At 68.7% G+C, this 56456-nt stretch carries 56 protein-coding genes (2 of these 56 running past the window's edge); 15 read left to right on the top strand and 41 right to left on the bottom strand.

Going from position 1 to position 56456, the window contains the following annotated elements; genetic code table 11:
- From OG746_RS13810 to OG746_RS13785, 6 genes are all read right to left on the bottom strand, one after another.
- Positions 1 to 105 carry the 5' portion of a hypothetical protein gene (locus OG746_RS13810; RefSeq protein ID WP_266714884.1) on the bottom strand. Its footprint begins 267 nt before the window's first position, so 105 of the gene's 372 nt are visible here — the first part of the coding sequence; it begins with the start codon at positions 103 to 105; its stop codon lies off the left edge, out of view.
- Between the two features lie 56 nt (positions 106 to 161).
- A complete protein-coding gene (locus OG746_RS13805) occupies positions 162 to 737 on the bottom strand; it encodes a hypothetical protein (protein WP_266714883.1) in 576 nt (191 codons plus the stop codon).
- Positions 738 to 1839: 1102 nt separating this feature from the next.
- Positions 1840 to 3153, bottom strand: a complete 1314-nt coding sequence (locus OG746_RS13800; RefSeq protein WP_266714882.1) for an SUKH-4 family immunity protein — start codon at positions 3151 to 3153, stop codon at positions 1840 to 1842.
- 450 nt (positions 3154 to 3603) lie between these two features.
- Complete coding sequence (locus tag OG746_RS13795) at positions 3604 to 3993, bottom strand: hypothetical protein (RefSeq protein ID WP_266714881.1); 390 nt, start codon at positions 3991 to 3993, stop codon at positions 3604 to 3606.
- Positions 3994 to 4051: 58 nt separating this feature from the next.
- The gene (locus tag OG746_RS13790; RefSeq protein WP_266714880.1) at positions 4052 to 6340 is read right to left on the bottom strand and encodes an SUKH-4 family immunity protein; all 2289 of its coding nucleotides are present in this window, start codon (positions 6338 to 6340) and stop codon (positions 4052 to 4054) included.
- A 40-nt stretch (positions 6341 to 6380) separates the two neighbouring features.
- Complete coding sequence (locus OG746_RS13785; protein WP_266714879.1) at positions 6381 to 11351, bottom strand: toxin glutamine deamidase domain-containing protein; 4971 nt, start codon at positions 11349 to 11351, stop codon at positions 6381 to 6383.
- Between the two features lie 1497 nt (positions 11352 to 12848).
- Here OG746_RS13785 and OG746_RS13780 point away from each other — a divergent pair.
- The 5 genes from OG746_RS13780 (at position 12849) to OG746_RS13760 (ending at position 18112) form a co-directional block, all read left to right on the top strand.
- Positions 12849 to 14354 (top strand): SUKH-4 family immunity protein, encoded by a 1506-nt coding sequence (locus tag OG746_RS13780; RefSeq protein WP_266714878.1) that lies wholly within the window; start codon positions 12849 to 12851, stop codon positions 14352 to 14354.
- A 1018-nt stretch (positions 14355 to 15372) separates the two neighbouring features.
- Complete coding sequence (locus OG746_RS13775; protein ID WP_266714877.1) at positions 15373 to 15621, top strand: hypothetical protein; 249 nt, start codon at positions 15373 to 15375, stop codon at positions 15619 to 15621.
- 10 nt (positions 15622 to 15631) lie between these two features.
- Positions 15632 to 15757 carry a hypothetical protein gene (locus OG746_RS13770; protein WP_266714876.1) on the top strand — a complete coding sequence of 42 codons (126 nt, stop codon included), beginning with the start codon at positions 15632 to 15634 and terminating at the stop codon, positions 15755 to 15757.
- 350 nt (positions 15758 to 16107) lie between these two features.
- Complete coding sequence (locus OG746_RS13765; protein ID WP_266714875.1) at positions 16108 to 16908, top strand: hypothetical protein; 801 nt, start codon at positions 16108 to 16110, stop codon at positions 16906 to 16908.
- Positions 16901 to 18112, top strand: coding sequence for a S8 family peptidase (locus tag OG746_RS13760; RefSeq protein WP_266714874.1), 1212 nt, complete (start codon positions 16901 to 16903; stop codon positions 18110 to 18112). The genes OG746_RS13765 and OG746_RS13760 overlap by 8 nt, the downstream gene beginning before the upstream one ends.
- Positions 18113 to 18336: 224 nt before the next feature.
- Here OG746_RS13760 and OG746_RS13755 read toward each other — a convergent pair whose 3' ends face one another.
- The 6 genes from OG746_RS13755 to OG746_RS13730 all read right to left on the bottom strand — a co-directional run bounded on the left by OG746_RS13755 (position 18337) and on the right by OG746_RS13730 (position 23423).
- Positions 18337 to 19665, bottom strand: a complete 1329-nt coding sequence (locus tag OG746_RS13755) for a S8 family serine peptidase (protein ID WP_266714873.1) — start codon at positions 19663 to 19665, stop codon at positions 18337 to 18339.
- A gap of 92 nt (positions 19666 to 19757) precedes the next feature.
- On the bottom strand, positions 19758 to 21158 hold the full coding sequence (locus OG746_RS13750) for a WXG100 family type VII secretion target (RefSeq protein ID WP_266714872.1): 1401 nt from the start codon (positions 21156 to 21158) through the stop codon (positions 19758 to 19760).
- A 65-nt stretch (positions 21159 to 21223) separates the two neighbouring features.
- Positions 21224 to 21646: a hypothetical protein gene (locus OG746_RS13745; protein WP_266714871.1), complete on the bottom strand. Its 423-nt coding sequence runs from the start codon at positions 21644 to 21646 to the stop codon at positions 21224 to 21226.
- A gap of 309 nt (positions 21647 to 21955) precedes the next feature.
- Positions 21956 to 22348 (bottom strand): hypothetical protein, encoded by a 393-nt coding sequence (locus OG746_RS13740; protein ID WP_266714870.1) that lies wholly within the window; start codon positions 22346 to 22348, stop codon positions 21956 to 21958.
- 107 nt (positions 22349 to 22455) lie between these two features.
- Positions 22456 to 22968: a hypothetical protein gene (locus OG746_RS13735; RefSeq protein WP_266714869.1), complete on the bottom strand. Its 513-nt coding sequence runs from the start codon at positions 22966 to 22968 to the stop codon at positions 22456 to 22458.
- A gap of 194 nt (positions 22969 to 23162) precedes the next feature.
- Positions 23163 to 23423 carry a hypothetical protein gene (locus OG746_RS13730; protein ID WP_266714868.1) on the bottom strand — a complete coding sequence of 87 codons (261 nt, stop codon included), beginning with the start codon at positions 23421 to 23423 and terminating at the stop codon, positions 23163 to 23165.
- Positions 23424 to 24089: 666 nt separating this feature from the next.
- Here OG746_RS13730 and OG746_RS13725 point away from each other — a divergent pair.
- On the top strand, positions 24090 to 24224 hold the full coding sequence (locus tag OG746_RS13725) for a hypothetical protein (RefSeq protein ID WP_266714867.1): 135 nt from the start codon (positions 24090 to 24092) through the stop codon (positions 24222 to 24224).
- An 86-nt stretch (positions 24225 to 24310) separates the two neighbouring features.
- Here OG746_RS13725 and OG746_RS13720 read toward each other — a convergent pair whose 3' ends face one another.
- The 7 genes from OG746_RS13720 to OG746_RS13690 all read right to left on the bottom strand — a co-directional run bounded on the left by OG746_RS13720 (position 24311) and on the right by OG746_RS13690 (position 30135).
- A complete protein-coding gene (locus OG746_RS13720) occupies positions 24311 to 24757 on the bottom strand; it encodes a hypothetical protein (protein WP_266714866.1) in 447 nt (148 codons plus the stop codon).
- A 755-nt stretch (positions 24758 to 25512) separates the two neighbouring features.
- Entirely contained in the window at positions 25513 to 25890 is a 378-nt protein-coding gene (locus tag OG746_RS13715; protein WP_266714865.1) for a hypothetical protein, read from the bottom strand.
- Positions 25891 to 26176: 286 nt separating this feature from the next.
- The gene (locus OG746_RS13710; RefSeq protein WP_266714864.1) at positions 26177 to 26692 is read right to left on the bottom strand and encodes a hypothetical protein; all 516 of its coding nucleotides are present in this window, start codon (positions 26690 to 26692) and stop codon (positions 26177 to 26179) included.
- Positions 26689 to 27585, bottom strand: coding sequence for a hypothetical protein (locus OG746_RS13705; protein WP_266714863.1), 897 nt, complete (start codon positions 27583 to 27585; stop codon positions 26689 to 26691). The genes OG746_RS13710 and OG746_RS13705 overlap by 4 nt, the downstream gene beginning before the upstream one ends.
- Before the next feature lie 3 nt (positions 27586 to 27588).
- Positions 27589 to 28809 (bottom strand): putative T7SS-secreted protein, encoded by a 1221-nt coding sequence (locus tag OG746_RS13700; RefSeq protein WP_266714862.1) that lies wholly within the window; start codon positions 28807 to 28809, stop codon positions 27589 to 27591.
- Positions 28810 to 28908: 99 nt separating this feature from the next.
- Positions 28909 to 29193, bottom strand: a complete 285-nt coding sequence (locus OG746_RS13695) for a DUF6317 family protein (RefSeq protein ID WP_323179681.1) — start codon at positions 29191 to 29193, stop codon at positions 28909 to 28911.
- Between the two features lie 264 nt (positions 29194 to 29457).
- Complete coding sequence (locus OG746_RS13690; protein ID WP_266714860.1) at positions 29458 to 30135, bottom strand: hypothetical protein; 678 nt, start codon at positions 30133 to 30135, stop codon at positions 29458 to 29460.
- 222 nt (positions 30136 to 30357) lie between these two features.
- Between OG746_RS13690 and OG746_RS13685 the strand changes: the two genes are divergently transcribed.
- Both OG746_RS13685 and OG746_RS13680 read left to right on the top strand, forming a co-directional pair.
- Positions 30358 to 31005, top strand: coding sequence for a hypothetical protein (locus tag OG746_RS13685; protein WP_266714859.1), 648 nt, complete (start codon positions 30358 to 30360; stop codon positions 31003 to 31005).
- Between the two features lie 77 nt (positions 31006 to 31082).
- Positions 31083 to 31667 carry a hypothetical protein gene (locus OG746_RS13680; RefSeq protein WP_266714858.1) on the top strand — a complete coding sequence of 195 codons (585 nt, stop codon included), beginning with the start codon at positions 31083 to 31085 and terminating at the stop codon, positions 31665 to 31667.
- Between the two features lie 106 nt (positions 31668 to 31773).
- On the opposite strand, the gene OG746_RS13675 is transcribed toward OG746_RS13680, so the two are convergent.
- The 8 genes from OG746_RS13675 to OG746_RS13640 form a co-directional block, all read right to left on the bottom strand.
- On the bottom strand, positions 31774 to 32490 hold the full coding sequence (locus OG746_RS13675) for an SMI1/KNR4 family protein (RefSeq protein ID WP_266714857.1): 717 nt from the start codon (positions 32488 to 32490) through the stop codon (positions 31774 to 31776).
- 6 nt (positions 32491 to 32496) lie between these two features.
- Positions 32497 to 33306 (bottom strand): hypothetical protein, encoded by an 810-nt coding sequence (locus OG746_RS13670; RefSeq protein ID WP_266714856.1) that lies wholly within the window; start codon positions 33304 to 33306, stop codon positions 32497 to 32499.
- 74 nt (positions 33307 to 33380) lie between these two features.
- Positions 33381 to 34034, bottom strand: coding sequence for a NucA/NucB deoxyribonuclease domain-containing protein (locus OG746_RS13665; protein ID WP_266714855.1), 654 nt, complete (start codon positions 34032 to 34034; stop codon positions 33381 to 33383).
- The gene (locus tag OG746_RS13660) at positions 34031 to 34765 is read right to left on the bottom strand and encodes a WXG100-like domain-containing protein (RefSeq protein ID WP_266714854.1); all 735 of its coding nucleotides are present in this window, start codon (positions 34763 to 34765) and stop codon (positions 34031 to 34033) included. The genes OG746_RS13665 and OG746_RS13660 overlap by 4 nt, the downstream gene beginning before the upstream one ends.
- Before the next feature lie 102 nt (positions 34766 to 34867).
- Positions 34868 to 35224: a hypothetical protein gene (locus OG746_RS13655; RefSeq protein ID WP_266714853.1), complete on the bottom strand. Its 357-nt coding sequence runs from the start codon at positions 35222 to 35224 to the stop codon at positions 34868 to 34870.
- A 56-nt stretch (positions 35225 to 35280) separates the two neighbouring features.
- On the bottom strand, positions 35281 to 36531 hold the full coding sequence (locus tag OG746_RS13650; protein WP_266714852.1) for an amidase domain-containing protein: 1251 nt from the start codon (positions 36529 to 36531) through the stop codon (positions 35281 to 35283).
- 2 nt (positions 36532 to 36533) lie between these two features.
- Entirely contained in the window at positions 36534 to 36866 is a 333-nt protein-coding gene (locus tag OG746_RS13645) for a type VII secretion target (RefSeq protein ID WP_266714851.1), read from the bottom strand.
- Between the two features lie 145 nt (positions 36867 to 37011).
- Positions 37012 to 37671 carry a hypothetical protein gene (locus OG746_RS13640; RefSeq protein ID WP_266714850.1) on the bottom strand — a complete coding sequence of 220 codons (660 nt, stop codon included), beginning with the start codon at positions 37669 to 37671 and terminating at the stop codon, positions 37012 to 37014.
- 68 nt (positions 37672 to 37739) lie between these two features.
- Between OG746_RS13640 and OG746_RS13635 the strand changes: the two genes are divergently transcribed.
- Complete coding sequence (locus tag OG746_RS13635; protein ID WP_266714849.1) at positions 37740 to 38096, top strand: hypothetical protein; 357 nt, start codon at positions 37740 to 37742, stop codon at positions 38094 to 38096.
- Positions 38097 to 38193: 97 nt separating this feature from the next.
- Here OG746_RS13635 and OG746_RS13630 read toward each other — a convergent pair whose 3' ends face one another.
- A complete protein-coding gene (locus tag OG746_RS13630; protein WP_266714848.1) occupies positions 38194 to 38832 on the bottom strand; it encodes a hypothetical protein in 639 nt (212 codons plus the stop codon).
- A gap of 103 nt (positions 38833 to 38935) precedes the next feature.
- Between OG746_RS13630 and OG746_RS13625 the strand changes: the two genes are divergently transcribed.
- Entirely contained in the window at positions 38936 to 39220 is a 285-nt protein-coding gene (locus OG746_RS13625) for a hypothetical protein (RefSeq protein ID WP_266714847.1), read from the top strand.
- Between the two features lie 148 nt (positions 39221 to 39368).
- Here OG746_RS13625 and OG746_RS13620 read toward each other — a convergent pair whose 3' ends face one another.
- The 4 genes from OG746_RS13620 to OG746_RS13605 all read right to left on the bottom strand — a co-directional run bounded on the left by OG746_RS13620 (position 39369) and on the right by OG746_RS13605 (position 42078).
- Positions 39369 to 39659, bottom strand: coding sequence for a WXG100 family type VII secretion target (locus OG746_RS13620; RefSeq protein WP_266714846.1), 291 nt, complete (start codon positions 39657 to 39659; stop codon positions 39369 to 39371).
- 106 nt (positions 39660 to 39765) lie between these two features.
- Entirely contained in the window at positions 39766 to 40092 is a 327-nt protein-coding gene (locus tag OG746_RS13615) for a WXG100 family type VII secretion target (protein ID WP_266714845.1), read from the bottom strand.
- A 372-nt stretch (positions 40093 to 40464) separates the two neighbouring features.
- A complete protein-coding gene (locus tag OG746_RS13610) occupies positions 40465 to 41613 on the bottom strand; it encodes a WXG100-like domain-containing protein (protein ID WP_266714844.1) in 1149 nt (382 codons plus the stop codon).
- A gap of 111 nt (positions 41614 to 41724) precedes the next feature.
- Positions 41725 to 42078: a WXG100 family type VII secretion target gene (locus tag OG746_RS13605; RefSeq protein WP_266714843.1), complete on the bottom strand. Its 354-nt coding sequence runs from the start codon at positions 42076 to 42078 to the stop codon at positions 41725 to 41727.
- A gap of 550 nt (positions 42079 to 42628) precedes the next feature.
- On the opposite strand from OG746_RS13605, the gene OG746_RS13600 reads away from it, so the two are divergent.
- Complete coding sequence (locus OG746_RS13600; RefSeq protein ID WP_266714842.1) at positions 42629 to 43174, top strand: hypothetical protein; 546 nt, start codon at positions 42629 to 42631, stop codon at positions 43172 to 43174.
- A 231-nt stretch (positions 43175 to 43405) separates the two neighbouring features.
- Here the strand turns inward: OG746_RS13600 and OG746_RS13595 are convergent, their stop codons facing one another.
- Positions 43406 to 44050, bottom strand: a complete 645-nt coding sequence (locus tag OG746_RS13595) for a hypothetical protein (RefSeq protein WP_266714841.1) — start codon at positions 44048 to 44050, stop codon at positions 43406 to 43408.
- A gap of 14 nt (positions 44051 to 44064) precedes the next feature.
- Positions 44065 to 44418, bottom strand: coding sequence for a hypothetical protein (locus tag OG746_RS13590; RefSeq protein ID WP_266714840.1), 354 nt, complete (start codon positions 44416 to 44418; stop codon positions 44065 to 44067).
- Between the two features lie 486 nt (positions 44419 to 44904).
- Here OG746_RS13590 and OG746_RS13585 point away from each other — a divergent pair, with 486 nt between their 5' ends.
- A complete protein-coding gene (locus tag OG746_RS13585) occupies positions 44905 to 45282 on the top strand; it encodes a hypothetical protein (RefSeq protein WP_266714839.1) in 378 nt (125 codons plus the stop codon).
- 66 nt (positions 45283 to 45348) lie between these two features.
- Here the strand turns inward: OG746_RS13585 and OG746_RS13580 are convergent, their stop codons facing one another.
- The 4 genes from OG746_RS13580 to OG746_RS13565 form a co-directional block, all read right to left on the bottom strand.
- Positions 45349 to 45984, bottom strand: coding sequence for a hypothetical protein (locus tag OG746_RS13580; RefSeq protein WP_266714838.1), 636 nt, complete (start codon positions 45982 to 45984; stop codon positions 45349 to 45351).
- A 5-nt stretch (positions 45985 to 45989) separates the two neighbouring features.
- Positions 45990 to 46346: a hypothetical protein gene (locus OG746_RS13575; protein WP_266714837.1), complete on the bottom strand. Its 357-nt coding sequence runs from the start codon at positions 46344 to 46346 to the stop codon at positions 45990 to 45992.
- Positions 46347 to 46401: 55 nt separating this feature from the next.
- Positions 46402 to 47658 carry a WXG100-like domain-containing protein gene (locus OG746_RS13570; protein ID WP_266714836.1) on the bottom strand — a complete coding sequence of 419 codons (1257 nt, stop codon included), beginning with the start codon at positions 47656 to 47658 and terminating at the stop codon, positions 46402 to 46404.
- A gap of 94 nt (positions 47659 to 47752) precedes the next feature.
- Positions 47753 to 48091 (bottom strand): WXG100 family type VII secretion target, encoded by a 339-nt coding sequence (locus OG746_RS13565; protein ID WP_266714835.1) that lies wholly within the window; start codon positions 48089 to 48091, stop codon positions 47753 to 47755.
- 302 nt (positions 48092 to 48393) lie between these two features.
- Between OG746_RS13565 and OG746_RS13560 the strand changes: the two genes are divergently transcribed.
- The 3 genes from OG746_RS13560 (at position 48394) to OG746_RS13550 (ending at position 50722) form a co-directional block, all read left to right on the top strand.
- Positions 48394 to 48981: a hypothetical protein gene (locus OG746_RS13560; protein WP_266714834.1), complete on the top strand. Its 588-nt coding sequence runs from the start codon at positions 48394 to 48396 to the stop codon at positions 48979 to 48981.
- 150 nt (positions 48982 to 49131) lie between these two features.
- The gene (locus tag OG746_RS13555; RefSeq protein WP_266714833.1) at positions 49132 to 49737 is read left to right on the top strand and encodes a hypothetical protein; all 606 of its coding nucleotides are present in this window, start codon (positions 49132 to 49134) and stop codon (positions 49735 to 49737) included.
- Between the two features lie 241 nt (positions 49738 to 49978).
- Positions 49979 to 50722, top strand: a complete 744-nt coding sequence (locus tag OG746_RS13550; protein WP_266714832.1) for a sporulation protein — start codon at positions 49979 to 49981, stop codon at positions 50720 to 50722.
- A gap of 100 nt (positions 50723 to 50822) precedes the next feature.
- On the opposite strand, the gene OG746_RS13545 is transcribed toward OG746_RS13550, so the two are convergent.
- The 3 genes from OG746_RS13545 to eccE form a co-directional block, all read right to left on the bottom strand.
- Positions 50823 to 52790 carry a MinD/ParA family ATP-binding protein gene (locus OG746_RS13545; RefSeq protein ID WP_524540407.1) on the bottom strand — a complete coding sequence of 656 codons (1968 nt, stop codon included), beginning with the start codon at positions 52788 to 52790 and terminating at the stop codon, positions 50823 to 50825.
- A gap of 1094 nt (positions 52791 to 53884) precedes the next feature.
- Entirely contained in the window at positions 53885 to 55567 is a 1683-nt protein-coding gene (locus OG746_RS13540) for a hypothetical protein (protein WP_266714830.1), read from the bottom strand.
- Positions 55567 to 56456, bottom strand: partial view of a type VII secretion protein EccE gene (gene eccE, locus OG746_RS13535; RefSeq protein WP_266714829.1) — the 3' portion only. 505 nt of this gene lie beyond the right edge of the window; the window shows 890 of its 1395 coding nt (coding positions 506–1395); its start codon lies off the right edge, out of view — the gene reads right to left on this strand; the stop codon is at positions 55567 to 55569. Before eccE ends, OG746_RS13540 begins: the two co-directional genes overlap by 1 nt.

The raw sequence follows: 56456 nt of genomic DNA, 5'->3' as shown, positions 1-56456 counted from the left end.
CTCCTCGGCCAGCGCGCGCTCCTCCGGCGGAAGCTCGGTCTCCCACTTCCGCGAGAAGTCCGCCTCCCACTGCAGGCCGGTGCCGTCTCCACCCGTACGTGTCATGCCCGCGACCCTAACCGACCAGCGGTACGTGGCTCATCCCGAGCCTCATCCGGGGGCTACGGCTCGTAGTGGTCGACGAGACTCTCCGTCGCCGCTTCCCAGAAGTGGGCACCATCGAGGTCCCGCGGGAGCGCCTGCACGAAGTCGCCGAACTCCTGGAGGGCGGCTTCCAGGGACTCGTCCCGTACGTCTTCGTCCTCAAGGTCATCGAGCCGGTCCAGTTCCTTGACGACGGCGGCGAGCAGCGCGATGGCGGCGCCCGCGTGGGCGGCCGAGGCGAACTCGTGCGCGGAGGCCATGCCGGAGGCGCTGTCCCAACCGTTGGGGTCGTAGACCGAGATCTCGCCGGTGGGCATCTCCATAAGGTGGTACTCGCTGCCGTAGACGCCGATGCAGCCGCAGGACGCGGGGATCACGTCGTCCTTGCCGTAGTGACCGGCGAAGATCTCGGCAGGCTCGGCCGTCCAGCCGACCACGCCACCCTTCCCCTGGTAGCCACCGTTGTCGATGTCGATCACCGGGAAGAACGTCCCGGGCTCACCGGTGCACGCTTCCACCCACTCCTGGGACGGGGTGCGGAGCCGAGCGACGACGGCGTCGGGGGCGGGGTCGTTCAGTATCGCCAGGGACAAGGGAAGCTCCATTCCTACGGACTCCGAAGGTTCTCGGTCCACCAACTGCACACGGCATGATCGCTGATCTCTCCGAGGGGGTCGCCGATGTTCGACACATTGCGGGGAGCTTCACGACGTGGCGTTGACGCCCCGGCCCTTGCCACTCACATGACGTCCTTGAGCGTTGCCGTCCACCAGCTGAACATCGCCATGGGGACAGTGCTGCCGAGGCCGACCTCGATCTGCGTGGACAGCGTAGCGAGCTCCAAACGGCTTGTGGTCATGCGTAGTTGGGAGCGAATGGCGATGTATCTCGATGCCAAGGTGAGGAACGTGGCGAGGTCGGGGGCGATCCACGTGCCGTACTCGTCGTCCTCGGGGCCTTCGACGTCCTGAAAGGTGTTGACCGCCTCGAACCACGGAGTGGTCCTTTCCGGGGCGTTGACGTCCTCGTCTGGGTGCCAGGGGACGAGGGGAGGTTCGCCGGGGGTACGCGGTGAAAGTCCGCGAGCTCGAAGGCGGGGAAGTCCGGGTGCCTGCCGGACGTACCGGGTTCGAAACCGGACACCACGTCGCAGGGGAAGGTGCGTGCCTCGGGCTTCTGCGGAGGGTCTGCGCACGCCGCAGTGAGCGGGTCGGTCGCGACGGACGGCGGGCGCCCGTCCGGGGACCAACCGGCGGGAGCCGGTTCGATCTGCTCGATCGGGCCGGGGAGCCAGCCGTTGAACGATACGGCCCCCGGTGGCCTCCAGTGATGCCATCGCACGCGCCAGGGCCGCGCTATCGGCAACTCGTCGATTTCGGCAGCCACTTCCTCCTCGGCCCGGGCCGTCGCGACCAGGTGCAACCAGGCAGCCCACTCCCCCCGGTCCGCAGGGCGCACGCCTGCCAGCCACAGTTGCAGGGCGTACCGGACGGGGAGCGGGAGCTCTGTCCGGGGGTCATAACTGCGCTCGACAGAAGCGAGCAGAGCGCTGATGTCCGAGTTCAAGAACTCATGGGCATCGCCAGGCAATGCATCCTCCGGCAACTGAAACCCCCTGTCGCTTGTCGTTGCGTCGATTGTCTTTCTGGGTACAGGCACCGAGCTCGCGGGGCCGGGGCGATGCAGCCGCTGCCGTCAGATGACTTCCTGTAGCCCCTCGGTCCACCAGCTGTGCGCGGCGTGCGGGCTGATGGCCCGTAGGCGGTCCTCCAACTCATCGCGCAGGCCGAAGAGTTCGCCCTGGGTGTAGGCCATCGGGAAGTGTCCGCGGAGTACTGCCCAGGTAGTGACGAGGCTTACGAAGACGTCCAGGTTCTCGGCCATGAGGTGGGGGGCCTCGTAGTCGACGTTCCACTGGCCCGAGTGCCAGTCGGGGTACCAGTCCTCGCCGGGTGGAGTGTCGTCGGGCAGGTCGGTCCCGCTCCAGTTGTCGTGGTGGGGCAGGCGGTAGACCCTGCCGGTGGTCGCGTGCACGGCGATGGGGCCGCCGTTCCAGTCACCCAGCGCGTAAAGGGGCAGGTCGCGGACGCGCGGCAGCGAGGCCTCGGCCTCCGGGTCGACGCCCAGATGGATCTCGGCCGCCGCCAAGGCCGGCAGTCCGGTCACCGTCAGGGTGCGCCGGGCGTGGGGGTCGGTGAGGTCCGCGGGGAGCTGTGATTCGGAGAGGCGGGTCATGGACTGCGTACCGAACACAGCCTCCGAGGACGACGCGAAGTCCGCCTGTTCTGGGGCGACATGGCAAGGACGTGCGTCGATCAGCGCGGCCGCGTTCGGGGAGGGCGGCATGGCGATGCCGAAGGGGTCGCCCCCGCCGCCCTCACCGTCTTCACCCTCCTCATCGGCGTCGAGGTCGTCGGCCCAGTCCTCGTCTTCGTCCTCGTCGAACTCGTCGTCCTCGTCAACCGTCTGCGGGCCAGGGAACCCGTCGGCGAACCGCTCGGGATCCGTGGCCTCGGCCGCGAAGATTCCGCCGGTCGACGCCACCACGACCAGCTCCCCCACCTCCAACCGGTCCCGCACGAGCCCCGGCTCCGTAGGGAACGGGTCGAAGAATGCGGCCCACGCCCGCAGTCGGCCGCCTCCGCCCTGCCACAACGGCTCACACTGCCCGAAAGCCGGCACCGCGCCCGTCCACGGGCCGGCGAGAACGCCACCCGTGGCCGCGTCGAACACCCAGTAGCGCGGCTTCGACGGGGTGTCGTCCCGCGCGACGACCGCCGCCCGGCCCTCCGGATCCCAGCCCTCGGGCGCGAGTTCGAGCCCGGTCACCGGACCGGGGAACACCTGCCGCGGGTCGACTACGCCCGGCGGACGCCAGTGTGACCAGCGGACCGTCCACGGGCAGTCGGGGTGCGCCGCGGCCACGGCATCCGCCGTCGCCTCGTCACCCTGCGCCCGTGCCGCCAGGGCCAGCCAGGACGCCCACTCGTCGGACTCGAACGTGCGCAATCCGGCCGTCTCCAGGTCGCGCGCGCGGCTGGCCGGCGTGGGGGCCGACCAGGCGGCGTGGGGGCCGACCAGGCGGCGTAGCGGTCGCGGAAGGCAGGATCCATCCGTACGGCGTCCAGGTTGGCGCGCACCGTCTCGTCGGCCTCGATGAGGCTGTGCGGTGAAAGCCTTGCCAACAGCCGTGCCTCGCATGCCAGTTCATGGAAGGGCTCGCCGTACCTTCCGCCCCGCGCCGCGTTCCTGGCCAACGCGAAGACGGCGTAGCGCCCCACACCGTTCGCCGTATCGTCGAACCGGTCGCGCAGCCACTGGGTCATCCCGGCGTGGACGCGGCGGGCGTGACCCAAGTCCACCGCGGCCCTCAGTTCATCTCGCCGCGACCAGTCGTCGAACCAGACCCTGCCGCTCTCGGCGACCGAGATCTCCGGTGCGTCCAGGGGCAGTTCCAGCTCACCTCCATTGAGCAGACGGGAGAGCTGACGCCAGACCTCGACCGAAGCCGCGGACGACCGCGCGAGAGCGAGTGCCTGCAAGGCCCACTCGCGCAGCCGACGTCCCCGCACGGGCCATCCTCTGCCCCTGCGCGACGAGTACCACCACCGGCCCGTCGCCGGGCGGCACCTGCTCCAGACCCTCGTGGACCTGTCCCAGCAGCTCCTGCGCTTCGAGCCCCGTGGCGTCGACCCATACGGACCGCGGCAGCAGCGCCTCCGCCCGCCGGAGGATCTCCGTGCGCCCCGTGCCGGCCGACCCCATCAGCTCGACGACGTACGGTTCGCCGCCCCGCTGCCAGTCGACGATCCGCTCGGCCGCCGCGTCCGTGGTGACGCTCTCGTGCATGGCTATGGGCTCCCCGCCCGGCTCTCGCGTTCCCGCTCCGTCAACCGTTCCAGTCGCCCTAGACCTCCCGCAGAGCCACGCCCCACATGCCGGAGGCCGCCCCCACCGGGTCGATGGCCGATTGAAGGCCTCGTACGCGGTCGGTCAGGCAGCGATTCCCGTCCCGGTCGCGATCGTTGGTGTGGAAGTGGAGCGCCAGCAGCCACACCGACGTCATCGCCAGGAAGTCCTCGACGCCGCGGCCCACGACCTCGGCCTCACGGAACATCGCGCGGTCCTCGCCGGGCAGCGCCAGCACCTGGCCGCTCGGGCCGTCGATCACCACGTCCGTGCCCATCCACGTGCCAATGACGAAGAACGGCCCCGCGACCTCGATGGTCCTGCCGGTGCGGTCCGTGGTCCGCGGCACCTCTTCGGGCCACTCGACCTCGCGCAGGAACCGCTCCGGCGGGGCCGGGGGCGGGCCACTGTGCGTGCCGTGCGCCACGCGCCACCAGGCGGAGTCCCATTCGAGGCCGTGAAAACCGAGGCCGTGCCGGTCCCGGAACGACGGCACGCCCTGGGTCGTGAGGAACTCGCGGGTCGCCCGGTGGGTGAGCCCCTCCGGCAACAGCGGCGGCGGGATCACCACCAGCGCACCGGGCACGTCCTCGTCCGCGAACAGGACGTCCAGATCGGCGGGCCGGGGCGCCGGGCCATGGTGCGGAACGGTGGCCGGCGCCTCCATCCAGTACGGGCAGGAAGCCGACGAGGGCCGCAGGGTGAGGCCCGTGAAGGGGACGCCGGAGGCCGGTTCGATGCAGACCAGACCGCCGAGGCCGCCCAGCACCACCAAGCCCTCTACAGGAACGGGCTGGAGCTCCAGGAGATAGGGATGGAGCATCTCCTCCCCTACGACGGTCAGTGGGTCGGGCAGCGGTGTCACCTGCGCGTACTCCTCGGGGGCGAGGGTGCGCACCGCCGCGATCAGCTCGTCGTTCTCCTCGGAGTCCGGCCACAGCTCGGAGGAGAGCAGCTCACCGGTCGCGACGTCGTAGATCTTGGTGATGTCACGTCGTTCCACGGCCACCAGCACCGGCCTGTCGTGCAGGCGCGCCTGAAAGGCGTCCGACACGTCGTGAAAGGGCAGGTACGACAGGTGGATACCGCCCGGCGGACGCCAGTGCGACCAGCGCACCCGCCACGGCAGCGCGACCCCGCTCTCCTCGACGCCGTCGGCGAGTACGGTGTCTCCGCGTACGGTCGCCTGGAAGTGCAGCCATGCCGCCCACGTGGGCTGCGCGCACGGAAGCAGTCGGTACTGGCGGGCGTACGCCGCGTCGGCGAGCGCTGAACCCACGGGAATGTCCGCCATCCCCATGCCCGCACCCTCGGCCACCTCCAGCAGCGACTGCGGCGCGAGGTGCGCGACGTGACGACCCTCGCGCAACAACGTCGCCAGCTCCCCCGTCTCCACGTCACCCGCCGCGTCCGCCGCGACGCAGTGCGCGGCCAGCGCCGTCGCGGCGTACCGCCCCATCGCGCCGGACGCGGCCCAGCCGTCCGGGTGCGCGAAGTCCACGCTCAACTCCTTGATACGGGACACCAGATGGCGGTTCACCCGCGCCCGCTCGCCCGCAGGCGTCGACGACCGCAACGTTCGTGCGACACCCTCCTCGCCGAAGGAGACGACGCCGTCATCGGCGTCCACCACGGTCACCACGTCGCGATGGGCCTCGGCCACGTCCAACAACTGCTCCCGGCCCGGACGGCGACCGGTCAGCCCGGCCACCAACTCCTGCCAGATACCGACCGGCACCTCGTACGCCTCTGCAAGCGCGAGCGCGCCCAACTCGGCGGGCAGACCGCTCGTGGGCACATCCGGTGCCCCGGCCGCGAGCGGAAGGGCTCGCACGTCGTCGGCCAGCACCCCCACGGCATGAACACCCGCGATGACGGTGTGCCCGCGCCGCGCCACGCGCTGCAGCGCCGCCATCAGCCGCTCCGGATCCCCACTCGTACGCGTCCGCCCGGCAAGGTCGAGGTGACGCACAAGGACCAGCCGCGCCGGCCGCTTCGGCACCTTCCGCACCGACCACAGGCCCGACGGCGGGAACGTCGCGTCGAGACCCCGCAGGATCTCGGTGATCGCCTCGTCACCGGTACCGGCCGATGCGTCGACGAGAACACTGCCGGCCACCCGTTCGTGCACCGCCGCCAGCACCTGGTCCGCCACCTGCCCCGAAGGGTCGACGACGGCCTGCACACGCTGCCCGGCAAGCCCCTCCCAGCCGTCGGCCAGCCGGCCGATCAGCTCACGGGCCGACAACTCCCCATCGGGCCAAGGCTGTTGTTCCTGGGCGTTCATGTCCCTGCTTTCCGCGTCCTGCCGTGGTGCAACAAAGAGCCTATGCCGACGTGGAGTCCGATCCGGCGCCGCCACCGAGAGCAACCATCTGCCGACGCATCAACATCCACATCTCCGTTACCTGGTCGAGGTGATCGGTCATCTCCGCGTCCATCGCACCCTTGTCCGATGTGGATTTCGTGTACCGGTATGTCGTGCTGTAGTAGACCGGAACGCCCTGCATGGATTCGTACTCCGTGATGGCCCGGGAGCATTCGGCGTATCCGGAATTGAGGCTCCTGGAACCGCAGGGTTCCCGTTCCGTGTACAGACCGGCGACGGTGTACGTGGGCGCGTCACCGTCCGCCGTTGCCGCGTTGATCCGGTCGACCCAACTCAGGATGTGGGACTCGGAATGCAGGGGGGTGACCCGGTCCCCGCCTGTGGGCACGGAGGAATCGATGACGTAGGTGCTGTTGCCCTCGGCATCGACGAGTTCGACGACGGCGTAATTCTTCTCGGAGACATCCGGGCCGACTCCGTCCGCCTTCGAGCCGGCCATTACGGCTACGTTCGACGAACGACTCTTGTTCTGCGCCGCGGCATCCTGATTCTTCAAGGCCTGGAGGCCCTGCTTTGCCGCCGAGCCCTGTCGTCGCTTGGGCTCCACCTTCGAGGCCGATTCCTCACGCCGCCTGACCGCCGTCGACCGATAGTCGTTCGTGGCGGGGTTGGGCACCGTGTTCTCGCCTGTCCCCTTGGTGGTTCCGAAGTACGGCCCCTGACCGTCGGGCGCGGGCCGAGGACTGACACCGACCGCGTTGCTTCCGTGGAACGCGTTGCTCATACGGGCGAGCGTGGTGATCACCGCATACTTCTCACCATCGTTCATGTTGGTGAAATCTTCGCCGAGAGCGGTCCGTAGCTCGGCATCGGTGAAAGCTACCGGGGGGACCTTCTCCATCGGGAACTCGGCAACAGCCTTGTCGTACGCCTGTTGCGCCTTGTCCCTCTTCTCGACCGCCTCGGCGAGCGGGCCCGCCCTTTTCGCCTCGGCCTCAGCCGTGGCGCCCTTGTCCTCGAGCTCCTTGATCTTGCTCTCGAGGTCCCACACCTTTGCGTTCTCTTCTTGCAGTGCACGCCTGGGCGTTTCCAGGGGCTCCATGGCCTGCTCGTACCGCTCCCGACGATCGGCGGCATCCTGCAAAAGATGGGCCAACGGCGCGCTGGGATGCGCGACCAGGTCCCGAATGCTCTCGTCCACGGACTCTATGTCGACCGGATATACGTCGTGAGAGTCGCGCAGGCCATCCTGGATCGGATCCGGTGGCGTGTTCTGCCGAATGTCCCCTGCCTTTTCCGGCACGAGCCCGGCATTGCGCTCGGCGCGCGTATCGTCCATGTCCCGTCGGGCGGCGGTATGGTCCTCGCCCTCTGACTGCGAGGAGGGGTCGGGCGCCGCGCCGTACGAGCCCGCGGATTGCCCGTCCTGGGCCGGGGACTGCGACTGGGGCTGGGACTGGGACTGGGGGTGAGCGTTGGGTGCCGGTTGGGAGTCGGCTTGGGAATGCTGAGAACTGGACTCGGTTTCGGACTGCGTTTCCGACGGAGTTTCGGACTGCGTTTCGGACTGCGTTTCCGACGGAGTTTCGGACTGCGCTGAGGAATCCGTCGATTCCTCGGTCGTCTGCTGCGGCTTCTCCCACGGCGCGTCCATCGTCTGCCCGTTGGAGTCGAACGGGACGTAGCGGACGCCGGCGGCGCCGGTGTGGATGGGGTTGGGGCTGACTTCGCCGGTCTGGTGGTCGACCCAGATGATCTGGCCGTTGTGGTTGTAGACGTTGAAGGCGTGTCCGCCGCCTCCGGGCCATTGGACGCCGACGACGGCGGCGGAGCCGGGGCCGGCTTCCTGGAGGTGGTGGGCTATTCGTGCGTACGGGCCTGGGTGGTCGGCGCCGGCCCAGATCTGGGGGCGGCCCGCCCAGGCGTCGAGGTTGTTGTACGAGTCGCGTTCGGGCGACATCGTGTCGAGTGTGCCGTCCGCGTTGGTGTCGGGGGTGCGGGGCGCAGAGACCTGGGGGTTGCCGAACCAGGTGGACAGGCCGGCGCGGGCGTTGTCGAGGCAGTTGTTGGAACGTCCGGGCTGCTGGAGGCCGCCGTCGTTCTGGAGTTGGGCCCATTCGCCGTTGGGGTCGGGGTGACGCTGCGGCGTGCCGTCCTCATTGCGGGGGACGGCGTCCTGGAGGGCCTGCTGGTGGGCGGGGTCCGGCGTCATCAGGCCGTAGGGGGCGTGGTTGAGGCTGTCGCGGATCTGCTGGAGGCTCTGGCCCTGGGCGAGGGGGGCCGGCTGGTCCTGCTTGGGGGGCGTGGTGTCGGAGGACTCCTGCGCGGGGTGGCCGTTCGAACCGGGCTGCTGAGCGCCGGGATTATTGTTCGGGGTCTGAATCGGGACCTGGATCTGGACCGGGACCTGGGTCGGCGCCTGATTCGGGGTCTGGTTGGCAGGCTGGTTCGGCGTCTGGCTTGGGCCCTGGTTCGTAGGCGGATTGGGGGTCTGATTCGGGCCCTGGTTCGCAGGCTGATTCGGGGCCTGGTTCGGCGTCTGACTCGGAGCTTGATTCGGCGTCTGCCCCGGAGCCTGGTTCGTAGGCTGGTTCTGACTCGGAACCTGGTTCGCAGGCTGATTCGGAGTCTGACTCGGGCCCTGGTTCGGCGTCTGGCTTGGTCCCTGGTTCGCAGGCTGGTTCTGGTTCGGCGTCTGATTCGGGGTGGGTGTGGCCGACAAGCCCGGCTGGTTCGGGGTGTTGGGGTTGGGGTTGGTCGTGCCGGGCCTGTTGTTGGTGGGGGTGTTGGGGCGGGGCGTCGAGGGGGTTGTCGGCTCGCGGCGGGTCGGTGTGGGTGTCGTGCGTTGAGGGGTCTCGGTACGGGGTGTGTCCGTACGGGGGTTCGTCGAGGGGGTGGGCTGGCGCGGCGGGCCCTGGGTCGGGGTGGTGGGGGCGTTCGTGACCGGGCCCGGGGTCGCGGTCGGTGCGACGTTCGGCGTCTGGTTCGGGGTCGGTGTTGTGGCGTTGGGGTCGCCGGTGGGCGTCGGGTTCGCCGTGGGTGCGGGGCGGGTCGGGGCGTGGGCCTCCGTGGCCGTGGCGCTTTGGGAGTGGAACGTGGGGCTGGACGACGTACGCGAGGGCGAGTCGGAGCCCGTGTGGGCGCCCGTACCCGCGCTGGGTATGGAGCCCGGTGTCGTGGAGGCGGAGGTGGGTGACGAGGTGTCGGTGGGCGTGGGGGTGCCCGCCGGCATCGCCGTCGTCGTGGGTTGTTGGACCTGCGTACGTGGGTCGGTCGCGGTCGATGGATCGTTACCGCGGTCGGGCGAAGGGGTGTGTGCGGCAGGGGCGTTGGACTCCTGCGTCGGGGCGGCGCTCTCCGATGCCGTGTTGATGCTGTGGGACGGGTCGGGCTGGCCGGGCGACGGCGTGGGGGTCGGTGCGGGCGACGGCGTGTTCGTGTCCGCGTCCACGCGCGCGTGCGGCACCGAGGAGGACGGGTCCGACTGCGCGGCGGGCGCGGGCGTGGCCGTCTCGCTGGCGTTGCGCTGCGCGTCCGTACCCGTCGACACGTCCGGCGTGCTCGACGATCCGGTCGAACCGGGTGAACCGGGTGAACCGGGTGAACCGGGCGAGGAATCCGGTGTGCTCGACGGGGCCGTGGAGCCGCCGGTATCGGACGACGTGGAAGATCCGGACGCTGGCTGCTGCTCGTGGTAGCCCTCGTCGAACGGGGTCAGCGGCTGGTCGGAGGACGGCGCCGGGGAAGGGGTCGACGTCGGTGTCGGCGTCGATCCGGCGTCACCGTTCGAGCCGACCTGGGATCCAACTCCCGTACTGCCATTGCCTGTTGCCCCCGCACTGCCGGTGTCGCCGGTGTCGCCGGAAGCCGAAGCACCAGCCGTACCGCCTCCGTCGCCACCGGCCCCGGATCCGGACCCGGACGCCCCGGAACCAGCCCCTGAACCACCGGAACCGGAACCGCCCGAGCCGCCCCCGGACCCACCGGACGCCGCTCCACCGGAACCAGCTCCCGCCCCGGCACCCCCCGCCGCACCTCCAGAACCGTCCCCGCCGGAACTACCACCGGAGCCGGCCCCAGCCCCAGATCCGGACCCGGCACCCGAACCCGCGCCGGCGCCGCCGCCACCATCCGCACCGCCCCCGGCCCCTGAACCGGCCCCGCCCCCCGAAGAACCGGCCCCAGCCCCCGCATCCCCATCCGCCCCGCCCGACGACGACGAGTTCCCCGCCGCACCGTCCAGCCCGCCCCGCGCATGCGACCCCGCCCGGCCCCCGGCCCCGTCCCGCAGCGACTCACCCAACGTGGAGCCGAAGTTGTCGAACCCGTCCTTGACGGCCGTCTTGCCCGCCTCGGCCGTGCGCCCCAGGTTGTAACCGTCCTGCGCACCGAAGTTCTGGTTCACCGTCTGCGCGACGAGATCCTTGCTCATCTCCTCCAGCGCGGAAACGAACGGCTCCTTCACCGCCTCCAGCGCCGCTTCCATCAGCGCCTGCGCGGCCTCCTTCAAGATCTTGCGGATCGCGATCCGGGACGCCTGCGTCATCGCCGCCGACGCCACCCCCGACAACCCGAACGTGACCACCGCCGTCGCCGCCGCCACCGCGATCTGGATCGCCAGCACAATCAGCTGAATGATCACCGCGATCTTCATCCCGATGATCAGCATCGCTGCGACATCGAAGACCGACGCGATCACCTCGGCCGCCTGCCGGGCATCGTCCAGATACCCCGACCCGCCCGCGAAGTTGTCCCACTTCTCGACGAACGCGTCGATCGACTCGCCGTAGTTGTCCGACGTGACATTCCCGGCCGACCGCATCGCATCCGACTGGATGTCCCCGACCTGCGCCCCGAAATCGCGCCACGTCTGGGCGCACTGCATCATGTGGTCCTCGTTGGCGGTGGGCCAGTCGAAGCCCAACATCTCCAACAGCCAGGCCAACTCGTCCGGCAGCATCATCGCCATGGCGGCATCTCCCCCGTGTCGCCGTACATCCGCCGGACCCCGTGTGCCTCAACAGACGTAATTTTGCGCGGAGTTTACCAAGCCACTCGGGCACCTGGGCACCCCCACCGGCCACACGTGTCCCGTTGTCAGAGGTCGCCCTTAAAGTGGGCATGCACGTGTTTACGGGGAACCAGGGAGAGTCGTGAGCTGGCAGAACAGCCCCATGGGAGCACCCCAGCAGCCTATGGCAGCGCCGCACCAACCCATGGCAGCGGCACAGCAGGTCGCCTACGAGCCGCATCCGTTCATCGGCGGCCGCGCCTCCGCCCTGCGCGCGCTCGCCGCCTGGCGGGCCGCCGTGCCGGACGCGCCGCGCGTCGCGCTCCTCACCGGCTCGCCGGGGTGCGGCAGTTCGCGCCTGCTGACCGGCTTCCTGATGCTGTGCGACCCCGGGCACCGCGAGCGCATCGACCTCTCGCGCCTCGATCCATGGACGGTCCCGCCGCCGCTGCCCGCGCCCGCCGTGCCGAGCGCCGCCGGGCTCACACCGGCACAGCTGCTGTGGGTGCTCGCCGACCACTACGGGATCGACGTCGCGCGCGATGCGGAGGTGTACGAGGCCTTGGGCGCGGGCGAGCGCGTGATCGTGGTGCCCGATGTGGACGAGGCCGGTCCCGTACGGGCGGGGCGCGGGCCCGAGCGGATGGCGCGCGAGCTGCTGCTGCCGCTCGCGGGGCTCCCCTCCGTACGACTCCTCGCCGAGGTCCCGCGCGCGGTGGCCGCCGAGATCGCCGCCGCGCTTCCTGCCGGGACGGCACAGGTCATCGATCTCGACGCGCCCGAGCACGCCGACCTCCATGGCCTCACGCTGCAGACCCAGATCGCGCTCGATCCGGCCTTCGGGGCGCCCCGGCTGCCGTTCACCGAGGATCCGCAGATGCGGCTCTGGCTCGCGCAGGGCATCGCGTCGCGCACGGCCACGGGCCCCGGCGGCAGCCGCCTGACCGCCCAACTAACGGTCAACGCCCATCTGTTGGCACCAGAACCGCCACCCAACGCCGCCCTCTTCCCCGCCGGCCCCGCCGACGCCGTCGCCATGCACGCCCAACGCCTCGGCGCCGACCCGACCCTCCTGCCCGCGATGCTCGCTCCACTGGCCCTCGCAGAGGGCGAGGGGCTGCCGCTGCCGCTGTGGGCACCACTGGCATCGGCGCTGGCCGCCCGCGATCTGGTGCCGGACATCGCCAACGGAATGCCGCTCGCCGGCCCGTTCGTCACCACGGTGAACGACGAGGACGCAGCCGCACCCACCCTCATCGCCCTCGCCCACCCGGCGCTCGGCGAGGCGATCCGCGCCACGCTGCCCGACGTACGCGCCGCACACCTCTGCCTCGCGATGGAGCTGCTTGAGCGGGTCCCTGAGGAGGGCTGGGAGCAGGCCGACGCCTACGTACGGGACGGCATCGTCGGCCACCTCCTGGGCGCGGGCCAACTGCCCCGCCTGCTCAAGGACCCGTGGCTGCTTGTACACACGGACCCGGTACTGCTGCGGGCCGCGCTGGACGAGATCACGACGGATGCCCGGGCGCGCGAATCGCTCCCCGCTCCAGGACGTACGTACCTACGGATCGCCCCGCTGCTGACGCGTACGCAGGCGGGGCCGGAGCAGCGCGCGCGGATGCTGGCGGCGGCGTTCGAGGAGGATGGACTCGCGCAGTACGCGGCCGCGTTGGGCTCCACTGGCCGGGGTGCGGTGGACGGCCCTGCCGCCTCCGACCCCACGGCTCCGGTGATCCCACAGCGCACGGCTCCGCCGTCCACGACATCGGCACCGCCCGCCACATCCCCGCAACGCACACCCACCGTGGTGGACTACCCGTTGGCGCCGCCCGAGCCGATGGCGTCGCCCGCGACACCCCCTCAGCCGCACCGGTCGACGCATCCTCCAGCGGCCGCGGAACCCCACCCCGGTCAGGGCCCCGCCCAGCCGACCCCCGCGGGCCCACCACCCGGCCACCCGGCCGCCCGGCCACCGGCCCGGGCAACACCGCAGTCTTCACCTACGTCGACCCGCGCACCGGCCAGGAGTCCTACGTCACCGCCACCTCGGCGCCCGGCAAGCCGCCGGCCGAGTACCAGGGCATGGCGCAGCTGGGCGAGTTGAGGGTGCCCGTGGACAACGTCGTCGCGATCCACACGGACCTGTGCCCCGGCTACTTCCCCGGCGGCTACACGGCGAACGTCCTGTTGTCCACGTTCCCGAACGCCTCCCACTCGCACGCGCACCCCTACGGCCGGGACCAGGCCTCCCGCACCGAGGGCATCGCCGCGCTCACGTCCCACGCGCAGCTGATGTCCCAACTCGCGGGCCAGCAGGCGCCACCACAACCGTCCCGCGCCCCGCTCCCCCACCCCGTACCGCCCACACACGTCCTGCCTGACGCGGAGCTCGGCCCGCTCCTCACACAGGTCTTCGGCGAACAGAAGGTCCGCCGCTACGCTCCCCAACTCCTGGCCACCGCGGCGCTCCCCGACGCGGCACGCGCAACGCTCGCCACCGCCGGCCTCCCCGCCGACGTCCCGCTCTTCTTCCTGGCGGACACCGACGCGCCCGGCGTCCCGCCCGTCATGGGCGGCATGTTCGCGGACGCGCGTACCCACCTCATCGGCACGGGAGCCCAGTTGCCCCCTGCCGCGGCCGACACCCTCGCCACGCACACCCGCATCGGCACGGACGGCATGTTCGTGATCACGGTGCAGCGCGACAGCGGCCAGGTCTGGGCGGCCATGCCCCTGGACGGCAGCCTCCAGTACGTGAACTCCTCGGTCGCCGCCTTCGCATACTCCCTCGCCACGCTGTACGCGACGCGCGGCCACATGATCGACGCGAGCCCGCACACGGCAGGCAACATCGTCGCCGACCTCCAGACCCGCCTCCTGGCCATCGACCCGAACGCCCTGTCGCAGCCGGACAACTGGTGGTCACTGGTCATCGAGCAGATGTGGCACGGGTTGTTCTGACCGCCACCGCCCGCACGGTCGTCGAGGCCGCTGCCACCGCGTGCGCTCGCGAGTTCAGCGGCTCGACTCCCACAGCCGGGGCCCCGACCGCCAAGGACAGTTGACCCGTACGACCGACTGATCGGTGAATGTCAGGTCGCAGGCGTCGGGGCCGGCCTGGGGTTGATGGGTAACCGAGAGAAGGTCATGCGCCGGAACGGTCAAGCCAGGTTCCGTCATGCCCAGTTAGTCGCCGCGTCGTGAACGCTGTACGTAGACCAGGATCGCGTCCCGATCCGTCAGCAGCAGGACCGTCGCCGCGTCAGTGGTCGGGATCCGCGGGTACAGCGCCGAGGCGAAGCGGCCGGCAAGGCTGCCGCGCCCACCCCTGAGGGGTTTTCCGGCGCGGCGGGTGCGGTTGCGGTGCAGCCACCAGAACAGGTCGAGGTCCGGGGCGATGATGCCATAAAGGCGGAAGACGCCCCAGACGCTGCGCTTGAAACCGGCCCAGCGGGCGCCGGGCAGCCGTTGGCCGATACACGATGCGCACTCCGCCTCCGACGCCGACTACAACGACGCCGTCGCCACCACCGATAAATGGTGGGACGCGGATTGTCGATGGCCGTCGGCGGCGCCACCGCGGCGGCCTCACCCGTGGCCGGAGACGTCGCCGGGTTCGCCGTCGAGGACATCCAGGAACTCGTCGTCAAGCGAGCTCAGCGCGACACCGGAGACGAAGCCAACTCCGCATCGGCCAAGGACTACGCGGACGGTATGAAGGCGGCCGGCTCCTCCAGCGCCGCCTCGCTTCGACTGGCATATCAGGCCGCGGAATCGACATGTCACAAGGGGACGTCAACGTGGACAGCGGGGCCATTGAGCGAGCGGCCAGAGACGAATACATCGCGGGTGCGACGTGGAACGCCTCGGTGAACGACAAGTGAGCGCCAAGGCCGACAGGCGCCCTCAGTGTGGGCCGAGCGCCGTCATCGCCCTGCTCCTGCTCGCCCTGACCAGCTGCAGCGACAAGACTCCCGTCATGCCGAGTACCGCATCCAGGGTCTGCGACGGCAAGCTCGCCGGCTCGGTGTTCGGCCCCCTGGTCGGGGACGGCGGTATCGCCTCCGAGGACACCACCCGCTTCCACCCGACCACGTGGAAGGCATACGGCGACTGCTGGCAGTACGGCGCGGAACACTCCGTCCGCATCTCCTACCTGTGGACAAAGACCGTGAACAACGGCGCCGGTACATCGACACCCCGGCATCGCGCCAGGCGTGTTCGATAAAGGCAAGGCTGTGCTGGAGATTGAGGTCAAGGACATGCCGCCCGCCCAGGGCCTCGACGCGACGAAGCGCCGCCAGTTCGCCACCGCGGCCACGAAGGCTGCCGACTACCTGGCGGGAGACGTCTTCTCCTGCTGATGCGCTTTCCTGGTGCACTTCCAGAACCACAGGAGTGGCCAACGCAATACCGAAGGTGACTGTAGCGACCACCAAGTAGGTGAGTATGTTCGTGCGATCAGGCAAGAGCGTAGTGCTCCTTGGGCTTGGCGTCCGACTGAGCCCAGACACCGAACGAACAAGAAATCACCAGAAATGCGAACGGATCAGAGAGGCCGATGAGTCACCCGCCAGAGGACCCTAGATACTCCAGCACGTACCCCACTTCTCCCCCGCCTGTGCCACCTCCTCAGCAGCCACCCGCCTGGGGCGCTCCTCCCGTCGGCGCACCTCCCACCAGCCCCCCGCCACCCGGCCCTCCCGGCCCGTTCATGCCGCACCAGGCTCCGTCTCCGTACGCGTATGCGCCCGGCCCTGCCGCCAAGCCTCCCGGCAAGGCACAGCGTGTCTGGGGAATCATCGTCCTCGTCGTCGGCGTTCTTCCTCTCCTCATTGGAGCCGGGCTCCTCGCGGCCAACATCAAGGACGCCCGGATCACGAAGTTCAACGATGCCTTCGCTCCGAAGGCCTGGCACAATCTGGAGAGCGACAAGCTCTTCCCCGACACGATGTCGGAACTGGGTACCGTCTACGACAACCCGGGTTGGGTGCGTCAGGGCATCGCGCAGGCCGCGAAGTGCGACGAGGTGCTGAGCGGCAAGCTGCTCCAACAGGCCACCGCCGGCGGCTGCAAGACGGTGCTCCGTGCGACCTATGTCGACCAGGGCGGCGAGGCGGCGGCCACTGTCTCCCTCATCGTGCTCGGCAACAGCGCCGCCGCGACGGAACTGGCCGACCAGTACTCCGAGACCGACACCGAAACCGAGTTGAATCCGCCCGGCGTCACCCCCTACCCGGTCCCCAAGACGTTGGCCTCGGGCTGGTCGAAGCGCAACGTCGTGGCCAATTCCTTCGCCCCCTTGAGCGCGGGAACCTCACAGACTCCGTACGTCATGGCGTTTTCGGTGGGATCAGTCGACGCACAGCGCAGTTGGGGACGTCTCCCCCAGCCCTGGACTCGCACGCAGAGCGACGAGACGGAGGCGTACAAGAGAATGGCGACCAACTTCGCCAGCATCTCCGGCTACCACGTCAACCAGGTGATCGACGGGAAGGCCGACGACGATGCCTAGCCGATCCAGCAGGACCCGACTGAATACGTTCCTGCGGACCATCACGGTGCCGCTGAGTGCCGTGATCGCATTCGGGGCGCTCCAGCAACCCGCCCAGGCGGCACCGGCCCGCTGGGAGTTGCCCGCCATGTCGGTACCGCAGGCGCAGAAGGCCGGCAAGGGGTCCGGCATCACCGTGGCGGTGCTGGACACCGGGATCCAGACCGACCACCCGGCCCTGCATGGCCGCGTGACCGAAGGCCCGGACATTCTCGGCGGCGCGGACAAGTCGTCGAGTTCCTACGGCGGGCACGGCACCGCGATGGCATCCAACGTCCTGGAAGTGGCGCCTCAGGCAAAGGTGTTGGGTATCAGGGTGCTGGGCGACGACAACACCGGGAACGAGAAAGTCCTGACCGAAGGCATCCGCTACGCCGCGGACCACGGCGCCGACGTCATCTCCATCTCCCTGGGCATGGAAGGCATCGGGACGTCCTTCGACGCCCAGTTGGACGCCGCCGTCCAATACGCACTGTCCAAGGGCATCTCCATCGTCAACGGTGCGGGCAACGCCGGCGACGTCAGCGAAGAGACCATGGACGAGAACGATTTCGCCTTCCCCTCCGGGGACCCCGGTGTCGTGACCGTCGCCGCGGCCGATCGCCGCGGGCAGCGGGCTTCGTTCTCGACCGTTCACAACTACGTCGACATCGCGGCCCCCGGAGTCAGCGTCACCGCGGCGAAGGCCGGTACGCGGACAACGGAGCGGATCGACGGCACGTCTCCCGCCACCGCTCTGGTCTCGGGCGTGGTCGCCCTGATGCGCGAGCAGCACCCGAAACTCGCCCCGTACCAGATCACGCAGGCGCTGGAACGCACCGCTTCCACCCACCAGCGGGGCCACAACCCGCAGACGGGCTACGGAATGGTCAACGCCCAGGCCGCACTCGCCGCGGCAGCCAAGCTGAGCCCCGCCCAGAAGATGGCAGTGGGCACCGCCGGCGCCGGCAAGCACTTCGGCCCCGGCGATGACGGAACACCCTCACGTGTCGGCTACGGAATGGACTCCGAAACCACCATCGTGTCCATCGCCTTCGCCGTCGTCGGCCTGCTCATCTGCGCAGGCGGATTCCTCCTGTTCCGCCGCGGCCGTCGCAGGCGCCGCGACTGGGAGCAGCAACAGCGGGTGGGCGCTCCGCAGCCGCCCTCCATGGCGGCTTACTGAGGCCGCCTACTGAGCATGACGCCGCACAGAGCTGGGGCCCGCAGTCTTCGTGGCTGCGGGTCCCATGCCTTTCTCGTACCGCTCGCCCAAGACCGCGAGCTACGACGGCCACGCACACCAGGGGCCAGGCGTGGCCAAGCCCGCATCAGGCGCCCTGTTAACGCAACGCGCCCCACGTCGTCAGGGACGGACGGGGGGCGCGGATGACTCCCGCTGAGCGGTAACTACTGCTGACCGTACGGCGGTTGCGAGGGGGCCTGCGGGTACGAGCCCGGGGCGGGAGGTGCCTGTTGCGGGTACGAGCCGGGGTACGGCTGCTGCGCCGCATACGGCTGATTGCCTCCGCCACCCCAGCCACCACCGGGGGGCGGGGGCGTGCCGCCGCCATTGTTCTTGCGACTGCGCATGATCACGATCACGACGATCGCCAGAACGACGAGGACGCCTGCGGCGATGCCGATGATTAGGCCGGTACTGATACCGCCGGAGTCGGAGGCGGCGTCGGGCGAGGAAGAGGACGGGGCTGAGGCGCCGTCACTGCTGGTCTTGCCGACGGCGGCATTCAACTGGTCGATCTTGAGCGGGCCGTTCTTGGAACCGGCCGGGACGTCCTTCGTGAGCGCGGCCAGCGGCTGAATGAAGCCGTAGCCGTAGTGCTCGTCGGGGAGCGACGTGCCCTTCGCAGAGGCGGGGAGGCCAGCGGTCTTAGCCAGGCGATTGACGAGCTGGCCTGCGGAGAGTTCGGGGAACTTCTGCTTGAGGAGGGCTAGGGCTGAGGAGACGTAGGCGGTGGCGTCTGACGTGCCATCTGATTTGGCATAACCGCTAGGTCCAGAGCCAGTGCTGACAATCCCGTCTCCAGGAGCGGTGAGGAGAACAGAATCGCCGTAGTTCGACTTGCTCCAAATCTCACCGCTCCTCGACACGGCGCCCACCCCGACGATGCCTGGATAGCTGACGGGCAACACGTCGTCCGCGTTCTTTCCTTCATTTCCGGAGGAAACAACAACCGGTACGCCCTTGCCATCAGCGTAGGCAATCGCCTTGAGTACCGAACTCTTGTCTGCGCAGCTGCTAGCCGTTTGCGAGATGTTGATGACCTGAGCCCCGTGATCGACTGCGTAGCGGATGGACCGTACGAAACAGTCCCCACCGAAGTCGCGGATTGGGAGGATCTTGGCCTCTGGAGCCAAACCCTTGACGCCGTTCTCCCCGTTCGCCCCATGACCGTGCGCCGCGATATCGCCCGCCATGCCTGTGCCATGGCTGTCGCCGTCCTCGGGCGAAGCGTCGTCATCCCCGGACTTGAAATCTTTGCCCGCCAGGACGTTGCCCTTGAGGTCAGGATGGTTCGCGTCCACGCCCTCGTCAATCACGGCGACCGTGACTCCCTTTCCGGTCGCCACGTCCCAGATCTTGTCAGCCGAGAACGCCGACAAGACCCACTGGTCATCTCGCACCTGATCTGCCGACGCCGTCGGCGCGGCCGCGAAAAGCAGCGCTCCCGCCGCTGCCGCAGCGCCGACCGCGCGCAGCGCTCGCGTGAAGCTCATGCCGTAACACCTTCCCTCGCAGGGCGGGGCCCACAGCCCGAAGGCTGCGGACCCCGTCTTGTCTTCACCGCATACTTAACCAGTAGGCCCGACTATTCCACGACCCTGGGGTTAACAGTGCGACTGTTTGCCCAGGTCTCCTCATCCTCGACCAGATAGTCCGGACGAGAGTTGTCGCGACCCTTCTTGTCCTTACCCTTGCCTGTCTGTGCACCGTGCCCAGCAAGACCATTGCGTCCGGCATTCTGTCCTGCACCGCCGGTCGCTGTCTTCGGCTTCTGGCGCAGGGCGGAACCGCCCTGCTGCCCGGAACCCGGCTTGACGACGGACTTGCCGATCTCGCCGCCCTTCGTGCGAGCGAGCGAGTTGCCCTTCAGGCCCTTCGCCGCTTCCTTACCGGCTGCGCCGGACCCCGCGCCTCCGCCAAGTCCGCCGCGCCCCATAGCGCCCGCACCACCACGACCGGCAGCACCCGCGCCAAGACCTGCACCAGCACCGATCCCGCCGGCGATCCCCGTGCCGCCAGGTCCACCGGAGCCGACGCCACCGGCTCCGGAACCAGCCATGCCGCCACCGATACCACCGGCACCAGTTCCCGTGCCGACACCACCAGTTCCGGCTCCCGAGCCGCCGTTGAAGCTGAGGTTGCCGGCACCGATCTGCGAACCGGCCGTCGGCTTCTGCGAGCCGATACCCCCGCTGATGCCGCCGGCAGTCGGCGACTTCATACCCTTGACCGCCGCCCCCGAGGTGCCGGAACGGCTGAGATTGCCAGAACCGGCACTGCCCGAAGGACTGGTTACGGAACCAGCGACGATCGGCACAGGAGCAACGCCACCAGGCTCGCCCGGGTATTCCTCACTGTCACCATGGTCCCTCTTCGACCACGACCCCATCGACTTGGTCTGCGAGTTGTAAGCCGCCCCCAGCGCCTCCATCTTCACAGCCATGGCCATCTGCGCCTCGCGCCCCGCCGACATGTCGCCTTCGCGGCCATCAGCAATCTGTTGCGCAGTCACATTCTTGTCGGCGAGGTCCCGGTTGAGGCCGTCCTCGTCGCGGTTGATGTCCGTGAGACGGTCGGACCTGCTCTCGCCCGCGGACGGCTTCTGCATAGCCACGACTTGCTTCTGGATGTCCCCGAGCACGTTCGCCGCACTCGTCATCGCGGTGGAGACCTGCGTCGCATACGTGGACGTGTCATGGATCTTCTTCGAGATCACCTTCGACCGAGCCTGGAACTGGTCGGCCGACGGGCCCTCCCAGTGCTCCATCACCTCGGAGACAGCGTGTTCGTAGGCCTCCTTGGCCGCGACAAGCTGATCGTGGACACCGGTCCAGCCCCTGGCAGCACGATGTACGTTCTCAGGGTTGGCGTTCTGGACCATGCCCTTCATGGTGTCCATGTCCAGGTTCTTGAAGTCGGTCGTGTTGTCGCCGACGTAGCACTGCGTCGGCGCCTGGTACGTGTAGTCCGCGCCCTGGTCACTCATTGCGCCCCAGGCCCCCTTCGTCACTCGCTTCGTGTCCTACCCGTCCACTGCTGACCTCGATGTCACTACACACCCGACATCGACCCCGCATCGACCCCCGACCCCGGGGACGAAGTCGACGCCTGGTTCGCCCCGTGCATCGAGTTCGAGGTGTCCGCTTCAGCGTCCTGATATGCCCCGTGCGCCTTCTTCGTCTTCGTGCCGAAGTCGTCCATCACCGACTCCAGGTGGGCGACGACGGCCTCAAGGTAGTCCTTCATCTCGGCGTGGGCGGAAGTCAACGCTTCCGCCTCTTCGAACCGGCCGCCCGACGTGCTCCCGCTCGTCGTGCACTGCCCACCCACGCTCGTACCCAATGCGCCCGGCGGCAGGTACGTGTTGCTCTTCGTGTCCGCGTTCGCCTTGCCCAGGTCGCCAATAATCCCGTTCAGCTTCTTGATGACCTGGTCGAGCGCACTCAGATCGACCTTGTACCCGTCACCGGCCATGCGCTTGGCCCTCCCCGTTCATCCTGCTAGTCCCGTTCTTCCCGTTGGGGGCGATAAGTCCGGTCCCCTGTCACAAGCCTGCCTATAGCTTATCGAACGGCACCCACACCCCGCTCGGTGCTGCCCGTCACAACTCCGCGACAGGTGCGGCGGATACGCTGCCCCATGGGACATAAGCGACACAATCACCCCGTCCTCATGTCCTCCTGACCGCGTCGGCGCAGAACCAACTCAGTAGGCGAACCCGGTGGACGAGCTCACTGGACGAACCCTGTGGACGAGCTCAACGGACCAGCCCAACGGACCAGCTCAATAGAGCCTCCAGCCCCGCCCGTCATGACGCGGCCCAGCCTCCCGGGCCGCGCCGCCCCGCTGGCGCCGCTCCTCGTCGATCTCGTCCTGATACGTGGTCAGTCGGCGACGCCCCTCGTCCTCCGCGGCGTGCCGCGCGTCGGGCGGCAGTTCCTCCAGCGCACGGAACCCGTCGCGCACCCGGTCGGACAGGGCCTCTCGGCAGGCCGAGTTCTGCATCGCCTCGCGCAACCCCACCCTGCCCGCGAGTACTTCCTTCGCCATCTCCTGGACGACCTCTCCGCCGCCACCCTGCGCAAGGCGCTGGAGCGAACTACGCAGAGCCCTGGCGCGTGCCGGCTCCCTGGCGATGTCCAGGAACTCCTCGTCCCCGACCTGCTCTTCGGCCACCTGTGGGCCTCCCTTGCCCCAAATGCCTGATGCGCGTGCCCAATTACGCGTCATAACCCACGACGCGACCTACGAGGCGGCCCACGACGACTACGTGCGTACGACCGTCAAACAGCCGGATGGTCGTAGCCCTCCCCCACCGCCGGCAGCTGGTTGACCGCCACGCCGATGGTTCCTGACAGTGCCGCCGCCGCGGCGACGGCGATCTTCACTGACTGCTCTGCCGCCGAGTAGGCCTCGGTCGCCTGCCCCCACAGCCGGATCACCTTCACGACTTCGAGCGCGGCCAGGCCGTATCCGACGACGGCCCCAACGCCCGTTTCCACCAAGAGCGTTCCAGCAGCCACCTCGATCTCGATGAGGATCAGGGCGTCCGCCATCGCCGTCAGCACACCTTTGACGAGGTTCAACGCCTCGTACACCGCAAGGGAAATCTCCGAGTAGTAGCCCTGAAGATCCTTCAGCGATGTGCCGACTTCGGTGATCCTTTTTGCCAGCTCATCGAAGTATTTATATGCGGCATCTGCCGCATTTCCGTCCCATGACTGGTCGAGTCGCTGATTCCCGGACTGGATATTGGCACTCAAGTCGCCGAGTGAGCTCCCCGACTTCTGCCACATCTCGGCACACTTTGCGTACGCCTCCCAGCCTCCCGCGAACCAACCGAGCGCCTGTTCCAGCGGATCCTGCTCCGCCTGGAATACGAACTTGATGGCCTCAAGGGACCAGTAGCTGGGGCTGAGCCAATCGCTGACCGTCCCGACGGTGTCGCTTACCAGGCCGTGCGAGTACTCCTCGGGCTTGCCCGGAGCACTCAGCCGGGAGGAAGGGGCGGCCGCGTCGCCGCGCTTCGATCCAGGAGCGTGTGGATGCGCGACAACGCCCTATTGGCTTCGTCCATCGCCTGGTCGTGCAATTCCAGAGGTGCCAGCAACAGGCCTTGTTCCGTGGTGGACTTGTCCAGCCCCGTGCCGTATCTCTTGACGTATTCACCGACAGACTGCGCGTCTTCCGCGGCGCGGTCGACCTGTTTCCCGTAGGCCTCAAGATCCGCCGATTCAGCTGCGAAGCTCACTGTCGCCCGCTCCCCTCCAACAATTTCCGTAGCGGCCGGAAGGCACCGTAGCAACCATGCCCAGGAATCTCTTCAGCCGGAACTGGCAGGACCAGGACGGCCATCCACTCGGATCCGACGGGGATAAGCAACTCGCGAGAGCGAAACGGCAGGCCCTGCGCGTATTGCCCGGCATCACACTGGTTTTCGCTGTGTGTTACCTGGCAGTCAACTGCGTGTCACTACTCCGGGGTGAATTTGACGCATCCATGGCGCTTTCGATCATCCCTGCTGTTATTGCTGGCTTTCTCGCCATTCGTGGACGGATCACGCGTTCCATCCCTTTGTGTGCGGCCGGGCTTGTGGTGTTGGTCGCGTGGGGGCTGCCGTGTCGGCGTTGAACGGCTGACCCGTCACCTCCGACACCTGCGCATGGTTCAACGCTCCCAGCACTTCGCCACAGCGGGCGCGTACGCCACCCGTAGTCGAAGTAGCCACCACAGGACCGGAATCGGCCGCACGCGGACTCGGTCAACACTGACCGGCCAAGAAGATCGCCCGAAGGCTTCCAGGCTGCGCGAAGCGGAGCGCCGATGACGCCGGACGCGGAATCGGCAAGGGCCACCGCCCGTCGCTCGATCTCATCCGTGCCCTTGTGTCGGGCCTCTAGGAGAAGAAGACGTCCACATGCCGGCGATCACTTGGGAAGACCCGTTCTGCGGGGAAGGCGCCAACTGTTTCCGCCTCGGCACCGACAGCCGCGAGGCGCTCCGTGCGTTGATCTCGGACATCAAAGCGGGGAAGGCGGATCACCTTCTCTGAGCGCTACGGACTCGAGTACTCGGCCCCGTCTACGTTTCGACGAACCACATGCGCCGCGCCGGTATTGGGCGGCACCGTCGAAAACATCACGAGGACGAGGACGAGCCCAGCCCAACCGGCCCCCGGTCGAGATGACTCAGCCTCACCGGGAACGCCTCGCCCATGCGTCGCCAGCCTTGCCCCATGAACTGGACCGAGCACCACGAACCGTCGACGAACCCGATTTCGTGACAGCCGCCCACGACGTCGCTTCGGTCCCGGATCCAGCTCACCTTGCCGAGCTCCGTCGACCAGCCCACCTCGACCGGGCCGTGCCTGCCCGTGAGCGAGCCGGCGCACGACACGTACACGAGTTGCAGGTGTTGTCCGGTGACCTGCATGACCACGTCCGCGCCGTTCCTGGTCCGGGGCTTTGTGGCCCGCGCCAGGTGGCCCGCCGTGGAGTTCCAGTCACCGGAGAACGGCTTCCCGGGCTTCCTTGCCCCACACCAGAAGACCGCCTCGAAGAACGCTTCGAACGGGTTCCAGGTCATGGAGATCAACCTGGCCGCCCCATGAACCGGGAGCATGCACCAGCTGAAGGGGGCCCGGCGCTCCGAGCGCAGACCGCGCGTGCGGTGGAAATGGCCGGGTTCGGGCGCCCGGGAAGCCAGAGCGACCCGGTGCTCTCCTCGCAGCGCCTCGCCACCCGGTGCGACCGCCCGCGCTCGCACGACCGACGTCTGATTGCGGTCCGATCCGCTCACCCGAAAATTTCCCTCACTGTCCGGGACGCGCGCGAAGGCGTTGTATCCGTACGCCCATCCAGGCTCCGCGGGTCGAGGCGCCTTTCGTACTCGTAACGCCCCTCCGCCACCCCAGGTCCGCCCTCAAGGACCGAGCCCTGGACAGCGCCGGCCGGGTCGGCACCGATCACATCCTTGACGGCACCCTTCACGGTCTTCTTGTAGCCACGTATCCCGCGAACAGGACCAGATCCTCTGGGGGACGGCGGCCGTGTCCATCGCAGCGAACATAGGGCATGAGGCCGCCCTTGAGGTGCTTCGGCCCTTTCGAAGTGCGCTCCGAAGCTCTGCCATCTTGCGAGGCAACTGCATGCGCTTTGCGATGTCGGACAGCGCCTCCGCCAGCTTGGCGGTGATCTTGACAGCTTTGGCCGCCCTGGTGCCGATTCCGGCGGCGGCGACAGGCGACCCGCCGGCTGCGGCGGCAAGGACTGCCTCCACAATCTCGACGGCAAGCTCGAGCACGTCTTGCCCGGTGCATGCCGAACACCGAACGGCCAGGCTCAGCCGTCCCATTCATGCAGCACGGCCTGCGCGTAGACCACCCGCATGTCCAAACGGGATGCCCGGACCTTGTACTTGTCGGTCATCCCGTAGAACTTCAAGGGGGCGGGGCCCAGCCCGAGGCCACCCTTGGTGCGCCATGCCGTCCGCGACGGCAGATGCCAGTCGGGGCGGCCGTACCCGCCGACGAGGCTCGCCACGTTGTAGACCAGCATCAGCGGCGAGAGCAGCACGTACAGAATCCACGCACTGACGGTTCCACGACGGCCGACCAGGCTTGTGCCGTCCGGCAGTTCCATCTCGTACCGGCGGCGCCCGCCACTACCCGGGGCCGACAGTCGCAGCACGCCCAGCTCGGCCCCGTCAGGCCCTGTCACAGCCAGGTCGGCTCCCGCATTCGGGTCGGCCGTTCGCCGGGCCACAGAACACAAGAGCCCATTCCCTACCTGGTCCGCGAAGAGGGTGAAACTCGGACCCCGGCCGTCTGCCGCTTCCTTGTTCGGAAACTCCCCTTGGACATGGATCGCGTTCCCACCTCGCACCTTGATGAGGCGTTGGAAGTTGGCCGCTGCCCTTTCTTGTGCAGTCGGATAGTGAACGCTGAATTCGGTACTCACGTTTCCTGGCCCAAGTGGTCGGCGGGAATGGGGTCGAGATCGCAGGTCATCGCCAGCTCTTTCCGGTGGGCGGCTTGAGCCACGCGGGCAGTTGACCGAGCGCGAGCCCTGATGTCGACAGGATCTGAAGATAACCGTTGACCTGATCGCGGGTCCCGCCGCGTACCCATGCACGACGGAACCAGAACGCTCGCGACAGCAGGTACACGCCGGCTGCGACCAGTAGCACCACGGGCGAGCAGAGGATCAGGCCGACCACTGGGTCGAGGGTTCCCCAATCGGTGGTGTCGATCAGGAACCACGCTCCGACCGCTCCTGGGACGAGCAGCAAGCCTCCCCATGCCCCGCGTGAGTTCATCCGGCCCAGCAGGAACCGATGGCGATGGAGCATCGCGGCGACCTCGCGGTCGGCCAGATAGTCGATGCCCCTGTCGACGCCAATGGCCCGCGCCGCCTCGGCCAGGCCCGGCACCTCCGCCAGGTGAACAGCCCTCACCTGCAACAGCCCAAGGGCATCCGCCGGGAGAGCGCTGCCGACTTCCGGCAGGCGCCGTGCACTCATCCGAACACGTCCCGGACGGGCTTCGGAGGCGGAGGTTCCTCGGCGCCCTGTGCCGCCTGCGTGGGCCCGGTCGGCTCCGTCACCGGTGTCGACTGCGTCAGAGGGCCGCCGGAAGCCACGTCCGTCCGCTGATCCGCATGATCCGGATCATCCGGCTGCTGAGGCAGGTTGCCGGCCTGGGGCGGGGTACCGGCCTGAGGCTCGGCATCGGCCGACGCCGGCCCCTCCGCCACTTCAAGGGTGTTCACGATGGTGAAGAAGAGCTCTGAGTACAGGTCCCAGTCCTGCATGCACGGCGTGCTGAGTTCGAAGAGAGCCATCTCCGCGTACCGGCGAAGAGGGAGGTACACGGCGATCTTTCCGATCTCCACCTCTTCGGCCCGACCGGAGTCGGTGATCTCCGCAGGAAGCGTCATGATCTCCGAGGTGAACCTGGCAGCCGCCTCACCCGCCTCGAGCCACACCGTCTCGACCCGAGCCTGCTCCCCCAAACCAGAAGAACCGGACGCCCCGGATGTCCCGGAGAGTTCCGCGGCGACACTCGAAGCCGTCATCCTCCGGCCGTTCGGCACCGACTCCAGCAGCGTGGCGGTCACCGTCGCCGTGCTGTGGCGCCCGTCGAGGTCGAGCAGGCAGAAGCCCGCGTAGCCGACCCCGGCCTCCACCATCTCGGCGACCACCGGCAGTTGAGCCGCCGCGTACTGGAACCAGAGTTGGGCGTTCCCCTCCGGGTAGATGTCCTGGGCCAGCTCGATCAGCTCTTCACCCACCAGCTCCGGGGGTTCCTGGACAGGGAGCTCGAAGAAGGCGGGCGGCACACGGAAGTTCAGACGCTCAGGAGCAGCCTCCGAGGCGACGGTCACACCGCTGCCGGGTTCATCCATCGTGTCCATGGGTTACGCCGCCCCCGCCGCCGACATGAACGCGTTACTGGACGGTGCGCTCGCCGACTGGGTACTCGATCCGCCCGACACGAGGCCGTGCACCAGGCCGACGCCCTTGATGCCGCCCATCGTTCCGCGCATCAGCCCGCTGCCGACGTCCAAGGCCTCCTCGCCGAGCCCCAGCCCCTTGCCCGCCCGCGCCAGGCCCTTGTACATCACGCCGCTGGCCATCCCCCTGGCCACGTTGACCGAGGTCGCCACCTCGTCGGCGTGCGAGAAGACACCTGCGAGCCGCTCGCCCGTCGCCGCCGCCTTGGCCGCCTTCGCTCCCGCCGTCAGTCCCTTGACCGCTCCGACACCGGGCAGCACACCAAGGCCCGCACCGACCCAGTCCATCACTCCGACCTTGTCGCCGCGTGCCGTCTTGGCCGCGTAGCCGGCCAGAGCGACCGCGCTTGCGCCGATGGCCAGTGCCCCGAACACCGCCCCCACGGGCGGGATGGCCATGGTCGCCAAGGACAAGATGGACAGCACGGATCCGATCTTGGAGAACAGGTCCGCGTGGTCGGCGAGGAAGTCCGTGAAGCCGTCCCAGGCGCCCTTCAGGCCGTCCGAGATCTTGTTCCAGATGCTGATGTCCGGCGGCCGGTTCTCCGAGGCTTCGCGTATGGCCTGCTCCGCCTTGCCGGCCTGCTCCTCCCAGTAATCACGCAGCGCCTCGCCGTCCTGGATCAGGATCTTAAGCTCGTTCGCCGCGTGCTGGGCCGCATTCGATGCGGAATCGGCCTCCTCCGACAACGTCTTGGCCTGCTCCTCGCTGATCTGCTGGAACCGTACGCTGTCGATCTTGCTGTTGACTCGGTCGACGTCGGCGTTCTTCTGGTCGAGCAGCCTGCGGGCGTCGACCGCGCGGTCGTCGAGGCTCTTGGCCTGCCGCTGCAGCGTCTGCAGCTCGTCGTGCCAGCCGCGCAGCGCCCTGGAGCAGGCGTTCATCGACTCGTGGCCCTGCCGAAGGTACTTGGGTAGTTCGCCGACTTTGCCCTGGAACTTCTTGGCTGCCTCGCCGTCCCACACACCGTCGGTTTTCCCGATACTCGTGAGCATCTCCCGCAACTCGTCGAGCTCGTCGCCGACCGTCTTGACGTCGTACGCCAGCGACTCGATCGTGTGCAGATCGCCCTTGGCGGGATTGAATTTCAGACCGGGCCAGCCGGGATCGTCGAATATCCCCATCGTCCTCTCCCGTTACGTGTACGTGTGCTGCTCCGGTTGTGCCAGTTGCTCCAGCGCGGGGTGTCGGCACCGCGGCGGCCGCAGGTCCTGGTGGAGCTCCTACTGGCTGAAGCCCTTCTGGATGTCCTGATCGGTCGTCAGGTAGGCATCGAGGGTCTTCTGCAGCCCCTCGTGCAGCGTCTTGGCGGAGTCGGCGATCCGCTTGATGCCGTCGCCCCAGTCGTCCTGGAAGTCGTCACAGGCGTCATCCAGGCCGTCCGTACCGAGGCCCTTCGGGCCCACCTTGTTGAGCCGCTGCTGGGCATCCCGCATGCGGTCGTCCACCTGGTCCAGCCTGCCGATCAATGTCTTCATGCGATCGGTGTCGATCTGGAAGTCCATCAGCCCCGTGCACCTCCCCCGTTTGCCGTCGTTACCGCGATCGGGCACTGCCGGGCAGATTATCGGAGGGGAGACTTCCGGCCCCACACAGCGATGCGCATCTGGTTCGATCTTTACTCGCCTATGGAAGAAACAGAAGAAAGCGCATACCCCTCACGGGCACACCACTCCCACGCCTACGGGAGAGAAACCACAGTGGCGGCCTGCCCCCTCACCACGTCCACGGCCGTCCGTGCGCACCGAACAAACCGACATCGCGGGCGACAACTACGGCCTGGTCGCGCCGACCGGGAGGATGCCCGACACCTGCGTGGTGAACGCTTCGTGCTCGGGGAGATTGAGCGTGGCCCAGGATCCGTCGGCGAAGCCGAACTCGAAAAGCTGCTCCTTCTTCTGACGGCGGATCCATGCCAGTTGAGAGCGGGGGCAGTACCAGCCGACCTCGGCGCCTTCATCTGCGATGCCAGAAGGGGGCATAACGGCACTGGGCGCGTAGAAGACCTGCAGCCCGTCGGGGGTCAGGACGAGGAACGAGTACACGTACCACCAGCGGGAGCGGGGCTGAATCGCGATTTCCAATTGCCCTGCCAGGCTGTCCCAGCCTCCCCAGAAGCCGCGCTTGCGGCGCTTGTACTTTTCGCGCTTTCCCGGGTCGTCGCAGATGCGCTTGGGGCCGCTCGTCGAGGCGTTCTCATCTCCCCAGAACAACGTCGAGGCCACCACCTTGGCCTTCTGCCCAGTGCCGACGGGGTTGCCGACATCACCGAATACCTCCGGACGCCGGTCGGCCGGAGCGACGGGCTCCCTTTCCCGCCACCAATCCAGGCGGTTGATGGCGAAGGGGCCGGTGACGGGGGTTCCTGGCGGGAGAAGGGCGCCGACGCGAGGGGCCATGTCCTCGGCGCGCGCGGCTGCGATCGCACTCTTGGCTTCGGCGAGGTTCATAGGACGGGCACGACTCCTGTGCTGTCGAAGTGGCGAGTACGGGATGATCCCAGATGGTCCGGGGGTCCGACCAGCGACCAGCGAAAGGGGCCTGCTGAGTCCGAGCCGTCTGGATAGGGTTCCGGAGCGGCGTTGAGACGCTGCGTTGACATGTGTCCGGGGGTGTTCGCTCAGGCTGCTCTGTCCGGGCCCGATGCAGTCGAGCATCCAGGAGATCGAATCATGCACGGTGCGGCCGCCGACGAGACTCAGGAGGCGCAACTCGCGCCACAACTCCCCCTGACGAAATGCGCTTTCGACGATCCCGGCACCCGCGCCGCCTGGACGAAGTCCAGACGCAAGATACGAGTGCGCCTCACCCTCTGGGCCGTCTTCTGGGTGGGTTCGTTCGTCGCGCTGAGTCTGCTCGACGGCTTCGGGGTCATCGGCCTGTCCGACGTCCGCTTCAAGGGGCGCCGCGGCGGAGGAAGCGGCGGGAACCTGCTCGGGATGGTCGGGGCGGTGGTCTTCCTGGTCTACCTGTGTCAGCTGTACCTGTACGTCGTCTCGCTCCGGTCGCTGAAGCGCATGCGGCGAGTGCTCGAGCGGCGCCCCTGGCGGATCGTCTCCGCTGTACGCAGGCAGCATCAGGTCACCAACCCGAGCGGGGTGCCCGTCCGGCTGCGGATCGGGGACGAAGGTGCGCGCAACGAGTGGAGTGACCTCATGTCCGCCGGCGGCGTGCCCCGTAAGCGCCGGTGGCCCGAGGCCATGGAGCACGGCGCGTGGCACGCGGGGGACAACTGGGGGCCAGGGGTGCTGGCGCTTCCCGGCGGCGTGAACCTCATGGAGGTCAGGGAACGTCAAGCCGCACGCACGGCCCGAGCGTAAAGGGAACTCACGAACTCGCCATGAGCGCAGAGATTTCAAGTACCGCCACGGTTCCCGCGGCACCCGACGTGGAGCGGGTGCTGTCGCACAACTTCCGGGCCATCGCGAAGTTCGTCGCATTCCGTCTGTGTCTGATCGTGACGCTGATGGTCGGGCCGATCGCCTGCATCAGGCTGGGCGTGGTGCAGGAATCCACGCTCGCCGCGCTGCCGGTTGTCGCCGGTCTGTTCGTTCTGATCCACACCGTGCTCCGCCTCAGGTTTGCGACCCGACTCTTCGCCTGCAAAAGGGTTTTGCGTCATTACCCGCTCACCTACTACTCACGGGTCGCCAAGAAGGAGGAGCGGGGGAAGATCTACGGGGTCGTGTTCGCGCTGCATGTGTCGATTCGGGGGCAGCACGGTGCTCCGCTGATGCGTGGGGTCAATGCCGCGGGAAGTACGCGGTGGCCGGCAGGGTTCGACGAAGGGGGCTGGGTGGCCGGTGATCTCCCGTACGGCGGGGTCGTCATCTCCCCCACGACCGACGCCATGCTCTTCGTAAAGCCGGACGACTGGGGGAAGTTGGAGTCACGGCGGCGGGGATTGGGGCCGGAGTGTGCGGAGTTGTCGAGGCTGGCCGGGTTGGACAACGGCAAGTGGCCCGAGCCGAGGTTCTCCTAGGGCTACGCTCCACCACTTCGTTCGGCCGTGAAGCCACCCCCACCCGCGTCCGCGACTGACACAAGGTGGTTGCCGTGGTGCTGCCCTAAGCACCACGGCCGCAGCGTCACCCGAAGGGGTTCGGGCTCGGCAGTCGTAGCGTCGCCCCGTCCGGAAGGTCGAACACCTGCTGCGCGATCGGCCCCCGGATCCGCATCGCGGTCGCCGCGTCCACGACCTTGAAGTTGTCGAAGTCGTAACCGCCACCCGCGACGAAGAAGCGGCGGGGGATCAGGCGCTCGGCCGGGTCCAGCGCGCCGTTCGCCTTCTGGTAGGCGTACGCGAAACTTGCCGTGCCGTTGACGTCGGGGTCTTCGAGGAGCCAGGCCGCCCAGTCGTCGAGGCTGGTGCCGAGTTCGGTGAGTTCCGCGGATTCCGGGTTGAGCGTGACGACCTTCGCGCCGTCGATGATGCCGAATTGCGTACCGAAGAGGTCCTGGCCGAAACAGAAGATGTCGTCAGCGAGATCGTCGTAGGTGTCTTTCCACGTTTCCTCGGCATTCCAGGAAAGCAGGTCGGGGCCGAGGCCCTCGTCACCCGCGCGGAATACCTGGACGCCGGCGTTGAAGAGGAAGAAGCCGTTCATGCTGGAGAGGACCGTGCCGAGTTCGGCGAGGGGGCCGGTTTCCCAGCCGAAGTCGAGGTCGATGGCCGGGCCCATGGGGCCGCGGGCCCGGCTCAGCAGCCGTTCCAGTGCGCCGGCGGACGTCGCGCCGTCGGGTGTTGCGCCGTCAGGCGTTGAGTCCTTGGGCGTTGCGCCGTCAGGCGTTGCGTCGTCGGACATTCCGAATCACTTCGCTTCCGGGCCGATGGGCCGTGTCAGATAGTGCTCCCGCACTCGGTCGGTGGTGACCAGGCGGAGAGTGGGCTGAAGGACGGGAGCCGTCGGGATGGCATCCCATTTCTTGTACGGGTGCCATCGGCTGTGTGCGGCGAGCATCATGGCTTCGCCGCGCTCGATGTCTCCTTCGACCGCGTACCATCCTGCCATCCAGGAGCACTCGGCGTAGCGCGGCGGGGTGTGCCCGCCCTGTACGACGAGATCGTGTGCGCGCGGGAAGTCGTTGGCGGTCCTGAACGACATCCACACGACGTGCTGTTCGTCGGCGGTGAGCGTTTCGAAATCACGCTCCACGAGTGGAGAACGGTGCTTGGCGCCCGACGGCGGAAGCGGTACGCCCCAAGGCCTGAACCCCGGCAGCAATTCTTCCAAAGGGCGCTGAGGAAGCTGCCCGGAAAGCCAGGACAGTTGCTCCTGCAGGTTGCGGCCGGTCGGCACCGTCTCCGCCACCGTGGCCAGGCGGTCCGCAATGACCTCTGGGGCGCTATCCGGGGTGGCCAGGAGTGCCTCCTCGAACGGCATGTCCTGGTCGCACAGTTCGCCACCGCTCGGGCCGTCCGTCCGGATCAACGACTCGGCCAGATCCGCGGCTTCACCGGGGCGGTCCAACCACAGCAGGATCTGGATCGACGCGGCGGCCGCTTCCCAGACGGGGCCCCGGGCGCCACCAGGCCGACGAGCGATCTCGAGCAGCTGTGGCAGTGCCTCCTGGAAGTGCCCCTCACGGGCATGTGAGATCAACCTCTCGGCAGAGTTCATGAGGTCATTCTCTCCTTTGGCCTCTGGAACGGCAGTTTCCCGGTGCGTCGCGCGCCTTCTCCTCCAGGCGCTGTCTAGCGCACCGAGATCTTGACTCTGGTGCCATCCGGTAAGCCGCGTACAGCACTTCCCATTGCCGAGCCCGATCCTTGGTTATCCTTCGCCGCGATGTAACGGACACTCGCGCCCGTTCCTCCCTCCTTGTACATGGCCGGAGGGTATTCGTCCCGGTCCCGCGGACTGTCGGTCGGAATCCCGCGGAGCGAGTCGGCACGGTTGTCGTCCGCCCCGTTTCTGTCGATGGTGAGGACGTCGGGTTTGGGCGCACGTTGCCGACTGTCATCGCCACGCCAGACGGTGCCGTTCTGGGCGTCCTCGATGTGCTGGGCGGACTCGGGGTACTTGTTCCTGTCGAGGACCAGTTCCGCGTCGTATTCGCTCTGTCCGCCGGTGCGCTGGTTGAAGTCCCCTCGCGCGGCGGCCTGTTCCCGCATTCTGCGTCGCGAGCCCTTACCGGTCTCGCCGCCGTTCTTGGCCACCTTGTTCGCGAGGTTGATGAGCTCGTGGGCGTGCTGGCCGTCCGCGTCCTGGATGTTCTTGACGACCTTCTTGGTGCCGTCCCCGACCTGGCTGTACATGTCGCCGACGGCCTTGGCGGCATCCTTGCCGAGTTTCCTGCCCATGCGCTGTGCGGCGTCTTCGAGCGCCTTGGCTATCGGGTGGCTCATCCGAACGACACTCCCGACGCCGCGCTGCTGAACTTGACGGCATGTCCGGCGACGGCCTCGGAGTGCTTCTTGAAGTCGTCGGCGTGCTTGAGCAGTTCGTCCGGGTGGATGGAGAAGCCGGTGCCGCCGCCCGCGTCGGCAGGTCCGGCGATCGCCTCGCTGGCGGACTCGACGCCCTTGAGGACCAGGCCCTTCAGCGCGCGTCCCACGATCTCCTCGAGCGGTTCGACGGCCTGGGTCGCGAGGTGTGCGATCACCTCTTCCAGGGCGCGTTCGAGGAGTTCGTTCACCACCTTCTTGGTGACCTGTATCAGTGCCGCCTCGGCCGCTGCGGCCGCCCCGAGAGTGACGATCGCCGTCGCGGCCGCCACCGCCAACTGGGCGGCGATGAATATGAGTTGGGCGATGACGGCTATCTTGGCCGCGACGATGATGGCCGCCGCGACCTCCAGGGCGACCGCCGCCATCTCGCATCCCTGGATCAGCTCGGTCATGTGGCTGGTCGCCAGCCGGCTCCAGGTCTCGGCGAGCCGGTCGTACGACGACCCCTCGTAGCAGGCCGCCATGGCATTGATGGTCTCGGAGGCCTGCTCCTGCGACGCGCCGATGTCGCCCGCGAAGGTGCGGACGTGTCCGGCGAACTCGTGGACCGCGTCCTCGTTCACTTGGGGCCAGTTCAGACCCATCAGGTCCATGACCCAGACAAGCTCGTCCGGTAACTCGATGGCCATGCGCTCCCCCTGTATCCCCGTGGCGCAACTGCCCTACCTGTGACAGTTGTTCGAAGGATAGTTGCCCGGAGGTGGCGCTTCCTCATCGTGCGAGGGCGTGTTTCAGCGCGGTATGTGGCCGGTCACTGTCAGCCCCGAACAGTCCTGCCCACCAGCCGGGTCCGGCGCGTACACCCAGTACAGCGACGCGAGTTGGACCAGCAGGAGGACCGGGACGAGGCAGACCGCCGCCACCGCCACCCGGCGCCCCCGCCACGTCTCCCCCGGCCGCTCGCCACCGCACCGCCGCTCCACCCGTCGTAGGGCCAACAGGAGCACCACCGCCGCCGATCCACACAGCGGAGCAGCCCAGGCCGTGACGTACATGCGCGTGGACGGGCCCAGGTAACGGCAGTTCTGGTACGTGTCGCCATCGAAGGAGAAGTGGGCCGCCAGCAGGGCCGCCGAGGTGAGGACCAAGAGCGTTACTAGAAGCGGCAGTTGGAGACACCAGCGCCGGACGGAGGACGGGGGCATCAGTACCAGTCCGGGCTGGGGCGCACAAAGCGCAGGTTCTGGTCGCCCTGGTCCTTCTCGGTCGAGGGGAGGCGGCCCTCCAGGCTGACGTTCTGGTACTCGTTGTTGTGCTGGGTGTACTTGATCTCGCCGTCCGGCATCACCGCGGTGACGATCGCCGCGTGGTGCGTATTGCCCTTCTCGGCGGTGTCGCCGGTGCCAGCCTGTTCGTAGTAGATGATGTCGCCCGGCTTAGCCTCCGTCTGCGGGATCTCTGAACCGCCGTGCGCGAGCATGAAGTTCTGCTGGTTCTCGGCGGCGGCCCAGGTGTCGGAGTAGGCGAGTCGCTTGTCGATCGCGTCGACGCCGGTGCGAGGGCCGACCATCCAGTTGTCGTCGTCGGCCGGGCCCCAGAAGTTCGTCTTCTCCTTCATGCCCGAGTGCAGCAGGGCGTTGGAGACGAAGTTGGCGCAGTTGTTGCCGAAGTCGGTGGGGTCGTCCTTGTTCCAGTTGGCGAGGGCGTACTCGACCATCTTCACGCGGTCGTACTTGCCGTCGGTGCCGCGCAGTTCCTGGCGTACGTCGGCGGGGATGCCGTCGAGGTTGGCGAGGGCGACCGGCTGGGCCAGCATCATGTCCTTGCGCTGCTCGGACGTGAGGCCGTTCCACCAGCGGCGGGCCGTCGCCTTGTCCTCGCCGACCGGGATGTCGGCGGCGAGCATCCTCAACTGGACGTGGGAGGCGTGCTCCTGGAGGTCGCCCAGCGCCCTGTCCGGGTCGGTGACACCGGTCTGGGCGGCGAGCTTGGCGAACTCGGCCGCGGCCAACTCGTCGGCGGTGGTGACCTGTTCGGTCGCCTGGTCGATGAGGTCCTGCACTTCGGCCCGGTACGACTCCGTCCCCTCGCTCTCCCCACGGGGATCGGAGATCGTGCCGTCGGCCGCGATCTCCAGGCCGTGGCGGGCCGCGAGGTCCAACGCGGCGTGCAGGGTGCTCTGCGCGGTCTCGATGGTGGTCGTCATGCCGTCGGCGACCATGTTGACCGCGAGGAGGATGTCGTACGCCGACTCGAGCTGGTTCGCGAGCTTCTCGAACTCGGCGGCCGCCGTGGCGCCGACCTCGTCCGTCCAGTTGTCGGCGAGCGGCTTGGTGCCGTATTCGCGCAGGTCCTTCGCCGCGTCCAGGGCGTGCTTGGCGAGGGCGTGCCATTCGTCGGCCGCGGTGGCCCAGGTCTTCGGATGGGCGGTGTTCACACCCTCGTACGAGACCATGGTCAGGCCCTCCCGAGGTCGGTCAGACCGGTCAGGCCGGCGCGCAGGCGCGATTCGGCCTCGGCGTCCGCGCGATCGTAACTGTCCGCGGAATCCCGCAACTTGTCGCTCAGCTCGCCCATCCGCTTGGCGAGGGACACCATGTGGTCCTCCCACTTGCGCGCGCAGGCCTTGAGTTCGGCCGGGCTCTGCCAGCCGTGGCCGTGGTGGGAGGCGGGCACCTCGTCGCTGGTGTCGAGTGCGTGGCCGAGGCGCTTGGCCGTCTGGCGGGCCAGGGACTCGGTGTCGTGGGCCGTGGCGCGTACGCGTGCGGCATTGATGTCGATGTCTGCCATGGGCGTTGGACAACTCCCCCGTTGTGAACCGGTTGTGAACCGCTGTCCCGCCGGTTCGAATCCGGCGATCATCGTACGGGCCTCGGAGTACGGGCTCCGGAGTACCGGCCCCGGATCAGCGGGCCCCAGATCAGCGGGCCTCGGATCAGCGGGCCTGGCCGCGCAGCCGCGTCGTCCGCTCCCGGTGTCCCTTCCGGTCCGGCGCGCCCATGTGCCCGGACTCGCGTTCTGCCTCGCCCAGCCACAGTTGGGGCACGTACGACTGGATCGCCGCGACGACCGCGTCGCGCGAGCCCGGCGGGACGGGGAGGCGGTGGCGCAGCCGGGGCAGGTCGGGGTGGAGGGGCGCCTCGTCGCGGACCAGGGGCCACAGGACCGGGTCGTCGCGGTCGATGGGGCCCGAGGGGCACAGCTCGATCGAGTAGACCTTCGTACGGCCGAGTTTGCTCCAGTGGAGGCCGACGCCGGCGAGCGAGTTCCAGGGGACGACGCCCCGTACCTTGCCGTCGCTGACCCAGAGGCCGGTTTGGTCGATGCCCACCGTCGAACGGCGCGACACCCAGGCGGAGATGAGACTGGTGACGCTGACGAAGAGGATGAGCAGGCCCATGACGATGCCGACGACGCCCTTGGGGCTGGGACCGTCCTCACCGAGGCCGACGGTGATCGCCACCCCGCCGAACAGTACGAGCAGCCCCACCGCCGTCAGCACGATGCCGAGCGGCAACGCCTTGGTGGCGTTGCGCTGACCAGTACGTATGACGGTGGCGGTGGGTGCGGGGCCGTGGCCGTGAGGTGTCGACATGGGCAGGGAGTGTAGGGAACCTGTCGCGCCCGGCGCCTGCGGGATCGGTGACGTTTAGGCTCCGGGACATGACTTATGGCTCGGAATCCGACGAACAGCTGACGGCGACCAAGACGCTGAAGGCGCGGTTCCAGGGTCTGGGGCAGCAGAGACTCGTGGTGGACCGCCGGCGCGCGGCCCGGCAGGCACGCCGGGTGTCCGCGGGAATCTCCGCGCTGGTCGCCCTCGTCGCCATCGTCCTCACGGGCGTCCGCCTCGGCCAGGGCAGCGAGGCCGGGGTATGGACGGCGCTCTACCTCGCGGGCGGTGTGGTGAGTGGATTCGGGGTTCTGCTGGCCCGGTTCGGCCGGACGCGGTGGGCGTTCGCGGCGATCTGTGTGGGGGCGGGGGTTGCGACGTTGGGGGATGGGCCGATGTTCGGGTGAGGTCCGCCGACCGGCCTTCGGCGGAGGGCGGCACGGCGGCTTGTCCGTGCGCGCGGGGTGGCGGCCCGCCCCGCGCTCCGGGCGGCCCGCCCCACCCTCAGGAACCCGCCTGCGCGGCGAACGGTTCCGCGTGGGTCGGGACCGATGCCACCAGCGCGATCCACGAGCCGTCAGCAAAGACGAGCTCGAAGCGCCCCCGCTGAACAACCCCCTTGGGGTTCGCACGGACCCCGGCGACAGCGGTTCGCGGCGCCTCCCACTGAGGTTCGTACGACCGCTTGAGCTGCCACAGCTTCGCGCGATCCGCCAGGACGAGCACACGGCGGCCGGTGAACGCGACCGCCAGCTGGGAGGCGGGAGTGTGCGTGGCGGTGTAGTGCGTGGCCAAGAACTCGCCGGCCTGGCTCTCCCAGCCACCGTGCAGACCTTCGCCATGCATGGTGCGCGAGATTCCGTTGTTGATCGCCCTCTCAGCTCCCTCCAGGGTGTCGGCGACGCCCCCTGTGATGCGCTCGGCTCGGGAGATGGGCCTGGGCGGGCTGTGCTGCAGGAACCGTTGAACCGCTCCCGGGAGCCGGGCCTTGATCCGCCGTTCGAGATCGGACTCTTGCGGAGGCTGGGTCAACCAGAGCGGCTGGTCGGGTACTCCTGGCGCCAACTCGCACTCGCAGACGGCAACCAGTTGCTCGCCAAGCTGCAGGTGCGGTTCGATCTGGCTGCGGCATTCCTTGTTCATCGGATTCGTACCTCAGTGGGAGCGAATGGTCAGCCGAACGGATCGCCCCGGAAGCGGGGTTCCAGAGAGCACCAGCAGTGACGACAATCAGGCGGCGTAAAGCGTGAGCGTGTTCGGCGAGGGTGCGTTCCTCGATCTGTTCCTGTCCCGGGGCCGCATGCTCGCCCTGGTGTCGGTCCCCGTCTGGTGGAGCATGACGGTCTTCCTCCTCGCGGAGGAAGGGTGGCACTACGGACTCGTGCTGGGCTTCGTACTGCCGCTGTTCGTCGCCTACTTGGGGCTCCGGGGCTACCAGGAGGTCCGTCCGGGCATGACGGCCGGGGCGCTGGCCTTGAGTGTCGCCACGCCGCTGGTGATCATCGCCCTGGGGTGGCTCGAGGGCCGCTGAAGCCTGCCACCAACGCAATCCACGACGCGTCGGCGCAGACGAGCCCGGACATGCCACCGGGGGCGGCAGATGCATCCGCACCTGCCGCCCCCGGTCACGTATCGCTACGCGCGCTGGACGCTGTCCGCGCTACCCGCGCGCCGACGCGCTACGACCAGACGCTGGTGTTCCGGCTCTCGGTCGCCTGGTAGTTCTGGGCGGCCGTGTCGAGCGCGCGGGCGATCGACTCGAGCGTCTGGTGGAGGGACGCGGCGCGACGGTCCCACTCCTGCTGCTTGGCCTGGTAGCCCTCCTGGGCCGCACCTTCCCAGCTCGCAGCGATCCTCTTGACGCCGGCCTCGAGGTCGTCGAGCTGCTGGCGGACGTTACTGGCCGTGGACTTGACGTCCTGCGAAGCCTGGGAAATGGTCTGGAAATTAACCAGAACCTGACCGGACATGATGTCTCCCCCGGGGGATGTTGGACGGAAGGTGATGAAGGATTACGACGGTGGCGCGCTGCTCGCTGCCGCTCTGTGGCGGCGCAGGATCAGCGGCCGGGGAGGCTCATCCGAAGGGAGAGGCCTCGGCGCCCGACGAGACGTGCGAGATCGACGCAGCCTGCTCGTCCTCGGACGTCTGGTAGTTCGACGCCGTCGAGTCGATCGCTTCCTTGATCTCATTGAGCACGCGGTTGAGGGCGGTGGCGTCCTCGTTCACCTGGCTCTGCAGGTTGTTGTACGCAGTGGCCGCCTGGCCCCTCCAGCCAGAGGTGATCGAGTCGACCACCGTCTGCAGTCGCTGGATCTCACCCTGGATGGACTCGTTCACCTGGGAGATACGGCCGCTGAACGCGACCATCTCCTCGTGCGTCACATTAAATTGACCGGCCATGGCCACTAGCCCCCATGAGAATTCGACATCGGTCCCCGCGCCGCTCGGTCCCCCGGAGGGAACTGGGGCGAGGGTGGCACTTCTCGATAGTGCCGCGACAGTACTTTAGCCACAACTGACACGGTCACCCAAGGCGGTTCCCAGGTGACCGGCCGTGCCGTGACAGGATCCACACAATGTCACGGATCGATACGAGATCACAGGGCTCACACAGGCCCCATGCGTCCGTTACATCAGTTACGTCGGTTACATCGGATACGCCGGGTACGTGAATGCGTCGGGTATGCGGATACGGCGGATACGCGGATGCGCCGGATACGCGTACGCGTCGGATACATCGCATACGTCGCATACATGGATACGTCGACGGCTTCAGCCGAAGACTGATCTGGCGCGAGCGTCCTCCGCGGTCCGAGTCCGACCAGAGCCGCCACCCGGTTCGTCCGCCGCCGCTGCCGGCTGCTCCCCTCTGAGGCGCCCGACCCCGCTCTGAGCCGCGTCCCCGAGCGCCCCGGTCGCACCCTCGACCGCTCCGTCCACCGCACCCTGGGCGCTCTCGCCCGGCGACGAGATCATCGAGCTCGGGTCCAACGCCTCCGTAACGGCGTCGCCCGCCTTCGGCAGGCTCTCGGCGGTGCTGTCCACGATGCCCTGGGCCGCGGCCCCAGCACCCTGGCCCACGCCCTCGCCCGTCGCGTGGACACCTTCGCCGATGCCCTCACCGACCGCGCCGAGCCCCTCACTCGCGGCTCCTCCGAGCACCCGCCCGGCCGGGCCGAGCCGCCCGGAGGCCTCGCCGATGGCGCCCGCGGCACCGTTGACGGTCTCCGAGGCGAACGTGCCCGCGCCGACCACGGCCGCCTCGCCCCACTTCATTCCGTCCTGCGCACCGAAGTGGTTCTGCACGCCCTGCTGGAGGAGGTTCTGCCCGGCAGCCTTGCCCGCCTCGACGGCCGCTTCCTTCACCACGTCGAGGACGATCTCCTTGACCGACTGCACCGCTTGCTGCTCGACGGCCTGGGTCACCTGCTGGATGAGCTTCTGCTTCAGCTCGTCGAGGATGCGGCGCACGATGAGCCGGGTCGCCTGGGTCGCCCCGGCCGCGCCGATCTCCGAAAGCCCGAACGTCACCGGTGCCGCCGCCTGCGCCGCCGCGATCTCGAAGGCCAGCGCGATCAGCTGCGCGATGACCGCGATCTTGCTGGCGACGACGATGACGGCGACCGCGTCGAGCGCGAAGGCGAGGATCTCGGCGGCCATCGCGGCGTCCTCGAGGTAACCGCCCCCGCCGCTCGAGAACTTCTTCCACGCCTCCTCGAAACCCTCGGACGCGTCACCGGAGTTGGCGTTCAGTACGGCGCTCGCGGAGTTGGTGCCGCCGCTCTGGGTGTCCCGCACCGCTGTGGCGAACTGTCGCCACGCCTCGGCCGCTTCGTGGATCTTGTCCTCGTCGGCGTCCGGCCAGCTGTAGCCGAGCAGGTCGAGGACCCATGCGACCTCGTCGGGCAGGGTCAATGCCATGCCGTGTCACTCCCCCGTGATGCGTGTGATGGTGGTTCGTGTGTTGATGGTTCGTATGTCGGTGGTTCGTCGATGCGGCGCGTGAATACGGCACCTGGATGCGCTCTGCGGTCAGAACTGCATGCCGAGGCCGGGACGGTTCGACTGCTGCCCGATCATGATCTGGGCCTGGTCGTCCTCGGTCACCTCGTACTGGGTGCCCATGACCTTCAAGTTGCCGCCGATCTTGTCGAGCTCGTCGGCGAGGTGCTCCATCGACGTCATCATGCCTTCGCGCACCGGCTCGTAGATGTCGTTGAAGGTCCCGATGATGTCCTCGCCCCAGTCGCCCTCGGCGCTCTCGAGTGCGGACTTCAGCTCCTTGGCGGCGGTCTTGAAGGACTTCCCCAACTCGCCGAAGGAGGTCCCCTGTTCCTTGAGCACCGCCGGGTCGACGTCGAAGCTGCCTGAGCCGAAACCTGCCATGTGCTCCCCCATGAATGTGCGTGCGTGTCGCCCAAGTAGAGCCCGGCGGCGCGCAGTTGATGTGCGCGCGGCAGCCCGGACCCGCGGACACGGATGTCCGACAACGCGACCCTAGTGATCCCGACACACAGGACTCGCCCCGAAGCGCCGGTCTTCACCGCCTCCTCGCACGATTGCCATGTACCCGCGGTAGCGTTCCGCGACCGTCCACAACCGCAATCGCAAGGCGCGGGGAGAGCCGTACCGCGTTCCGTCCGGCACAGGGGGAATCACCCGAACGATGTCCCACTACCAGCAGCAACCCAACCCGGGTGGGCACCCGCCCCCGCCGCCGGCCCCCGGGGCGTATCCGCCTCCGCCACCGGCCCAAGGTGGGTACCCGTATCAGCAGCAGCCCGCTACCGGGCCGTACCCGCAGCAGGGACCTCCCCCAGGTCCGTATCAGCAGCAACCTCCACGCGCCTACCCGCCGCCGCAGGCACCCGCGTCCGCGCCCATACCCCCGAAGCACCAGGTCCCGTTCAGGGCACGCCTCACCGGCGTCTGCGTCATGGTCGTCACGCTCATCGCCGGCGGCCTCTTCGCCTGGCAGGCCATGTACGCCGCCGGGTTGCGTGGAACGCACGGCGAGTTCACGGTCTCCCAGTGCTCGACGCAGACCGTCAGTTACCGCTCGCACGGCAAGCACCGCACCCGTGAAGAGGTGAAGTGTTACGGGTCGTTCAGCGCGGACGGCGGCAAGGGCAGCGATCCCAACGCCTACCTCGAGCCGTCGTCCTCCCACTCCGCAGGCACGAAGATCTCGGTGACGCAGACGGACTCCACCTCGACGGTGGAGAGCCGTCAGTTCTCGTACGTCGAGGCCAGCGCCTGGAACGGCGGGCTGATGTTCGCGTTCGCCTTCGCCTGGCTGATCGGGACCGCGCTGGGCGCCTTCATGACGGTGACCGGCCACACCGGCAGGCGCAGCAGGGTGTCGTACGGCACCGCGTGGCGGTCCACGGCGGGCGGCCCGACCCGGCCGATCCTCTTCGGCCTGGCCGCGGTCGGGGCGCTGGGCGTGGTGGTGTCGTTGCTCTTGGGGCTTGTGCTGTAACCGATGCTCGTCATACCCGCGGGCCAGTACCCACACGATGTCGGGTACGGGCCCGCGGCACATTGTTGACGGGTCCCGCGGCCTCAGCCATACAGGGGCGACACGACCATGTAGTGGTCGACGGCGCGTTCGCACGACTGGACGCGGAACCCGGAACGTGTCGGGGTGTGCCGAGACGGTCACATGCCCGTCGAGGACACCGGCCCCGGCGAGCCCGAAGAAGAGCTCACGTCACGCGCCGCCCGCCAGCCAGCTCCCGACGAACAGCACCGGGCACAACACCGTTACGACGACGAGGATCGGCAGCGCCGGACCGCGCTCATGCCGCACCACATGCCAGCCCTCCTCCAACGTGACCCGTCCGAAGCGGCGTTCCCGTTCACGCCAGACGCCGATGAAGGGGCCGTAGTGGAGGGGCGGCCGCGGCTGGTAGCCGGTCAGCAGGAAGAACGCACCGACGAGCCACAGCAGGTCCGTGAGGCCGAGCCAGAAGAGCGCCCTCGACAGCTTGCCCGTGGTGAGTTCGCCGTCGTCCGTGGCCGTGTAGCCGTCGTCCGTCTTGAGCGCGGGGAGTGCGGCGTTCGGGATGGCGTCGCGGTCCGTCGCCAAGGTGGCGCCCTGCGTCTTCTCGCCCGTCGCGTCGTCCTCGAAGGTGCCGGTGCAGGTGTAGCCCGGGTCGGCGGGCTTGCACGACTGCACCACGACGGATCCCGGCCGCGCCGAGACCGTCACGTGGCCGTCGAGGTACCCGACGCCCGCCCAGGCCGTAGCACCCCCGATGACCACGATGGCGAGGCCGACCATCCAGCCGAACATGCGCCGGAAGATGTAATCGCGCCGAGCCACGTACTGGTCGGCGGCCCCCGTTGATGTCACGTCGGATCCCGCCCTCAACGAATCCTGCCGTCGCGCCCGGGCGCGTTCTTCGGGTCCTCGTCCGGGTCGTAGTCCCGGACCTGCTGCCGCTCCTGCGGCGACATGTTCCGCCACTGCTCGCGCATGCCGGCCAGCCCGTCACCCAGGGCACGGTGCCCGGACGACGAGTCCAGTACGTCCTTCAACTCCATACGTCCACCGAGGAGTTGACGCGCGAGGTCCTGAAGCGCGGGCGGCGCGTCCTTCATGTCACGGACCTTGCGCAGCGACGCGGTCAGGTGCTCGTTCTGCTCCTCGGTGAGGTTCTTGTCCTCGATCGGGTACTCGCGCTCGCCCTGCGGGCCGTATCCGTTTCCACCACTACTCATGGCGTGGTGCCCCCTAGCTGTGTGTCATGTGTACGTGGCGAAGCGCCTTCGTCATTGGCCTCCGATTCCCGGCTCGGGCGCGAGCTCAGGCCCGGTGCATCGCGTCCCGTACCCTAACGGACCGGGCGTTCGGGCCCGCGATCGTAGGCTCCTCCCCCCACACTCCCCACACACCGAAGGTCGGTATTTTTCGTGAGTCAGTCCCTGAAGCCGCAGGCGAAGACCCGCTTTCGGGATCGCGGCGCTCTCGGATTCGTCTTCATTGCGGCGTTCGTCATGTTGACGGCCTGGTTCTCGTTCCAGGCCGCCTATTCCAGCGGGCACGTCGGAACTGGCGGGACATTCACGGCGAGTTCGTGCGAGCAGAGCTTCAGCAGGACACCCGGCGGCAGTTCCCGAAAGAACGGCTCCACGCACGAATTGCAGGTGACGTGCAACGGCGCGTTCCGCCCCGACGGAAGTACCTCGGGTGCCACATCCGTCCGTATGACGCTGCAGCCCGGGGACACCCCGGTCTCAGACGGCGACACCTATCTCCGCGCTCTGATGAAGACCGGAGGCAAGGGCACGGAGCTGCACACTGCCCGCCTGAATCCCGACTCGGCCCTCGGAAACTTTCTCGGCGAGTTCAACACGTCGAATCCGGAGAAGACGGAGCAGTCCGCGTTCATGGCGCTGGGCGGCCTCTTCTTCCTTGCGGCCGGGATCTTCTGTCTTCGGGCGGACTGGCCGCGAGGCGGCGGTGGAAGCGCCCCGCTCAAGGTCGCCTGGAGTCGGAGCATCGGCCCCGGCACGCGCGGCACGGTGATCACGGTGGCCTCCGCCGCCGTCGTCGGCATCATCCTGACGAAGATCTTCATCTGACCTGGCACACACGTGGGCCCCGAGTCGATTACGACTCGGGGCCCACGGCGTTGCTGCGCCCGCGCGTTACGCGAGGGACACCACCAGCGGGCCCGTCACCAGCAGCACCAGCCCCAGGACACAGAAACCGACAATCGACCAGAGGAGCGGCGCGCGGGAGCGCACGACCTGCCACGCCTCTCCGAAGGAGACGCGCCCCCACCGGGACCAGCCGGCCAGCCGCGGCGGACGCGGCGTATATCCGGTCGCCAGGAAGAAGATGCCGATGCCGACCATCAATGCGGCCGCGCCGAACACCATGGCCGCCCCACCGAGCATCCCCGTGGTGACCTCGCCCGGATTGTCGTACGAGTAGCCGCCGTCCGGCATCCTGTACACGGGCGCAAGGCCGCCCTTGAACTGCTCGAAGTGGGTCACGAGGACGGCGTCGTCGAAGATCCGTTGAGCCCCGCCGTCCTCCCGGAAGGCGCCCGTGCACCGGTAGTCGTCCCCAGCGGGCGCACACGCGGAGAACTTGAACACGCCGGGCGCGCCGTCACCGCCCTGAGGAGTGACCTGCCAGCCGACCCAACTGCCCGCGGAGACCAGGATCTTGACGGCGAACACGACGAGCACGGCGCCGACGATCCAGCCCGTCCCACGCCGGTACGCGAACGACCGTCGGGCCCGATGGCGCTGCCAGGCCTCGCTGTTGGTAGTCACAGTTATTACCGGATCCTGCCGTCGCGCCCGGGCGCGTTCTTCGGGTCCTCGTCCGGGTCGTAGTCCCGGACCTGCTGCCGCTCCTGCGGCGACATGTTCCGCCACTGCTCACGCATGCCGGCCAGCCCCTCGCCCAGGGCACGGTGCCCGGACGACGAGTCCAGTACATCCTTCAACTCCATACGCCCACCGAGGAGTTGACGCGCGAGGTCCTGCAGCGCGGGCGGCGCGTCCTTCATGTCACGCACCTTGCGCAGCGACGCGGTCAGGTGCTCGTTCTGCTCCTCGGTGAGGTTCTTGTCCTCGATCGGATAGTCGCGCTCACCGAGCGCGTCGAAGCTGTCTCGGTTACCGGTACTCACAGTAAGACCCTCCTCCGGGGGGGGTGGTGGCGGTGGGACGCCGTTCGACGGTTGGTCAGCCGAACACGGTGCGGACGCGATCGCCTTCATCGAGCTTCTCGTAGTCGGGTTCGTTCGCAGAGCCCTGACGGGGCTCTTCCGGCTGGGCTGTTTCCTCGCCGGAACCGGATCCCGACTCCTGGTCCGAACCGGACCCGGCTTCCTGGTCCGAACCCGATCCGGACTCTTCCGACGAGCCGGACTCTTGCGACGCACCCTCACCAGATCCCGAACCTTCACCGGACCCCGAGCCCTCACCCGTGCCGGACTCGTCGCCCGAACCAGACCCAGATCCCTCACCGGACCCCGAACCCTCACCCGAACCAGACCCGGAACCCTCTCCGGACCCCGAACCCTCACCCGTGCCGGACTCGTCGCCCTTCTTGTCCGTGACGTTGTCGAAGAGCTCACCGGCTCCTTGAGTCATCTTCCGCGCGCCGTCGAAGTCGCCGTGCGCCACATCGATAGCGCCCTCGACAACCTTCCCGCCCGCCTTCGTCTCAAGGTGGTAACCCTTACCGTCGTCGTCCTGCTCGAACTCGCCGGCGACCTTGCCGAGGACCGGATTGGCCGCGGAGACCCCGAGCGACGTCAGGCTCTCGCCCCAACCGGCACCCGCACCGAACTGGTGCTTGATGCCCTGGGTCCCCAGCTCGCTGACCACCGACTTGGCGATGTCCTTACCCAGGTCCTTCGCCAGGTCGACGGCCATTTCCTTGGTCTTGATGACGGCCTTCTCCTTGACCGCCTTCAGGACTTCCTGCTCGATCTTCTGGGCCGCCTCCGTCAGGGCCCGCTTGACCATGAACCTGATCATGGCGACCCGCCCGGCAAGCGCAGCCTCAGAGGCGCCGAGGGTGACAGGTGCGGACGCCTGGGCGATGGCGAACTCGATGGCCAGGTCGATGAGCTGGACGATGACGTAGATCTTCAGGGCGATCACCGCTGCCGCCGCGACATCGAGCATCACCCCCAGCACATCGCCCGCGCCGGCGAGACCGTCCAGGTAGCCGATACCGACGCCACCGACACCGAGGCCATTCTCGGAGAACTTGCTCCAGTGCTCGAGGAAGGCATCCGCGGCCTCACCCCCGTGCGCCTGCCGCACGTACTCCGCGGCCCGATTGCCCTCTTCCTGGTAGTCGCGCGCGGCCTGCCCGAAATCGAGCCATTCCTGCGCGGCCTGCATGATCAGGTCCTCGTCGAGGTTCGGCCACTCAAAACCCAGCAGGTCGAGAACCCAGTCGAGCTCACCAGGCAAAACGATGGACACGGTACTTTCCCCTCAAGACACGGCGTCGCGCTGCGACAAAGAATGCGGATGGATCACACGCGCCCGGCCTGCGGGACGGGCGCTCGCTGCCTGCTCAGCCGCGACTCTGCTGAGCCGCCTGCATCAGCGCGCGATGGTGCTCCTGCTCCGTCTGGTCGTAGCCCTCGGCCACGGAGTCGAGATTCTTACCGATGTCCTTGAGAGCCTCACCGAGGTGTTCGAGCGAGTCGCGGATACCGGCGCTCACCGGTTTGTACACATCGATGATGGGGCTCGCGAGCTCGACGTCATCGTCGCCCCACGCCTTCTCCAGGCGGTCGACCTTGTCCTTGAAGTCCTTCGACTTCGAGGCGAAATCCGAAGCCAGCCGATCAAAGGACCGGGCCTGTGCCTTCAATACATCCGCGTCGACATCGAAGCCTGAGCCCGCCATGCCTTCCCCCTGCTCTCCTTGACCGTAGGGTCCACTTCCGGAACCCAAGCCGGTACATTAGTCGACCGCCATCACAGGCAGCGCAGGGGAAGCACCACCTTCACACGACGCCCGCACCCCGCTCACCGCGGTCCGCTAGCGTTCAGCTGCCCGCGGGCGGTCAACGCGCCGGTCCCCCGACCACCCGAATCAGCCCCTACGAAGGCCAGCTTCTTGTGAGTTCCCCCACCAAGTCACGTACGACAACATCAGAGGACGAACGAAATATCGTCGGTGTCGCTCTGATAGGGATCGCGCTGATCATGATCGCGTTCTGCCTGTTCCTGGTGGGCTACGACAGCGGTCATGTGGGAACACGCGGGAAGTTCACCGCCACGTCGTGCGCCCGCGAGCAGATCGCACCCGCTCACGGCCACACGACGAGCGTCAACAAGGATCTCGAGGTGTTCTGCCGGGGGACGTTCCGGTCCGACGGCGGGTCCGACAAGGGCACGTCCACCACCATCAAGTTGACCCGTGACACGGCGCCCGCCGGTGACGGCGATGCCTACCTCAGCCGTCTCCTCGACTCCGGTGGCAAGGGGACGAAACTGACGGTCGGACGACTGGACGGCGGGGGGTTCCTCGCGAAGTTCCTGGACGAGTACCACCCCGCCAACTCATCGGCGACGGCCCGCTCCGCCGCATTGGTCTCCCTCGGAGTGGCGCTCCTCGGGCTCGGGGCCTTCGCGCACTTCGCCAACTGGCCCCGCCCCCGCGGCAAGTCCCCAGCCCTCTCCGCCTCCTGGCGACAGGACCTCGGAACCGGCACGCGCGGCGTCGTGACGAGCCTCGTAGCGGTCGGCGTCGTGGGCGTGCTGGCGTCACTGATCATCATGCTCAACGCCTGACTCCGAACGAACCGTCCGGAGCCGGCGGATGCTGCCCCTCCGTCTCCGTCCTCTCCCCTGGGGGTCCCCTTGAAGTCGTCAGCACCGATGCCACAGCCACCGCAGCCGTCCGCACGGACTGCCGCGAACGCGGGCAACACCGTGTCGTCCGTGATTCCTCCATCCCCCATCGGGCGCGCGTTCGGAATCGTGCTCGGAGTTGCGTCGATCATCGCCATCTTCCTCACGTTCTCCCACGCCACCACGGCGACCGGCCTCTTCGGCACACCCGGCAAGTTCACCGTCACCAAGTGCGTCGCCGAGTACACGTCGCACGCCTCCCGCAGCGGCGGCGGCCACGGAGGGCAGTCCTTGAAGAGCGCCACCTGCACCGGCAGCTATCGCTCGGCCGACGGGAAGATCACGGACAAGGAAACCGAGATCACGCTCCACGGCGGTGACGACGGTGCCTATGGCGTCATCTACGACAACCAGCCGAGCCTGGCCGCCAACCGATCCAGCAGCGGCGAGCTCTCCGTCACGAACCTCGTATCCGTCGCCAACAACCTGTGCGTCGCGTTCTTCTGCCTCATCCTGCTCGGCTACAGCATCACGTGCGCCGTCGCCGGCTCTTTCCCCAAGAAGGGAATCGGGCCGAGCCACAACGAAGCGACCCGGATGGAGCCGCCGCTCGTTAAGGCCACAGAGGAATGGCTGTGGGTGATCGGTGGGGTTGGGCTGCTGGGCGCGATCATTTTCCGGATCGTGCTCTGGTAGACCTTTCTCCGGTGGGGCCTCGAAGACCTTTCCACCCGCCTTCATCCCGAAGGTGTAGCCGGATACGCCGAACCCTGCCCTGGTGGCCTGGGTCGTGGCCTCCTTGGCGACGGACCTTCTGCTCTGAACATCCGTACGGCAGCGCCGCATCGCAGTGCGACGTTAGGGTTCCCCGGCGGGCCCGGGGTGGGTGCCTGGACGGTCCAGGTGGCGGAGCCGGCGGCCCGGGGAGTGGGTATTCGTGGCTTTTCGGAAGTTCCTCAGTTCGCTCGGTGTCGGTGCGCCCGAGGTCGAGACCACGCTCAGTGCGAGCGCCGTACGGCCCGGGGATCAGTTGCACTGCAATGTGCAGCTGAAGGGCGGCTCCGTGGACATCGAGGTGGAGCGGGTCCGGATCGAGATCGTCACCCGGTTCGAGGACCGGGAGGAGACCGAGACCCTGTGGAGCAACCCGGGTGTCGTCAAGTCCCTTGTGCTCGGCGAGAAGTTCGAGCTCAAGGCCGGGGAGACGAAGGACGGCCAGGTCTCGTTCGAGGTGCCATGGGAGACCCCGTTGACGCACGTCCTCGGTGGGCGGCCGCTCAAGGGGGCGCGGGTCGCGGTGCGTACCGAGCTGACCGTCGACAACGCCGTGGACCGCGGTGACTTCGACGAGATCCAGGTGCACGCGCTGCCGGCGCAGGACACGCTGCTGCAGGCGTACGCCAACCTCGGTTTCCGCTTCGACGAGGCGGAGGTGAAGAAGGGGACCCCGAGCGGCGGCCGGAACTCGCAGACCGATTACTGGCAGGAGATCGAGATGTGGTTCCCGTCGGACTACCGGCGGCCGGGCGGGCAGTTGGAGACGGTGTTCGTGGCGCGCCACGACTCGCTCGACCTCATCACCGGCCCGCACGGGCCGTACCCCTTCTCGTACAGCAACATCGATCTGCCTGCATGGACCGCCTGGCTCGATCAGCATCTGCGGGCCACCTTCCAGCGGTGAACCCGTAAACCCGTGAATCCGTGAACTCGTAACCCGTACGAGGGAGGGCCCCCGTCCGCGTCGGACGGGGGCCCCTCTCTCGTACTTGTACTGCTGTCGCCTACTGCGGCGGCTGCTGCGTCGTCCAGCCGGACGGCAGGCCGCCGCCACCCGGCTGCTGCGGCGGCTGTTGCTGCGGCTGCTGGGGGGCCTGGGGCGGCTGTTGCTGCTGCGGGTAGCCGTAACCCTGCTGGCCCGGGTGCGGGGCCGCCGGGGGCTGCTGCCCGTAGCCCTGCTGCTGCGGCGGGAAGCCGGCCGGGGGCATGCCCGGCTGCTGGCCGCCGTACATCCCGCCCGCCTGCATCTGGGACTCGGCGCGCTGCGCGAAGTCCTCGGCGATCAGCGCCGCGATCTCGAAGTACGCCTCCCGCGTCTTCGGGCGCATCATGTCGAGGTCGACCTCGGCGCCCGCCGCCAGGTGCTCGTCGAACGGGACGACGACCACGCCGCGGCAGCGCGTCTCGAAGTGGCTGACGATGTCGTCCACCTTGATCATTTTGCCGGTCTCGCGGACACCGGAGATGACGGTGAGGGAACGCTGGACGAGGTCCGCGTACCCGTGCGCCGACAGCCAGTCGAGGGTCGTGCTCGCGCTGGACGCGCCGTCCACCGACGGGGTCGAGATGATGACCAACTGGTCGGCCAGGTCCAGGACTCCACGCATCGCGGAGTAGAGGAGACCGGTACCCGAGTCGGTGAGGATGATCGGGTACTGCTTGCCCAGGACGTCGAGCGCGGAGCGGTAGTCGGCGTCGTTGAAGGACGTCGAGACGGCCGGGTCCACGTCGTTGGCGATGATCTCCAGGCCGGAGGGGGCCTGCGAGGTGAACCGGCGGATGTCCATGTACGAGTGCAGGTGCGGGATGTTCTGCACCAGGTCGCGGATGGTCGCGCCGGTCTCGCGGCGTACGCGGCGCCCGAGGGTGCCGGCGTCCGGGTTGGCGTCGATCGCCAGGATCTTGTCCTGACGTTCCGAGGCGAGGGTCGCGCCGATCGACATCGTCGTGGTCGTCTTGCCGACGCCGCCCTTGAGGCTGATCACCGCGATCCGGTAGCAGGACATGACCGGCGTACGCATCATCTGGAGCTTGCGCTGCCGCTCGGCCTCTGCCGCCTTGGCGCCCAACTTGAACTTGCTGGGGCCCTTGTTGTTGTTCTTGCGCTTCGGCTGGTTGCGCAGGAGACGGTCCGAGCTGAGCTCGACCTGCGCGTTGTAGCCGAGCGGAGCGCCGGGCGCCGAGCGCTGCTGGCCCGCACCCGGGTCCCAGCCCGCGCGCGGGTCGACGGCCGGCTGCGGGTACGCGTTCGGGGCGGGGGCCCCGGGAGCGGCCTGCTGACCCGGGGCCGGCTGACCGGGAGCGGGCTGGCCTTGCTGGGGCGGCTGGCCGTACGGGCCCTGCGGCGCGGGCGGCGCCTGGCCCGGCTCCTGACCGGGAGCGGGCTGCGGCTGGGCCGGGGGCTGCGGCTGCTGCTGGCCCGGCTGCTGCGGCGGGTAGCCGTAACCCGGCGCCGGCGGCTGCGGATAGCCATAACCAGGGGCGGGCGGCTGCGGAGCCGGCTGACCAGGAGCGGGCTGCTGCGGCGCGGACTGCGGATAGCCGTAACCATCGGCAGTGGGCTGCTGCGGCGCGGGCTGACCATAGGGACCCGGCTGCTGCGGAGCGGCGGGCTGGCCGTACGGGCCCGGCTGTTGAGGAGCGGGCTGGCCGTACGGACCCGGCTGCTGCGGAGGCATCGGCTGACCCGGCTGGCCGGGCTGACCGGGAGCGGGCTGCGCCTGGGACTGGGGCTGGGGCTGGGGCTGGGGCTGGGGCTGGGGCTGGGCCGGAGGCTGCGGCTGCGGCTGGCCCGGCTGCTGCTGCGGCGGGTAGCCGTAACCCGGCGCCGGCGGCTGCGGATAGCCATAACCAGGGGCGGGCGGCTGCGGCGCCGGCTGACCGGGCGCGGGCTGCGGGTAGCCGTAGCCCGCGGCAGTGGGCGGCTGCGGCGCGGCCGGGGCCGGCTGACCGGGAACCGGCTGCTGCGGCATGGGCTGCGGATAGCCGTAACCACCGTCGGCAGGCGGCTGCGGCGCGGGTGCACCAGGGGCCGCGTGCGGCGCGGTCGGAGCGGGGGGCGCCGCCGGAGCGGCACCATCCGCAGCCGGCAGAGCGCCAGGCGCGGCCGAACCGGCAGGCGCGGCCGCCTGGTTCACGTCGGGCGCGCCCCCGGACGTCGCGGTCTCGGACGTCGCCGTCCCGGAGTCCGCTCCGTCACCGGTGTCGTCGTCATCGTCATCGTCGTCGTCCCCCCACAGGTCGCCCGTGGGGTCGACGGTCCCGGACCGGCGGCTCGACGCGGCGGGATCGGCTTCGGCAGCAGGAGGAGCCGGCGGCGCGGCGGGAGCAACCGGCGGCGCGGCCGGAGCAGCCTCCCCCGCACCCGTACCCGTCGTACCCCCGAAAGTCGGGAACCCAGGAGCGGCCGGCGGCGGCGCAGACCCCTCGGACGGGGGACCCGGCGCGGGCGGCGGCGGAGTCGCGCTCCCCCCTGCCGTGTCGGACGAAGGGGGCGCGGGCGTGCCGGACGGCGGCGTCGCACCCGATGATTCGCTTGGCTGCGCGTACCAGGACGGCGCGTCGAAATCGAGCCGGAACTCTCCCGTCAGCTCCGTCTCGATCGAACCGTCGCCGGGTTCCGGGTTCCGCTGGTCCCGGTCACTGGTCACTGTGCCTCCTGGTCTCTGCTGTGCACCTGAACGACCGGTTCCGGCGGGACCTGGTGTGGGTCGCTCGTCGTCGCCCCCGACCGTCGCGGCGGCCCCGCGTCACTTGCGTCTCAGCCGTTCGTCCGGACAGCGTAAACGGTTCGGGGCGGCCTCCGTAAAGGCGGTACTTGTCACGTACCCGTCGGTACACGTCGCGTACCCGCTCTCCACGGGGCCACCCCACGCCTCTTCGGGACCACCCGCCGCACGCCGGAGCCCGCCGGCGTCGCACGCCTGAGTCCGACAGGCGTTACACACCTGAGTCCGGCGGGCGTCGCACGCCTAAGTCCTACGGGCGTCGCACGCCGGACTCCACCGGACATCGCACGCCGGGGTCTCCGCCGGGCGTCGGTCCATCCGGCGCGGGCCGCCGGGTGTCAGTCCATCCGGCGCGGGCCGCCGAGCAGTCCGGTCTCCGGTTCCGTCGGCTGCACCATCACGAACTGGCGCTTGTCGCCCGCGATCCACAGCATCGTCGCGTCGCTGAGCGTCGGCAGCGTCTGGGTGAGCTGCTCGGGAAGGCGCAGCACCCGGCCGATGGCCTCGGCCTCCTGCGGGGAGAGGTTCTGCAGTCCGATGACGTCGGCGCGGGCGAGCAGTCGCGGCGCGCGCGGGCCGAGGAACGGCACGACGGTGAGCGTCGACTGCCAGGGCGTCGGCGCGATCTGGGAACGTCCGGGCTGCGCGCCCAGGTCCCGTACGACGAGGACGGGGCTCGCCACCGACGCGCCCTGCGCGGCCATCTGGCGCGGCTCGTACACCGAGACGCACTGCAGTCCGCCGCCCGCGGCCTGCGCCATCGGCGCCCACGCGGCGGGCCGCACGGACTCGACGGCGATCCGGGCGCCGATGGCCGCGGTGCGCAGCGCGATGATCTGCGCGGTCCACATCGAGCCGACGACGACGATCTCGCGGGGCCTCGGCCGCAGCACGTCGAGGACGGCCGGGCTGCCCTGCGGGTCGACGCCGATGACGACACCGTCGTCACCGACGCTCACGCCGAGCGAGCCGAGCGACTTCTTCGACATGACGTGCCGACGGCGGCGCGGGCCGCGCAGCCCGTAACCGGGACTGGTGAACTCCTCCTCGAACTCCGCGAAGTCGTCCTCGTGCGCGGGGTCGTCGGGGAGCGCCCGGTGCGTGGGCCGGCCCGAGCCGACCTCCGGCGCGGGCGCGTACGTCATGGTGGCGCCGGTGGCCGCGGGGGCCGCCTGCTGCGGCACCTGGGCGATGCCGCCGACGACACCCTGGGACGGGTCCTGCGGCTGCAGGTCCGGGTGCTGCTGCGCGTACTGCTGCTGGGCGGCCGCCTGCTGCTGGGCCGCGAGCTGTTGCTGCTGCGCCATCTGCTGCTGGCGCTGCTGGTCCTCCCACTCGCGGCGGCGCGCCTCGGCCTCCTCCGCGCGGCGCTGCTCCTCCTGGTAGCGGACGCGCAACTGCCGCTGCTCTTCGGCGTGTTGGGCCGCGACGGCCTGCTGCTGCGAGGCTTGCTGCTGGGCGGCGGCCTGCTGCTGCGCGGCCTGTTCAGCGGCGGCTTGCTGCTGGGCCGCCTGCTGCTGCGCAGCCTGCTCGGGCGTGGGCTGCGGGTAGCCGTAGCCGCTCTGGTCCGGGGTCGGCTGCTGCTGTTGCTGCGGGTAGCCGTAGCCGCCGGCCTCGGGCGTGGGCTGCTGTTGCTGCTGCTGCGGATAGCCATAGCCGCCCGCCTCAGGCGTCGGCTGCTGCTGCGGGTAGCCGTACCCACCGGCCTCCGGCGTCGGCTGCTGCTGGGCGGCCGCCTGCTGCGCCTCCCACTGCCTGCGCCGCTCAGCCGCCTCAGCGGCACGGCGCTCGTTCTCCGCGTGCTGCTCGGGCGTCAACTGCTGCTGTTCCTGCTGTTGTTGCTGCTGCTGTTGCGGGTAGCCGTACCCACCGGCCTCCGGCGTCGGCTGCTGCTGGGCGGCGGCCTGCTGCGCCTCCCACTGCCTGCGCCGCTCGGCCGCTTCCGCGGCCCGGCGCTCGTGCTCGGCGTGCTGCTCGGGCGTCATCTGCTGGCGGGGGTCCTGGTTGCCGGGGGTGCTCATCAGCGCGTGCCTCCGAGGGGAAGGGTGGCGAGGAGGCCGGGGAGCTGTTCCCGGTCGAGTCGGACGAGGCCGGCCTTGAGGCCGGAGGCGGCGCGCTCGAGTTCGCGCTTGGCCTGACCGAGTTCGTTCTCGCTGCGTGCCGAGAGGCGCACGTGCCCGCTGACCGCGACGTCCTCGCGGCCCGCGCGTGCGAGGGCGACGCTGAACGTCGTCGCGAGCGTACGGGTCGTGGACAGGCCGGACGCGAGCGCGCCGAGCGGCGTGCCACCGCGACCGAGCTGCGGCCACGTGCCGATCCAGTACGAGGCGTGCCACCGGTCGTCGCACCGCCAGGCGCGCACGCTCTCCTCGGTGCGCGGACCCGAACGGCCCTGCTGCGACTGGGCGTTGAGGTTGGCGCGCGGGTTGACGCAGGTCGCGACGGAGAGCGCGGAGAGGACGGCGTTCTCGTCGAGGACCTCGGCGACGAAGCCCTGTCCGTTGAGCCGGCTGATCAGCTGGTCGGCGGCGCGCAGCAGGGCGCGCTGGGCGCCGCGCAGGTCACCGCCACGGGCCTCCACTGCTTCCGGGCACAGCTCGGGGTCGAGCTTGAGCGCCACCCATGTCATCCGCACCGCGGGCGTTCCGGCCTGCGCCTGAAGCGCGGCGTACGCCTGCGCGGCGAGGGCCTGCGGCGGCAGGTGCGGGGCGGGCGCGGGCTGGGTGTACTGCACCAACTGCACCGATTCGAGGTGAATGTCCTCGACGTCGAGGGTCTCGGCGAGCAGCTCGACGGGCAGTGGCCGCGCGTCACCCTGCGGGCGCAGCGGGCCGGGCGCGGAGTCCACCTGAACGAGTGCCGTCAGGAACGAGCCGTCGCCGACGAAGCCGACGAGGCGCCGGTCCCGGG

The sequence above is a fragment of the Streptomyces sp. NBC_01016 genome, from assembly GCF_026341035.1.
Lineage (GTDB): Bacteria > Actinomycetota > Actinomycetes > Streptomycetales > Streptomycetaceae > Streptomyces.
This window is presented reverse-complemented; position numbering and strand designations above follow the sequence as displayed.

Coding starts and splice junctions, on each gene's coding strand:
- OG746_RS13725 (WP_266714867.1), top strand. CDS start 24,090: ATGCCGGCGATCACTTGGGAAGACCCGTTCTGCGGGGAAGGCGCCAAC.
- OG746_RS13605 (WP_266714843.1), bottom strand. CDS start 42,078: ATGGCAGGTTTCGGCTCAGGCAGCTTCGACGTCGACCCGGCGGTGCTC.
- OG746_RS13795 (WP_266714881.1), bottom strand. CDS start 3,993: ATGCACGAGAGCGTCACCACGGACGCGGCGGCCGAGCGGATCGTCGAC.
- OG746_RS13645 (WP_266714851.1), bottom strand. CDS start 36,866: ATGGCAGACATCGACATCAATGCCGCACGCGTACGCGCCACGGCCCAC.
- OG746_RS13660 (WP_266714854.1), bottom strand. CDS start 34,765: ATGGCCATCGAGTTACCGGACGAGCTTGTCTGGGTCATGGACCTGATG.
- OG746_RS13700 (WP_266714862.1), bottom strand. CDS start 28,809: ATGGGGATATTCGACGATCCCGGCTGGCCCGGTCTGAAATTCAATCCC.
- OG746_RS13710 (WP_266714864.1), bottom strand. CDS start 26,692: ATGAGTGCACGGCGCCTGCCGGAAGTCGGCAGCGCTCTCCCGGCGGAT.
- OG746_RS13630 (WP_266714848.1), bottom strand. CDS start 38,832: ATGAACAAGGAATGCCGCAGCCAGATCGAACCGCACCTGCAGCTTGGC.
- OG746_RS13765 (WP_266714875.1), top strand. CDS start 16,108: ATGCCGCACCAGGCTCCGTCTCCGTACGCGTATGCGCCCGGCCCTGCC.
- OG746_RS13670 (WP_266714856.1), bottom strand. CDS start 33,306: ATGAACTCTGCCGAGAGGTTGATCTCACATGCCCGTGAGGGGCACTTC.
- OG746_RS13545 (WP_524540407.1), bottom strand. CDS start 52,790: ATGCCGCAGCAGCCGGTTCCCGGTCAGCCGGCCCCGGCCGCGCCGCAG.
- OG746_RS13540 (WP_266714830.1), bottom strand. CDS start 55,567: ATGAGCACCCCCGGCAACCAGGACCCCCGCCAGCAGATGACGCCCGAG.
- OG746_RS13585 (WP_266714839.1), top strand. CDS start 44,905: ATGACGCTGCAGCCCGGGGACACCCCGGTCTCAGACGGCGACACCTAT.
- OG746_RS13690 (WP_266714860.1), bottom strand. CDS start 30,135: ATGAACCTCGCCGAAGCCAAGAGTGCGATCGCAGCCGCGCGCGCCGAG.
- OG746_RS13675 (WP_266714857.1), bottom strand. CDS start 32,490: ATGTCCGACGACGCAACGCCTGACGGCGCAACGCCCAAGGACTCAACG.
- OG746_RS13635 (WP_266714849.1), top strand. CDS start 37,740: ATGACTTATGGCTCGGAATCCGACGAACAGCTGACGGCGACCAAGACG.
- OG746_RS13620 (WP_266714846.1), bottom strand. CDS start 39,659: ATGTCCGGTCAGGTTCTGGTTAATTTCCAGACCATTTCCCAGGCTTCG.
- OG746_RS13745 (WP_266714871.1), bottom strand. CDS start 21,646: ATGGCCGGTGACGGGTACAAGGTCGATCTGAGTGCGCTCGACCAGGTC.
- OG746_RS13705 (WP_266714863.1), bottom strand. CDS start 27,585: ATGGACACGATGGATGAACCCGGCAGCGGTGTGACCGTCGCCTCGGAG.
- OG746_RS13755 (WP_266714873.1), bottom strand. CDS start 19,665: ATGAGCTTCACGCGAGCGCTGCGCGCGGTCGGCGCTGCGGCAGCGGCG.
- OG746_RS13610 (WP_266714844.1), bottom strand. CDS start 41,613: ATGGCATTGACCCTGCCCGACGAGGTCGCATGGGTCCTCGACCTGCTC.
- OG746_RS13785 (WP_266714879.1), bottom strand. CDS start 11,351: ATGGCGATGATGCTGCCGGACGAGTTGGCCTGGCTGTTGGAGATGTTG.
- OG746_RS13750 (WP_266714872.1), bottom strand. CDS start 21,158: ATGAGTGACCAGGGCGCGGACTACACGTACCAGGCGCCGACGCAGTGC.
- OG746_RS13590 (WP_266714840.1), bottom strand. CDS start 44,418: ATGAGTAGTGGTGGAAACGGATACGGCCCGCAGGGCGAGCGCGAGTAC.
- OG746_RS13560 (WP_266714834.1), top strand. CDS start 48,394: ATGATCGCGTTCTGCCTGTTCCTGGTGGGCTACGACAGCGGTCATGTG.
- OG746_RS13735 (WP_266714869.1), bottom strand. CDS start 22,968: ATGTGGCAGAAGTCGGGGAGCTCACTCGGCGACTTGAGTGCCAATATC.
- OG746_RS13760 (WP_266714874.1), top strand. CDS start 16,901: ATGCCTAGCCGATCCAGCAGGACCCGACTGAATACGTTCCTGCGGACC.
- OG746_RS13665 (WP_266714855.1), bottom strand. CDS start 34,034: ATGAGCCACCCGATAGCCAAGGCGCTCGAAGACGCCGCACAGCGCATG.
- OG746_RS13565 (WP_266714835.1), bottom strand. CDS start 48,091: ATGGCGGGCTCAGGCTTCGATGTCGACGCGGATGTATTGAAGGCACAG.
- OG746_RS13650 (WP_266714852.1), bottom strand. CDS start 36,531: ATGGTCTCGTACGAGGGTGTGAACACCGCCCATCCGAAGACCTGGGCC.
- OG746_RS13790 (WP_266714880.1), bottom strand. CDS start 6,340: ATGAACGCCCAGGAACAACAGCCTTGGCCCGATGGGGAGTTGTCGGCC.
- OG746_RS13615 (WP_266714845.1), bottom strand. CDS start 40,092: ATGGCCGGTCAATTTAATGTGACGCACGAGGAGATGGTCGCGTTCAGC.
- OG746_RS13600 (WP_266714842.1), top strand. CDS start 42,629: ATGGTCGTCACGCTCATCGCCGGCGGCCTCTTCGCCTGGCAGGCCATG.
- OG746_RS13640 (WP_266714850.1), bottom strand. CDS start 37,671: ATGTCGACACCTCACGGCCACGGCCCCGCACCCACCGCCACCGTCATA.
- OG746_RS13685 (WP_266714859.1), top strand. CDS start 30,358: ATGCACGGTGCGGCCGCCGACGAGACTCAGGAGGCGCAACTCGCGCCA.
- OG746_RS13775 (WP_266714877.1), top strand. CDS start 15,373: ATGCCGAGTACCGCATCCAGGGTCTGCGACGGCAAGCTCGCCGGCTCG.
- OG746_RS13720 (WP_266714866.1), bottom strand. CDS start 24,757: ATGACCTGGAACCCGTTCGAAGCGTTCTTCGAGGCGGTCTTCTGGTGT.